A 57,671-nucleotide genomic window follows, 5' to 3' on the forward strand; every position below is an offset into this window, starting at 1 on the left:
ACAGTTGCGTGAAGAGAACCCAATTACTTATCTAATTTTACCGATTTTCTGAGAAGGAATTTGGAGGTGGCGGCCGGAATTGAACCGGCGTGAGCGGTTTTGCAGACCGCGGCCTAACCACTTGGCTACACCACCTTAAAAAGGAGTCTCAATTTAAGGTTTAGGTGTCTTTAAGTCAATTGGAAAGACGGATAGCCTGCAGAGAACCGATTAACAACCTAGGCGTTTCAAAGCCTCAAAGGGCACGTACGTGACTTTCAGAGCGCGTTCTACATGCCGGGGTTCGAGCTTTTCACACATCTCTAGATCGGCGTAACTTCGCGCAACGCGAAGCGTTGCCAAATCCCTGCGACGAGAGATCATCTCTTTGGGAAAGAGTTCTTCTAGATAAAAGCGAGGAAGATCCTCGATCAGCTCTTCCCAAGTCCAACGCGCGGAAACCTTCTTAAATCTCAAATCGTGAAGAGCAGTTTTCTTTCTGAAAAGGCGAACCTCTTCAAGGTGTTTTAATATATCTGCGCCCAGTACCGTGGATCCACCTTCGCGTTTCTGCGTAAAGAACAGAACTTGAAAACGGTCGACGAGAGGCCCTGACAATCTTTCCATATAGGACTGGCACTTCTTTAGCGAACGACCGCAAACCACTTTGGATTGCGGAACCCAATCACCGCAGGGACATAAGTTTGTCGTCGCGATCACTAACGCTTCCGCAGGATGTTCTTCAATATATCTTCCCCGTCTAAGACGAATGCGGAATTCTTCCATAGGTTCACGCAAAGTTTCTTGGGCGCGTGGATTGAACTCCAAAAGTTCATCAAGAACGAGGATGCCTTTATGGGCACGAGAAAATTCTCCTTTAAAAGGAGGCACACCCCCACCTATCAAACCGAGGGGCGATGTTGAATGGTGGGGATGAACCATAGGACGCCAATTCAATGGGATTTTTGATTCTTTGTTGTTGCGAAAGATTTCATGAAAGTCTTCTTGCGAAGGTTCTTGCAATAGAGACAACAAAGATTTTGCGATGGTGCTTTTGCCGGAACCAGCAGGTCCCGCCAATAACAACGAGTGTTCGCCGATCGCAATGAGCTTTAAAAGTTCGGCCTGTCTTTCAGGAAAACGAAGATCTAAACCGAATGCTGGCCTTTCAATTAGATATTCTCGCGCAACCGCAGGATGAATTTCAGGCGCGAGCAAATCACGAAGCTCCTTCAAACAGGCACGCATAAAAGGAGTTTTGCGATGACTTCCCGCCCCTGTCCACACAACACGGTCTTCGCTGGTTTCAAAATCTTCTGTCAGATCGTCGGGCTCAAAGACAGAACCGTTTAATGACAATTCTCCATAGACTAAAACAGAATCTTCCGCAGGCTTGGGAACTTGTTCACTTTCCCAAAGTAAACCCAAAGCCACGGCAAGTTCCAACCCTCGCGAAGACTTTTTCAAATGCGAAGGTCGAAGATTCACTAAAATCTGTTGTGCCTTCGGAAATTCAAAACCTTGAGCGCGAATGGCACTTTTGATTCGATGAATGCTTTCTTTGATAGCTTGATCTGGAAGACCTAAGAATTGAATTTGCGGCAAACCAGGAATCAAAGAAAGTTCGACTTCCACTGGCACCAGACGATCATTTTCACGAATTAAAGACTGTATTTTCATGCCGAGACGACTTTGCAAAAGAAATCTCGACTTACGAAAAAAACAAAGGGCTTCTTATTCAGAAGCCCCTTCGAGGTTCGGACGATCTATTTGTCCACTTCGGCCATCTGCGAAAGCGGATGGTGTTCCTCAATCGTGCGCGACATCGTATTTGTCGTCACACTTGTATAGATCTGGGTGGTTTGAATACTTGCGTGACCCAACAACATTTGGATCGAACGAAGATCGGCGCCACTTTCTAAAAGAGCGGTCGCGCATCCATGACGGAAGCGATGTGGATTCACAGGCTCTGGGAATCCTGCTCTTAAAGACCAGGCAGCCAACCATCTCCATACATCGACGCGTGAAGGACGATGCCCACGATCATTGATCAAGATCGAAGGACTGTTTTCTTTCACTAACATCGGGCGATGTTCTTTAAGATAAGTCGTTAGATTTTCCGCAAGCTTTTCTGTCAAAGGCACCAAACGTTCTTTGCTGCCTTTACCCAGAACCTTGATCCAACGATCGGTCGGATTGAAGTCTACGATATTTAAAGCAATCAATTCAGAAACGCGGCAACCTAATCCATACAAGAAAAGCAAAGTCAGCTGATTGCGAGCTGTGCGAATAGGATCTTGCACTTCGGCCGCATCAAAAAGCATTTGAAATTCTTGGGGAGTTAAAACTTTAGGAAGTCCCACTTTCACTTTCGGCGGACGAAGCTCACGAAGCTCCTCACATTTCATCCCGCGGGTCTCGCAGAACTTGAAATATGTGCGCAGAGAAGAAATCACGCGCGCTTGAGAACGCGTGGAGAGTTTATTTTTCTTCATAAACTCATAAAATCCGCTCACCGTTTTGTTGGTTTTTTTGTATTCCATGTAGAGTTCTAAATCACGGCGATATGCCATCACCGTATTCTGAGAACGTCCCCGGACATTTTGAAGCTCATCAAAGAAGTCGATCCAAAGAGGTAATTCCATACCGATATTAGACCTAGACTTTCCTCTAAGCGCAAGCAATTATTATGTAAGGTTTTTGAAATAAAAAAGCCCCAAGGTTTTATCCTTGGGGCGCAAGTTATTCTTAAGTTTTAATCTTACAAGATTGTATCAGCAAACATCGCTGAACATACGTAGCCATTCGCGCGCACGATCGTTACTTTTGCATAAAGCTTACGACCTTCATCAACGAAACCGCCACCAGCAACTCCTGTAGATTCGATCTTCAACTCGATGTTACCCGCAGTTGTTAGCAATGCTGGAACTGATACGTTCGCACCTAGGTTCCCAAGCTGACCTACAGAGTATGTCTGTAAGTAGTAAGTTCCTGCTGGAACCACGCAGCCAGAGTTCGTTGTGTCGTAGAACGTAGTTGGTACAGTCAAAGTTCCTTGCATCGCAATCGGACCGTTGTACCACTTATAGTTGTAACCTGATGCGTTCGGCTGGATCAGACCGGCCTGCGCGTACACTTGCATATTCGACAATGTAAATGCATTTGTGGAAGCCTGGCTGCTGAATGTTGTGATTACAGTCGGAGCTGTAATACCGCCGCAGTTTTGGCAACCATTGATACCCACGATCGGCGTAGTTCCGCCGCCATCGCCTTTACCACACGCTGCCAGTGTTAGTACGATTCCCAGCGCTGCTAAAGTTTTTGTGAATACCATTGCTGGAAAACTTAAAGTCTTTTTGTTAAGTCTTTCCATAAATTTCTCCTAGTTTCCAATCTTTCTTTTATTCCTAATTAAACTTTTACCTAAATCTACTTCTTTATCTCATCACTCTTATTTGATCGCTGCTGCTTTAGAAAGTCCTGAGAATGTACCAAGCTTTCTGTAACCGTCTCCAGGGTATGGAGTGTTTTTGTTCATCACTGCAGAAGCGCGGCAGTTGTAAGGACCGTCATAGATGTACCAGCATTTTCTGTAAGGTGATTGTTGAACATAGGATTGAGCAAAGTTTTTGTAGTAAACAGAGCCCGACAATGTTCCTGAACCTTGAGCATCACCTTGGTTAATATAGTTATCAACTACTAGAACGATCGCACCATAAGCATCTTGGAAGTAAGCAGAGAAGTAGTACTTACCATTGATGATGAACCATCTGTTGAACTCAGCTTCCATCAAACCGTTATCTTTCATACCTTTATAGCTTACGTTTGTGCCTGAACCCGCTTCGAACTTACCTTCATATTGGTAACCAGTGTCTACGTAAGAGATTTTTACGACACCTGCGTATCTACCATTACCTGCGTTGTTCAAATCAACTGTCAGTTTAAAGTTCGTTGGGTTGTTCAACGGATGCATTGCTACGTAAGAGTTAAACTCTGAGATAGACACCGGAGTGAATGTCACAGTGTTTGAACCTGTTGCCGTAGAACCGTTGCCAGTGTTCGTGCCACTTCCATCTGGAGAATCAGGGATGATGCCTTCTCCGCCAATGAGTGGTGGCTGAACTACTGAATTCGTTTGGAACTGATTGCTTTGACCACAACCTACGCCCATAAGTGCGAATGCTGCCATCGTTAGGATCAGTTTTGAGTTGAATGTTTTCATGTCAGCCTCTCTTTAAGCAGTTCGGTTTAAAAGGGACCGCTCACGAGGATACTATTGCGATGCTTGTGCCAACCCACTAAAACTGCGCTAAACTATTGGAACTACAATACAATAGTCACTATTCTCGTGTTGAAACATCACTCTGGTTGTCGTCTAACGTCTGTGGCAGGTGCGCAAAATGGGCACTACTGTCACATCTTGAGATGGCAAAAAGTTCGACGAAAAAGAAAATATTTAAGATTTTTCCTCACCTTACCGAAATGGGATTGTAGCGAAAATATAAAGGAATTAGTCATGACTATCACAGCAACTAATGCATTGATCTTGGGCGCAGTTTTTATGTTCGCAGCTCGAGTCTTTTTGGGATTCTAAAATTTAACTGAATTTAGACTTTCCAAACTTTTACGAAGGAACTTCCTTGCGAAGCTCCTTTTTTTATTTCTAGCACTTCATTTCTTCCCGATTTATTAGAACTTACCATGCAGGAAGACCATTCCTTGCACCTTGCTTTGTGTTGTTCCCATCACTGGTGATACAGGACCGATAACTCCAAACGGCGTGATTTGGTTCCCGCGCGTAGAAGACACATTGGCACCCAATTCGAACATTTTATTCAGCTTCTTCGTCCACTCAACAGAGACCGTCGACGCCGGTTTGATATCGTAAAACGGATCTTTGCTTTTATTGTCCACAATACGGCCTAAATCTGCACTGACACTGAAAGTGCCTAACTTCTCTGTGGGCAAAACGGCTTTAATAGAATTGCGAACAGCAATTGCAGAGGAGGTATTCACTCCTTCCAAGAAGTACACGTCAGCACCTACGACTAAATACGCTTCCTTGCTGTCGGGTTTGCTTGTGTCGTAGATCACACCGACGCGGTCATAAGTCGTTTGGAATTCGGGGCGATGTTTCTGCTCTAGCTGCACCGGCATGAAGCTCCACGTACGATCGGCAGAGGCTTTTAAGTTCAGCTCTTTCCATTCATGCTCTACGCCGGCCTTTAATTCGGTGCGAACACCTGACGTCGCATTTTTATCTTGGTCTCCGATTTTGGGTTTAAAATCAAATGTCGAAGTGCTGAGTTCCACTTTGCCCGTCGTATTGTTGATGCGCGCAGAACCTTTTAAGTCTGAGCCAAAAAACAATGTGCTTCTTTCGCCGTCTTTGAAAGTATTTGTCATGCGATCAAACCCGGGAGCCGTCAAGCGAAGCGTGCCTCCATATGTTTCGGCAGTCACTTTCACTTCATCAATCAACTTTCCGTCAGAGATAATGCTTGCTCCTGTGCGCGCGGAAAGACCTGCCGCCTCAAGGCGATAAGTTCCTTCATCCGTACGAACTTGAGTGCCCAACATAAAACCTTTTACGTTCTTAGTTCCTAATTGCATAGCAATGGTCTGCTCGTTATTCGAAGCGCGAACCGTGAAAGCACTTTGATCAGGCTTAAACAAAGCGACACCTTTAATGGACTCTTGCACCCATTGCGAGGTCGCAGGGACATATTCATGCACTTTGCCCGGACGAGATTCGATGTATTGAGTGCCCGTTAAGACGCCCATAATTTTTGACGAAACATCCACCGCAGACTGAAGAGTTTTTTGTTTGGTATTATAAAGCTGAGAGTAGTTTTGCACATAGTACTCTCCTGTCTTAGGATCACGGAAATGAAGAATCGCGTGTCCACCGACTTTGTCTTTATCTAGATTCTGTTGCCACTGACCGTTGTGATGACCAACGGCTTCAAAACCCAAGCCCTTCGCGACTTCACCAAGAACGCGATGAATGTCTCCGCAGATGCCGCCCTCTTTTTGCTGACGAACGGCGTTTTGATAGACGGCTTCTAGATTTTTATTTTCGGTGCCCGTCGCGCTGTAACCCGCAGAAAGACGACTGCCTATCATGCTTAGAAGCAAAAGTTTTTCTTCATGATTGAACGAAGCTCCACTCTTGTGTGCGTAAGCGACAGCGTCATTCAAACTTTTTTGCGAAAGAAATGCGAGATAAGCCGAATTGACTTTGCTTTGCGAGTCTTGGGAAAGCTGCAGGTCTTTCGGATTTTTAAACGTCACATCCAACTCTTTACCGACAACCTTTGTGTCCGCGTAAAAATAGCCATCAATCCAATGCGTGTTGCCGGAGTTCAATGCTTGCGCGAAAGATTTAAGTGAACTTACGGGTTTATTTTCCGTGCCCGCACAGTCGATACAAGGCGCCTCCGCCTCTGTAGCTAAAACTGAAGTTGAAAAACTTGCGATCACAATACCGACTAACAAAGTTGATTTATTCATAACCAACTTTTCGGAGGAACCCCGTAAGAGCTGTATTTACTTAAGTCGAGCCAAGGGGTAATAGTGTGTTAAGATTCGTTTATAATCGTAACCGGAACGAGACAGTGCGCGACTTCCCCACTGGCATAAACCCACGCCATGGCCAAACCCCCGACCTTCGAAGACGAAATTCTCTCCGACTTTATTCATTGTAAACATTGTACTGCGAAGTTCCGTGAAGCCTATTTTCTGACGGAAATCATTGGCGGGAATTTCGGCAACTGAAGAATCATTCATCGCGACTTTGACCTTAAGAACTCTTTTGTCTTCTTTGTTGCGAATGAAATCAATTTTAGCAATGGGAGGCAGTTGAAGACGCTTATGCAATTCCTCTTTGCTTAAAGAAAGCTTCCAGTTAGCACGAGGATTTGTCGGGCATGAAGCGTCCGTAGCAACTCCCGTATTCACACCATGATTCCAAACGCTCTTTGCTGTCGTCGTTTTCCCACCGCAATCAGAGTGGAAAAAGGCTTTAAGCACTTTATCATTAGAAGCGTACAGCTTTTGTCCTTGAGTTTCTTTGACGGCTTGAAGAGCTTTCTTAATAAGCGGATCATTTTCGTCTTCCGCAAGAACATGCCTGAAGACTTGATCTAAGATGCTGCTCTCCAAATGGTAAGGCTTGTCTTTTCTTTCTCTCATGACAGCTAAGGCATAAGATCTTGCAGCGACCGCTTGAGCTTTCAAGCTTTCCATGGGCCAAGACAACGGCATTTCACTAGCAAGAACTCCGACGACATAATCTTCTAAAGGCATCACACCCACGACATCGACTTTTTCTTTACTTGCATGCAGCAGAACTTTTTGGGGCAATGACTGCGAGCCCACGCGCAGGTTTTCACCTTGAATGTATAAAAACTTTTCTGAAAACAAAGTCTCTGGATCTTTATTGTTAATACGAAGGGACCAAACTTTTTTGCCGGCTCTTTCCATCAGGCGCACTTCGGCTTGGCCGCTATCGGGAATAGCCACTTGACGATACGGGCGATCCAGGTTGTGGAACTTAAGACCTAATCCAGAAATTTGAACTTTGTGAGTCGTAGATAAAAGACGAACACGCACCAGCTCCGACCCTGCGATGAGGGAGGATTGCGCGTCGGAAAGAAAACTGACATACACAAAGATGAAACACAAAGACGCCCAAATCAGTTTCACTGACACTCCATCCATGAAGATTTAAAACAAAAAGGGCAAGGCTTCATGCCTTACCCCCCTATTAAACCGCACAGATGAGCGCAGATGAAAGTCTAGTTTTGCTTTTGGGCATCCAAAAGTGGCTTAATGATATCCAGCGGCAAAGGAAAGATAACCGTGTTCGTCTTGTCCCCCGCGATTTCGGTCAATGTTTGCAGGTAAGCTAGCTGCAAAGCGGAAGGTGAACCTGCCAAAGTGTTTGAAGCCTCTTGAAGCTTCTGTGCACGCTGAACTTCACCTTCTGCGCTAATAACTTTCGCACGGCGTTCACGCTCTGCTTCCGCCTCACGTGCCATCGCTCTTTGCATTTCTTTGGGAAGGTCGATCTGTTTTACTTCCACCATCGTGACCTTGATACCCCAAGCTTCTGTGTGCTTATCCAAGATACCTTGAAGAGCCGAGTTGATCTTATCTCTGTGCTCTAACACGTCATCTAAAGGATATTGTCCCATCACCGAACGCAAAGTTGTTTGCGCAAGCTGGCTTGTTGCGAAGTAGTAGTCTTCGATTTTTGTGATCGCCTCTAGCGGAGAAATCACTTTGAAATAAACAACGGCATTTACTTGCATGCTCACGTTGTCTTTCGTGATGACGTCTTGAGGTTGCACGTCCATGGCGATTGTACGTGTGTCGATCTTAATCATGCGTTCAACGAAAGGAATAAGTAGGATAAGACCGGGGCCACGCACGCCGACAGCTTTACCTAGACGAAGAACAACACCGCGCTCCCAGTCGTTTAAGATTTTGACCATGGAACTTAGGATGATTCCACCGATGATGACTATGGCTATTAAAAATTCCATTATTATCTCCTTATAAAACTTTTTTTACATTCAATGTAAGACCTTGGCGACCGGTGACTTGCACGCGGTCGTTCACCTGCAACGAGTCTTCAGATACGAAGATCCAGGTTTCACCCATAATCTGAATTTGCCCACGATGACCGAGGGCTTCGACGGTCATCACAACACCGGTGTGATTCGCTAAATCAGCGTCGGCGTCTTTGCTCTTATGACGAATTGTTTTTAAAGCAAGGTAGCCTATTCCTAAAAAGAAGACTCCCAGAACGGCAACAACAGAAATGATCAAAGACAGTGGCAAAGTGTACCCCGTGGATTGAGCGTCAAAGAGGAATAAACTTCCAACGAAAACTGCGACCAAGCCACCGATTCCCAAAAGGCCGAAGCTAGTCACGAATATCTCTAAGATAAGGAACGCGATTCCCAGAAGGATCAACGCTAAGCCGCCCCACGCGACATCCAGTTTATGAAATGCCACCAGCGAAAGCACAAGACCGATCCCACCGATCACTCCGGGAGCAATCATGCCGGGATTAGTGATTTCGACGTAAAGAAGTCCCAAGCTTCCCATAAAAAGAAGATAAGCAAATTCCGGATCTGCGATAAAACTTAAAACTTTATAACGAAGATCCGGAGCAAATTCTTGCAACTCGCCCACTTTCACCGACAGTTCTTTTTTTTCATTTATTAAAACTGTTCGCTCTTCCGATTGTTTTAAAAATTCGGACTCGTTTTGCGCCAGGATGTCTAAGGCTTTGGCTTTGTGAGCAGCTTCACTGCTCAGAGATTTTGCTTCCGTGACAATTTCTTTCGCGAATTCCAAGTTACGACCGCGCAGTTGCGTGACACCTTCAAGCCAGCTGACAGTGTCGTTGATGATTTTCTTACGCAAGTCTTCAGGAGTGGCCTCGCCAGTTCCTAGAATCGGAGTTGCGGCACCGATATTCGTCGCTGTTAAGCCACCGTTCACATGACATGCTTGAAGAATAATCGCTCCGGCACTTCCCGCTCCGCCTCCGCTGGGAGTGATCAAACAGAGATAGGGAATATCCGAAGCTAGAATTTGCTCTACGATCAAGCGCGTGCTTTGCAGGCTTCCGCCTGGAGTGTTCATTCGCACAAATAATGAATCACATTTTTGCTCTTTTGCTCTTTTTTCGGCGCGAGCCAAATAATCTGAGGTTGAGGCTGTGATCGCTTCGTTGATAGTAACAGCCAAGGTGCAGGCCGCTTCCGCTTGAGCTGTCAGAAAAAGAGTCACGAAAAGAATGGCGACGAGTTTTATCATAACCCCAGTTCCTTCATTACTTTTTGCAAGTCATTCCAAACGACTTTTTTTGCCGCCGCATCTTCAAGTAAATAGGCCGGGCTGTAGGTTTCAATCCACTTTCCGGGGCCTTTGAAAATCAACTCTCCCAAATCTTTAGGGAACGAACTAAAAACGACGACCACACGACTTTCACAAATCTGCGCAAGTTCCGAGGGCAGCTGCGAACGATCCTCCACTGTGCAATCCAACTCAAGTACTTGTATATTTTTGAGCTTCATCGCCGCCTTCATCTTGTCGAAAAGATCGCGCACTTCAGGCAGAAAGAAACTCTCTTTGGCTTGAGTCAGGATATTAAGAAAGACCAATTCTTTTTGCTGCACGGATGTAGGTTCAAAAGCTCCCTCTTGAGTGAAGAAATGAGCCTTCGTAGAACCAGGTTCAGATGCTGGAAGCATCACGTTTTGCAGGCCTAAGACTTCTTGCAGGTATTGGATATAGTCTTTCATGGCAGGGATTTTACCTAGACCTTCGCCTATAGACTAATAAAACCGGACGTAATGCAGCGCTCAAACCGCCTCAATGACCGCAAATTTAGTCTCAAGTTGAGACGAGGCGCACCGATAAGAGTATTAAGACGCCGAAGTGCGCAGTGCTAAGGCAGTAAAGGAGATCCCATGGAAATCTTTAAATTCAATATCCTTCCAACTGAAGAATTCAATAAGCGTGAGGACTATCGTAAAGCTGTAAATAACTGCGATATCTGTGGCGGAGCTTTGGAATTTAGCTATGAACAAGCGGCCGAGTTTCATGTGCTACAAGAAAAAGCTCAATGCCCTTGCTGCTCTTCTGAAAAAGAACCTCGCAATCACCGCGTTCACTAAACGCGCGCGCGAAGTCCTTTCGCAAATCCGATCAAGGCCAACGCGACGGCAGCAATGACTAGCGCCCACGAAGTTTGGCCTAAACGAGCCACCGCTCCCCAACTGACCGAACCGATCGCCATTCCCGCATAAAAGACCGCCAGAAAAACTCCCAGCATCGTTGCTTTGAGATGGGACTTGCCCGTGATTTGGCGAGAGCTCATGTTCATCAATGTTGATAATACAAGCCATCCTGTTCCGCACAAGAACATCGCCAAACACAGAACTGCAAAGTTGGGAGCTAAACCCAGCAATAAAATTCCCAACGCATAAACAATGTACGAACCCGCAAGCGAGTTGTTTGTGCGATGAGGTTGCATGATCCTTTCTGACAGAAACGCGCTAACACAAGCTCCTAAGCCGAAGCATCCTAAGAGTGATCCGTACTGCCAGGAATTTAAGGCCATCTCGACCCGTCCGCGCGTGGGATAAAGTGCCCACATTGATGAAGCACAAAAAGTGACAAAGAAAATTTCCACCCACAGTTTTAAATTATGAAGAGAGAAAAGAGGCTTCCAGTCTTCTTCCGTCAGAGTGATTTTCTTTTTTGTTTCAGCACGTTCTTCTTTCACGGGCCAAATCCAGAAAAAACAAATGAGCCCCAAGAAGGAAATACTATTTACTAAGAAAGCCGTACTTGGACCGAAGGCGCTCAGTAAACCACCGCCGACTGTCGGCCCCAAGACTCGCGTGATGTTAATTCCCATGTAGTACACAAGCACAGCTTGCTGCTGCATCGGGTGCGGAACTAAATCTGTTAGCACAGATTGAAACGCAGGATTCGTCATTGCAAATCCAATCCCCATTGTCAGGGCCAACGCTAACAAACTGAGTTCGGTGATTTTTTCCTGCCACACTAGATAGGCAAGCAAACCCGCGGCTAAAAACATAAGACCTTGCGCAAAAAGCAAGATGCGTCGGCGATGCCCTAGATCAGCCACAATTCCAGCAGGAATGCTTAAGAACAAAACCGGAAGATTCGTCGAAAAGGCTAGCAGTGAAATGACAAGTGGAGAAGTATTTAAATGTGTCATCACCCAGCTGGCCGCCACATCTTGAATCCACGTCCCCAAATTTGACAAAAACGCACAGATCCAGAAGGACCGGTACAAAGATAATTTCATGGGGGACCAAACAGACTCATTCATGACAACGAAAGCATACTACGGAAAAACTTTGCGACCAATTTCTTATTGGTAAAAAATAAAGGTGTCGGAGGTTTGTATGAAAGTTCTATTGCCTATTTTCTTAGGTTTGTTTTTGTCAGTCTCTTCTTTCGCCGCTCCAACTCCGGTAGAGATCAAAACACAAACAGGTCAAATCGAAGCTAAAGGCGATCGCTACTATTCATACAACTTCGGAAGCCAGTGGATCAACTTCAGCCGCTGGGTCGATTTCACATTAAGAAACACCGGCACTGATCCGGTTCAATTACGCGGAGTCTTTATTATGGGCTCCAGCTATTGGGCCCAAAGCAACTGCCCGCCAATGATAGCTCCCGGACAAGTGTGCCTTACACGCGTAGAGTTCCGTCCATGGTTTGAGGGTTCCCATCACGGCAGACTGCGCTTCGCTTTTATCAATGATAGTATTTATATCGATTTGTATGGTTGGGGCATACGTCGATAGTTCAAAAGGAACATTTGACGATCTGACCCGACGATCTTCCTTCTCGAATTTTATGTTGTTTAGAGTCCACAAGCTTGCATCGGGCAGATCTATCTATCTATCTATCTATCTATCTATCTATCTATCTATTCGGCCCCTACAGGGTAGGAACTCCAGAAGTACTTGTACTTCTGGAGAGCAAAGTGGACGAGAGGAAAAATAATTTACTGACACTAAATCAGGATGAAGCTATGGCAAACCCCGCAGCGAGGGCGCCTTGCGTTGATTTCACAATTAATGTATTTTTCTCTTGCGCCCTTTTTTTGAATCTTTAATCCCTCAATGAATCAACACTACTTTATAATCCAAGACCGGTCTCAGAATTTAGAAAATCATCAAAGCTAGAGCATTTTAAGCATCTTTAAATTTATTTAACCGACCTATAAAGCATCGAGCGCTCATTAAGAAAAAGTCGAAAAATCGACTCGAAAATCCTGTGGTATAGTCGCCTTGATTGCGAGGTGCATATGAATCTTCAAAATATTTCTAATGATGAATTGATCTTTCGAATGGAAAAATTGGCGCGCACGGAGCGTAAGATCACTCATTTGGTTTTGTGGCATATTGCTGAGATTGATTCGCGCAAGCTTTATACGGATCTAGGTTATGATGGAATGTATGCGTATCTTACACGTGGTCTGGGATATTCTGAGGGAAGTGCTTATCGCCGATTGCAGTCTGCCCGTCTTTTGAAGAATGTTCCTTCCGTTGCGGAGAAAATTGAAACTGGTAAGCTGAACTTATCGCAGCTAACGCAAATTCAGAAGTGTCTTAATGAGAGCAAGAAGTCCGGCGAAAGAATTTCCGCGCAAAAAACGCTGGACGTATTAAGCAAGCTTGAAAATATGAACACATTCGATACGCAAAAGACTTTGGCTTTGGAAATGAATCTTCCGATTGTAACATATGAAAAAATCCAACCGCAAAAGGATAGCTCAGTGCGAATTGAGCTAACACTCACTCAAGAGCAGTTCGTCGAGCTAGAAAAAGCGCGCAGTCTTATGTCCCATATTTGCCCGGAGGGAAATTGGTCTGACGTCATTGCTGAACTTTCAAGACGCTTTAACAATAAAAAACTGGGAGCATTGCCAAAGTTAACTCAGCCCGCCATCGCAGCGGGGTTTCATCAAAAAAACTGATGTTCAGGAATTTAGGGTGCGTCAATCTGTCTTGAAGTAGCCAAAGAGCGTTCTTCTTCTTGAAACTTAAGACTATCCTGAGATGAAATTAATAAGCCAGCATTATCGGATAGAAATTTACAACATGCCGTTGATCCCACAACCGACGGGGCCTTCGATTATGTTCTGGCATACAGCGATGGTATACGAGCTTTTGCCATAAACCGTGTTGTCACGACCTTCTAACGGCCAACATAGAAGGGGAACCACAACTAAAATCTATTTTCCTAATCGGCGCAGGATTTTATCTGCGACGGATTTGGTTTGTTCGATTTTGAAAAGGTATCCTAAGCCGAAGTACAATAAGCCGTAGATTGAAAGAGCGATGGCGGCTCTAATGATAACGTGGAGATCGGATTGCAGAACGAAGCGAGCAATAGCGGCGCCGGATAATGCGGAAATAATAGCGGCGGACCATACTTTGATTTGGAATGGGATTTTTAATCCGGTGTGGCCGATTTTTTTGTTCAATGCTTTGCGGAGGAAATAGAATTCAATCCAGCCAGCTAAACCTGCAGATACCGTCAAGCCCGCCGTTCCCCACTGGCGTTCGAAGCCCAAGGTTTCAGGTAAGTAGAACGCGAAGATCACACCCAAGATTGTTGTGAAGATCACGCGAATGATCGCGAATTGCAGTGGGGTTCTTGTGTCTTTCAATGAATAGAACGTCGACGAATACAGGCGGCCTAAGGTCGTTGCTAAAAGCCCCACGGAATAACCCGCCAAAACCATCCATACGAAATCGGTGTTTTCTTTTTGGAACTCCCCTGTTTGGAAAACGGCGCCGACAATCAAATCACCTAAGAAGAAAAACGCCACGGCAGAGGGAATGACAAAGAAGGCAATTTGCTCTAGCCCGCGGTTCAGACGTTTTTGTAAGTACTCTTTAATTTCCAGATCAGAACCAGTTGCTTGAGACATTGCTGGCAACTCGGCGACGGACACGCTCATACCAAACAAACTTACCGGCAACAGATAAAGTGTCTGTGCATATGCCAAAGCCGAAACCGCACCTGTCGGCAATAAACTCGCTAACATATTGTCGATATAAGCACTGATCTGAACCACACCGCGAGAAACCACCACGGGAGCAAAGTTTTTCGTGATCGAACGAACGCTGCCTAGTTTTAAATCCAATGACGGAAAGATCTTTTTTCCTAAACGAAGCGCTGAAGGCAATTGAATCGCAAATTGCAAAAAACTTCCTGCAACGAGTCCCCAGGAAACGGTCACGGCTAAATCATACTGCCCTTGCTTACTTCCCCACATCACCAATGTAAAGATGATTGCCAAGTTCCAAATAACTGGAGCCACATACGAAAGAAAAAATTTACGGTGCGAATTTAAAATCCCTAAACACCATGCCGACATGACCAAGAATCCCGTGCCTGGGAAAAGAATTTGCACGATCTGGATCGTCAATGCGCGTTTTTCACCTTGGAAACCGGGAGCAATAAGATCAATTAAGAATGGAGTTGCAAAGACGCCCACCAAAACCAAAAAAGACGTCATCAAGAATAAAAGACTGCCGATAACAGATGCGACCTTTGCGGCCTCTTCGTCATGTTTTTTTGCTAAGAGCTGGGCATAGACCGGAATGAAGCTTGCGGAAAGAACACCTTCACCAAAAAGATTTTGCAGGAAGTTGGGAATTTTAAGGGCGGCTTTAAACGCATCCCCGGCATCCGAGTTTCCAAAGAAATGAGCGAAAACTCTTTCACGAACCAGCCCTGCAATACGACTTAAGAATATTCCCAAACCTACTAACAGGGCATGACTTTTCACTCTTCAACCTCAGCATCTTCATCATCTGGTTCATTCAATTGAAGCAGAATGCGCTCCGCCAGTACACGATTGAACCCTTTAAGAGTCGCAATTTCTTCAGGTACGGCACCCTTGATTTCATCAATAGAGTTAAAGCGAGTCAAAAGAACTTTCTTTCTTTTTTCGCCCAATCCCACAACATAATCCAGTTCACTTTCCAAAGAACTGCTTTCACGAAGCTTACGATGGTACGTGATGGCAAAACGATGGGCCTCGTCACGGATGCCTGTCAGAATATGCAAGGCCTCGGCGTTATGTTTAAAGATCACCGGATTAGACCTATTAGGCAGGAAGAAGCGCTCTTCGGTGGACTCCACTTCTTGTTTTTGGAAGTCACTTTCCGTCCGCGCCTTCGCCAACCCCACAACGGGGATATCGCTGCGACCAATTTCTTGTAGAATACGAATGGCTTGAGTCAATTGCCCCTTACCACCATCAATCACAATAAGTTGCGGATCTTCATACTCAGTGTGCTTAAATCGACGGCTGAGAACCTCATACATCGAAGCAAAGTCATTGATACCTTGAACCGTTCTAATTTTATAGCGACGGTAATGTTCTTTTGCCGGAACACCATCTTCAAAAACCACTTGCGAAGCAACGGTTTCAGCACCTTGGAAGGTCGAAATATCATAACACTCAATACGACGTGGAAGTTCTGGCAACGACAGTTTTTCTTTGATTTCGTCTAGACCGCGAAGTTTTTCTTCCGACTTAGAAACATATTTCAAGAAGTGAGACTTGGCATTTTCATTAGCCATGTCGATCAAATTGCGACCACGCTCATCGGTAGCAAATCGAACGACGACTTTATTGCCCGAGCGTTCTTTCAAAACTTCGCCCATCAATTTCGTTAAGTCATTGCCGATATCCACCGTCAACAAAACTTCATCCGGGATAAAGTTGTCTTCGTAATACTGATTGAGGAAATCCACCAGCCATTCTCGTGGATCTTCCGCCGGATCATTTGGATCAAAGTGAGGTAAGAAGTGAGACCGAGTTCCAATCACCCTTCCCGAGCGAACATGCACCGTTTCCACCAAGCAACCACGATGATCACCAAAGAAACCCACCGCATCCTGATCTTTTTCAGAAGTGTCATTGATAACGGCCTGTTTTTCTAAAATGGCTTTAATCGCTTGAACCGAGTCGCGCAGACGGGCCGCCACTTCAAATTTTTCTTCTTCAGCGGCAACCATCATTCTTTCCGTGATGGATTTAACGACTTTCTTATTCTGCCCTTTCAAAAAGAGCTTCGCGCCTTCGACTTCTTCACGGTAATCCGTTTGATTGATGTACTCCACGCAAGGCGCCGTACAACGACCGATCTGGTAAGTCATACAAGGCCGCGTGCGAGATTTAAAAACCGCATCGGTGCAATCACGAATCTTAAAAGTCCGATTTAAAAAACGAATGGTGCCTTGAACCGCAAATCCAGAAGTATAAGGACCAAAATAAAGCGACCCATCCTTCTTTACTTTGCGAGCAACGTAAAGACGAGGATAATCATCAGCCCAGGTAAAACGAATGTAAGGATAAGCTTTGTCATCACGAAGACGTATATTGTACTTCGGACGATGTTTCTTAATTAACGAAGCTTCCAATAAGAAAGCTTCGACTTCGGTTTTAGTCAGAATGTATTCAACTTCATGAATATTCTGAACCAACAACCGCGTCTTTGGTGAATGATCCTTGCTATCGGTAAAATAGCTTCGAACACGCGCGCGCAAATTCTTAGCCTTACCGATATAAATGATCTTATCGGCATGACCCTTCATCAGATAGACCCCGCTTTGTACCGGGAACTCCCTGACTTTATCGCGCACTTCCTCGAACTTAGAAATCATATCAGGCCCTCCGCTGCAAGGCGCGAGGAGGAAGGCGTACATCTCGTACGTCGACGACGAGCAACGCAGTCAGAGGAGGGTTGTTTGAGATGATTTCTACTTAAGGCCATCTTTGAGGACCTCTGCGCTTGTCTGCTCCACTTCACCGCTGCGGATATTCAATTCAATGATTTGCAAACGCTTGATTTCATCGCGGACTTTCGCCGCTTCCTCAAACTCAAGATCTGCTGAAAGTTTTTTCATCTTCGCGCGCAGCTTAGCAATTTCTTCCTGAAGTTTATCGGGTTGATTTGAGAATTTCGTAACCACGGCTGCGGTCTTATTTTCCCCTTGAAGAGGTCCGCCAGCCAGTGTTCCGTCAAAGACTTCGCCCAAACCTTCTTTGATTCTTTTACGAATCGATTGCGGAGTGATGCCATTGTCTTCATTATATTTTTGCTGAATGCGGCGGCGACGCTCGGTTTCACCCATGGCTTTTTCCATGCTCTCCGTGATTCTGTCTCCGTAAAGAATCACATGCCCATTTAAGTTACGAGCGGCTCGGCCAATAGTTTGAATTAACGAACGCTCTGAGCGCAAAAAACCTTCCTTATCGGCATCTGTGATACCAACAAGACTGACCTCTGGAATATCCAAACCTTCTCTTAACAAGTTGATACCCACAAGAACGTCAAAAACTCCCAAACGCAAATCGCGTAAGATTTCTGTACGCTCTACCGTCTGAACTTCACTGTGCAGATATTTAACTTTAATGCCTAGATTTTCATAATATTCAGTCAAATCTTCCGCTGAACGCTTCGTCAACGTCGTGATAAGAACACGCTCGTTCTTTTTGATACGATCACGGATCTCTTTTAACAAATCATCGACCTGGTGTTTGACCGGACGCACTTCAACAACGGGGTCAATCAAGCCTGTCGGACGAATGATCTGCTCAACGATGATACCTTCGGATTTTTGCAGCTCGTAAGTTCCCGGTGTCGCCGATACATAGACGACCTTATCCATCATTGTTTCAAATTCTTGAAAATTTAAAGGTCGGTTGTCTAAAGCCGAAGGCAAACGGAAACCGTGTTCGACCAGAGTCATTTTACGAGCGCGGTCCCCACGGTACATGCCGCCGATTTGCGGCACGGTCACGTGTGACTCATCGATGAAGGTGACGAATTCTTTCGGGAAGTATTCTAAAAGTGTCGGAGGTGGCTCCCCCGGCCCACGACCTGTCATGTGACGAGAATAGTTCTCGATCCCCTGACAGAAACCCATTTGCTCCATCATCTCGATATCGTAGTAAGTTCTTTGCTCGAGACGTTGAGCTTCTAAGAACTTCATTTCTTTATTCAAATCAACCAGGCGTTCGCGCAGTTCATCTTGAATCGTGCGAATCGCGCGCTTTAAGTTGTCGTCACTGGTGACGTGATGGCTTCCCGGATAAATACCGATTTGATCCAGCTCTTCTAGAACCTGACCTGTTAACGGATCAATCCAAGAAAGACGCTCGATAAAGTCGCCAAAGAATTCCACACGCACGGCGCGGTCTTCTTCGTAAGAAGGAAAGATCTCGACATTATCGCCGCGAACGCGCACAGTTCCGCGCGAAAAATCCACGTTGTTACGTTGATACTGAATGCGGATCAATTCACGAATCAAATGATCACGCTTCATTTCCGTATTTGAAACGATTTGAATCATCATGCCTTCGTAAGCTTCCGGAGAACCCAAACCGTAAATACAAGAAACCGAACTGACGATGATCACATCGCGACGATCAAACAACGAACGCGTTGCCGAGTGGCGCATACGATCGATCTGTTCATTGATCGCCGAGTCTTTTTCGATGTAAGTGTCCGTCGACGGAATATAAGCTTCTGGCTGATAATAATCGTAGTAGCTGACGAAGTACTCGACCGCATTGTGCGGAAAGAGTTCTTTAAACTCTGCATACAGCTGGGCCGCCAAAGTTTTATTTGGAGCAAGCACCAACGCTGGCTGATTGAGTTTTGCAATAGTGTGCGCCATCGAAAAAGTTTTTCCCGATCCTGTCACACCCAGAAGTGTCTGATGTTTTAATCCAGCATCAAAGTTTTCCATCATCTGCTGAATCGCACGAGGCTGATCCCCAGAAGGTTTATACTCAGAGACTAGTTGAAAGTTCTTTTTATAAGCAGAGGCCATCCCTTCGAGCATAGCATAATTTCGAAAGGTGCCTGCTTCTTTTTTGGGTCTACGTTGCGTCAATCCAAAGTCCAGCCCTTCATTTCTGCATAGTGACATGGAAAGTCCCTTGCTTCGAGCTGAGCTCCGTTCGAGAGTTTTACTATGAAAAACTTAAAGCGAATTCTGCTCGTTCTTACCGCTCTGATCTGTATAGCTGTCTTTGCCGTCTACTTTTTTATGAAGCAATCCGTGGCGCCCATGGATGGACAACTAAAAATTCAAGGACTGTCTGCCCCCGTGACGGTCACTCGTGACGCCTTCGGAATTCCGCATATCAAAGCACAAAATAAAATCGATGCTTTGAGAGCACTGGGTTTTGTCATGGCCAGTGAGCGACTTTTTCAAATGGAGCTTTCTCGCCGCATGACTCAAGGAGAACTGAGCGAAGCTTTCGGAGAAGTAGCGCTTACGAGCGACAAACTTTATCGCAGCCTCATGATTAAACCTGCTGTAGAACGCATGCTCAAACACGAAAAAGAAACAGGCACTTTCGACGAACGCCTGTGGAGCGAGATGGAAGCCTATTTCGACGGTGTTAATCAATACGTAGCAACCCGTCCCTTGCCTTTTGAAATGAAAATACTGGGGTTGAAGCCCCGTCCTTTCACGCCTCTGGACGCTTACGTTATGACAGGCCACATGGCTTATAGTTTCGGCATCGCTTTAAAAGCGGATCCCCTGATGTCAGAATTAGCTAAAAAACTTTCTGAAGAACAGTTTCAGGCTTTAAGAAACAATCCCTTAACCGCGCCACTGAAGATTGTCAGCAACAGCCTCGCATTGCCGGCTCTTACCGAAGGATTATTTACTCCGCACTTTGAAGGAAGTAACGCCTGGCTGATTGCCCCCAGCAGATCACAATCAGGAAAAAGTATTTTCGCCAACGATCCCCACATTGGTTATGCCCTTCCCGCTGTTTGGGTGGAAGCACACATTCAAACCCCTGAGTTTGAACTTTACGGTCACTATCTTCCACTCGTTCCCTTTGCGATCTTAGGACACAACCGTCATCATGCTTGGGGTTTCACTATGTCTCTTTCCGATGACATGGATCTTTATCGCGAAACTTTGAACAGTGAGCAAAAAACGGTTCTCTTCAATAAAAAACCTGTCGGCTACCAAGAGTGGAACGAAGTTATCAAAGTGAAGGATGGCATCGACGTCACTTTGCCGATGATTGAAACTCCGCACGGGCCCTTGATGGACGGAATCTTTACTGAGAAAAATTTAGCGTTGAAGTGGGCTTTTCATAGAAAAGAAAACAACCCCATGAAAGCTTTGCGCCTGATGGGCGAAGCGAAAAGCATTACAGAGTTTGAGTCAGCACTGAAATCAGCGACAGCGCCTGGACTTAACGTAATGTACGCCGACGCCGATAACATTGCGTGGTGGGTGTTTGGCGATATCGCTGTTAAAAAGAATCCTAATTCCGATATGCTTTTTGACGGAGCCTCTGGCGACGATGAATATCTTCGTCTTTTGGAGTGGAACGAAAAACCCCACTCTGTAAATCCGCCCTCAGGGTTTATTGTGACCGCGAACTCACGTCCTGACAGCCTTCCGGCAAACATCCGCGGCGACTTCCAGGCCGATGATCGCTATCAAACTATCGTTAAGGCCCTTTCCGAAAAAGATGTGTGGAATGCAGAAGAGTTTAAGGCCCTGCAAACTGAAAACTTCAACACCTTTACTGCAGAAATTTTAGAAAAACTTCTGGCAGATCTTCAATTATCACCAGAAGAAAATAAAAAACACGAAAAAGCCCTGCAAGATCTTAAAGATTGGAATCATCGATCCGATATTTCGTCGACAGCCGCAAGTCTTTACCACCAATGGAATAGCGAAAACATCCAGCTTCTGCTGCAGAAACTTTCAGAAGAGGAACGCAAAACTTTCCTTAACACCCCTTACGCTTGGCAATTCTATCGTCGTACGATCTTGAACGAAACTTCGCCTTGGTGGAAAGACTTGAAAAGAGCTGAAGTGATCACCGCAGGCTTCAAAAAAGCGGTTGAAAAAGTACAGAACCAAAGCTGGGGTACGATACATACTGTTGAATACATACATCCGCTAGGCAGAACTGCACCTTTAAACAAAGTCTTCAACCTAGGTCCCTACCCCATTCCCGGGGCGTACAATGAAATCAACAACAACAAAATGCGCGGCATGGGTGGAGACTTTAAAGTCGTCGCGGGTCCGTCCACTCGCAGAATCATTGACTTCGCCTCACCTCAAAAAAGCTGGGGCATCAATCCTATTGGGATTTCCGGTCACATGCTTTCCCCGTTCTATAAAGATCAGGTCCATCTTTTTATCGAAGGCAAATACCGCGAGCAATGGATGGATGACAAAGATATCGAGCAGGTTAAAACCCACGTGCTCACCCTGGAATAAGCCCGATTTTCGTTTACATCTATTGCAGTTTCATAAGGGCTCAGACTAAATGCTGAGCCTTTCTTTGTATGATTGCAAACCCACTAAAGAATAGCTCCCCCTCTGAAAAACCCATGCGATTCTGGATCCCATACAGGAGGCATGATGAAACTTTATAAACTCTTTTCCGCTTTGGTGGTTTCTTCGTTCTCCCTGCAAGCCTGGGCATATCCCAGCGTGGGAGACAAAGTTCAATGGACGGGCACGGTTCAACAACGTGATGGCACTCAAAAATCTGTGCGCATTGTAAAAGAAGTTGTTAAGTTCGATAAAGACACTAAGAAATGGACCGTCAAATACGAAGCCACGATGGGAAATGACGTGGTTTCTGAACATCTGGAAGTGACGGATCTTTATTCCCCAGAGCGCTTTAAGCAGATTCTTGCTAACTGCGTGACTAATGGAGGTATCTTAGAAAAAGTCGAAGCTCCTCCGGCTGGCACTTATGATACTTGCAAAATGACGACGAAAAATGCAGATGGCTCTATCGTAGAAAAATGGTGGGGTAATATCCCTTTCGGTGTCGTTAGCAAAAGTACGAAGGCCGTCGTGAAAGGCAAAAAGCTCGCGGACATCCCGGATCTTCAATCCATCGTCGCTGGCCTTTAAGCAAAATAAAAAGGGAGCACGAAGCTCCCTTTTTACCAGAAAAGTTTTCATAAGAATCACGAGCGGCTATTTAGCCACCTCTTTCACATCCACCGTCGTCGTTAAGAACCCATCACAGAAAGCACTTCCGCAATTACTGCGAAGTTTACGCTCATCACTGAACATCTTTGTCGCATCAATCGTATAAGTCACTTCTTTGAAAGTCTCATCATACACTTGCGCCTTCACTTCATAAATGCCGGCAGCAATTCTTTGAGCCGAAATAAACTTATAAGCCTCTTCCGTAATTCTGAACTCAGCAAAAATATTTCCCATTTCCGCAAGACTTGCTAACGTCAGATAGATCGCGTGTCTTGGAGACACATCCGTGCTCATCCCGTAATCAGTAACGACAACAGAAACCTTTAAGTTTGAAGACCCCGGAGAATCTTTATCCACCAAACGAATCACTTGATCGATGGAAGAGGGATTTATTTTCTCTTCGACTGAAGACAACGTGCGGGCTTGAGCCCAAGAAGAGGCCAATAAGATAGCAGCAATTAAAAGACGCATAAAAAGCTCCTTTGATTTTGAATGACGGGATCTTATCCGATTCAAAATCAAAGGAAAGAAGGCACACGGAAATTACAGAGGATTAATCAGAGAGCTGCAAACTCACAGCCCATTATGAAAAAACGCCAGGCTAAGCTGGCGTTTTTTAGATTATTTAGTCACTTCCCAGAAGCTTCCTGTCGGTGTATCGCTGACAGAAATTCCCATTCCCGTCAGTTTCGCACGAAGTTCATCGGATTTTGCAAAGTCTTTGGCCTCACGCACCTGAGTGCGTTCTGCAACCAAAGCATCCACATCCGCGCGCTTCACGTTCATTTTTGCAAGCAGCATATCATCAAGCTTGATTAAGAAAGAACCCGCAGGTTCTTGGAACAGGCTTAAAAGACGACCGAGTTTAGCAACAAAGTTTTTAAATGCGACGGCCTTCCCTTGCACTGCCGGGTTGGACTTCATACCACGACGAACTTGCGAGTTAAACTGGCGCACAACTTCGAACAAAGAAGCAAAGGCCTCGGGTGTTCCGAAATCATCATTCAAAGCCGCTTCCACTTTCTTCCAGGCCTCTTGCGTGATTTTTTCAAATCCGGCATCTGGTGCCACACCTTCAGCGACATACTCATCCGCCAAAGAAAGTGCGGAATAAATGCGCGCTAAGCCTGACACCGCTCTTTCCACAGCCGCATCACTAAAATCACTCATCGTACGATAGTGAACAGAAAGAACCATCCACTTGTAGATTTCCGCGTTGTTCGTTTCTAAGAACTCACGCATCGTCACGACATTACCTAATGACTTCGACATTTTCTGTCCGCCGAAGTTTAGCATATTGTTATGCATCCAGTATTTTACAAAGTGCTTACCGGTGCAGCCTTCGCTTTGCGCGATCTCGTTTTCATGGTGCGGGAAGATCAAATCCATACCGCCGCCGTGAATATCAATCTGATCACCGAAGATTTTTTGAATCATCGCCGAGCATTCGATATGCCAGCCAGGTCTCCCCGGTCCCCACGGAGAAGGCCAAGAAACTTCACCTGGCTTCGCCGCCTTCCACAGAGCAAAATCCATTGGATTTCGTTTCTTTTCATCAATATCCACGCGAGCGCCGGCTTGAAGCTCTTCAGGATTACGACCGCTCAACTTACCATAGCCATCAAAAGCCGCGATGGAATACATCACATCACCTTGAGTTTCGTAGGCGATATTTTTATCCACCAAAGTCTTCACCATATCGACGATGCCGTCCATATGTTCAGTCACCTTCGGATTGTGATCATGAGGACGAAGACCTAAAGAGGCAAAATCCTTTTTATACTCGACGATGTACTTTTCAGACAACGCGTGAGGATCCATACCCAATTCGTGAGCACGATTGATAATCTTGTCGTCCACGTCAGTGAAGTTCAAAGCATAGTCGACTTTGTAACCAGAAGACTCTAGCCAATTGCGAACCAAATTAAAGAAGACAACCCCACGGAAGTTCCCGACATGAAGAAAATTATAAACCGTCGGACCGCAGACATACATTTTCACCTGACCCGGAGTCAGGGGCACAAAGTCTTCAAGCTGCTTAGACTGAGAGTTGTAAATCTTTAACGACATCTTTCACCTATAATTGAGCCAAGGCTTTTTCAGCACGCGCGATCAAAGAATCTTTTTTCATCAATGGTACTAGGATTTTTAATTCTGCACCATGAGGCTTCCCGATCACCGCCACACGAATCGGCATGAAAAGGTTTTTACCTTTTGCACCCGTTTTATTTTTCACTTCATCTTGGATCTTCAAGAACTCTTCTTCCGTCATGTAATCAGACGTATGAGCACTTACTAGCTCTTTCCAAGCCGTCAATACTGCTTTCGTGCTTTCCCACTTCATCGCCTCTTCCGCTTCCGGAAGAATCACGTAAGATTTGTCATTCAGTGGTTTATAAAGCTCAATCGCATCCGACAAAATTTCCATGTAAGGCTTAAACACTGTGATGGATTTATCCTGCCATACCGGATCTTGCGGAAGTTCCATTTTTTCACGCGCCAAGAACGGTTGAATCGCATTCCAAAGTTCCATATTTGGAAGAGCCCGCAAATGTTGCGCGTTCATCCATTTAAACTTCACGCGGTCAAAGATCGCACCCGACGGGTTCAAACGAGAAATATCAAAAGCCTGGATCATGTCATCAACAGACATGATCTCTTTACCTTCCGGATGAGACCAACCCAGAAGAGCAATGAAGTTCAAAACCGCAGAAGCTAAGTAACCTTCTTCTTTTAGAAGACCACAAGCCACCGCGCCTTTACGTTTTGAAAGCTTCTGTCGGTCTTCATCCAGAATCAAAGCCATATGACCAAATTCAGGAAGAGGCCAGTTCAAACCTTCGTAAATCATCATCTGACGAAGCGTGTTTGGCAGATGCTCTTCGGCACGGAAAACATGGGTGATCTTCATCAAGTGATCATCAACTACACAGCAGAAGTTATAAACCGGCATACCATCAGAGCGCAGAAGAACAAAGTCCCCGACCATATCTGAAGGGAATTTCACTTCGCCACGAACCAAGTCATTCAAAGTGTAGTCTTTCGCCAAACCTTTGGTTTTAAAACGAACCACCCCTTTATTGCCTTTTTCGATATGTTCTAAAGCTTTTTGCAAAGGCCAATCTTGGTAAGGAGAATTCACATGCGGAGAACGGCCTGCCGCTTTCGCCTCTTCACGTTGCTTTTCAATTTCTTCGTCAGTCAAAAAGCAGTAGTAAGCTTTACCGGCATTTAGAAGCTGATCCGCATATTTTTTGTAAATATCTTGGCGCTGACTTTGACGGTAAGGCCCCAAAGGTCCCACATCTTTCAAAGTTTTTGGATCCACGCCTTCCGCCCAAAGAAGATTCAACCACACGAGGTCATCCACCACACCACGCAAAGATTCTTCCGTCGAACGAGCCTCATCGGTGTCTTCAATACGCAAAATAAACTCGCCGCCATTTTTCTTAGCGAAAAGATAGTTGTAAAGAGCGGTACGAGCTCCACCAACGTGCAAATAACCCGTCGGAGAAGGCGCAAAACGAACGCGAGGATGCGGTGAAATTTTTGAGGTCATGAGAACTCCAAGTTGCCGAGGCACAAACAAAAAAGGCCTGGTTAAAAACCAAGCCTAAAACTTATATTCTTTTTATAACGAAGTCCACCACATCAAGGTCGATCAAAAGGGTTCATATGCAAGGCGGAGGGGTTTTCCGAAACGAAAGCGTACTTAAAGTACGCTGGAGAGAAGGAGGACCCCCGACAACGCAGTCAGATGGGCCCTTTTCATCGACCGACTAGCCTGTGATTCCGAAGATGGCTTTCACTTCTTCTTCCATAAAAAGCTCTTCTTGGCTGGTCGCCAAAGTCAGCTCTTTCAAAAGAAGACTGCGCGCAGAATCAAGCATCTTGCGCTCGCCAAAAGAAAGCTCTTTATCCGCTTTCAAAAGGAATAAATCGCGTAAAACTTCAGCAATTTCGAAAACGGAACCTGTTTTGATCTTTTCCATGTACTCACGGTAACGGCGGTTCCAAGTTTGATTGTCGATTTTGATGTCTTTTTCTTTAAGAATGCCCACGACTTTGTTGGCTTCGTCTTTAGAGATAATAGGACGAAGACCCGCAGATTTTACGTTCGTAGTAGGGATCATGATTTTTAAGCCAGTGTCGACCAGTTGCATGTTGTAGAATGTTGTTTTCGTTCCCAACATTTCTTTGGTTTCAATAGAAACCACTTTAACAACGCCATAGCCGGGATAAACAGCATTATCACCAACATTAAACGTCTGCATTCGACCTCCCCCTTAATTGGACAGAGTTTCAACCTCGTCTGTTCTATCAAATCTGACGCAAGTTATCAAACGAGAGCGGGGTGTTAGGAAATATTTTCAGAGGGATTTTCAGAACAAAAAAGGCCTGGGAAAACCCAAGCCTTTTCGTAAGCATTTCAGCTATTTAAACTAGCAAACTAGAGTTCCGCTGCAGTGTAAACAAGAGCGTAAGCTTGCGAGCCATTCTTACCTTGCGGAACTTTAAAGCCTTTTACAGTGAGCTTATAAGATCCAGCCGGAAGACCGGACTTTTCGATCATTTCAAGGTTATTGACGTGATCATTCATGCTGAGAGTCTGTCCATTTGGAAGAGTCAAAACTAAGTCTAAGTCATTTACCAGAGCTTGAGCCGCATTCGCTGAACCCGGAGCATCTGTCCAAACTAGGTTTGCGTAAAGCTTTCCTTCACGAGCTAAAGTGAACTCGTAAGAAACTTCCTGACCTTGCGCCACGCCTTGGCGGTTGTCGATGAACTGAGTTTTGGATCCCAAGTTCACGATGTTTTGAACGTCGACGCGACCATAACCCTCATCCGAATTTGGACGACGAGTCAAAATCTCTTGCCCACGAGAAGCACCGATTTCACCGAACTGACCTGGATACATATCCACAGCTGTGTGAATCATTGTCGCTTTCATCAAAGCCGCTGATGGTTTTTGAATGTTCAACTTTTCAATCAACACCTGACGAGCTACGGCTGCAGCACCTGCCGTCAGAGGTGTCGCCATCGAAGTACCGCCCGACCAAACATAGTCTTTATTATAAGCGCCCCATAATTCAGAAGCGTCTTTTTGTTGAGACTTCACACTCAAGATGTTTGTGCCTGGAGCCACGATATCTGGTTTCACACGGCCATCCGAAGTAGGACCACGTGAAGAGAACATCGCAATACCGTTTTCATTATTAGAGATGTAGTCGCTATAGATAGGCTCTGACGGCCACTCGTCTTTAGCGGCTCTTAATTTGCTGATAGGAACTTGGATACCACCTGTTGTAACCACGTTTTCAGAAGCGCCAACAGTAAGAACGTTTTTCGCTGTTCCAGGAGAAGCCATAGAGTTCGCATCAATACGACCATCTTTGTTTTTATCCGCGCCGCTGTTACCCGCCGCGAAAAGAACAAGCATGTCTGGGTTGTCGTACAACCAAGTATCTACTTGAACGGCAAAGTTATCGTAAGCACCGAAAGTACGCGCGCCACCCCAAGAGTTCGTGTGGATGCTGGCACCATCAGTTTGTGCTTTTGCAAATAAATCACCTAATTTTGAAGGAACGCTTAAGTTCTTAAGCATTGGCGACCACATACCTTCTGCCACCATTTTTGCTTCGTAAGCGCCCCCTTTAAGAAGTCCACCGGAAGCTTTTCCATTTCCCATCACCGAACCCGCAACGTGGGTTCCATGTCCCATGGGATCATCCCAAGTTTTTGACCAAAGACCGAAAGGATATCCTGAGATCACATTACCCGCGAAATCCCCATGAATCGCATTCACGTTTCCAGAATCTAAACCTGTGTCTGCCATAGATACGATTTGGTTACGACCTGTGAAACCTTGCGCCCAAGCCGCTTGGAATTTCATCACGCGTGTTCCTGGCTCATCACCAGTAAGATCTGAATAATCGCCCGCAGCTGTTGCATGAACATCCGCTGCCAAGTCTTGATCCATCACGAAATGGAAGGATTCAATTTCAGGAGTTGGTTGAATGTGCTCAACACCTGTTAAAGCCGCTACTTGAGAAACAAGTCCGCGAGGAACTAGCGCCATCACTGAGTTTCCGTCAACAACTTGAAGTTCTACTTTAGGATTTAAAGCCGCCATTTTTGAAGCCACAAGATCTGCATCTGATGCTTTAAATGTTTTCACAAGAACAGATTGAACCGTGTCTTTGTTGAAAACGCTCGCCACATCAAATGAGCTGCTGACTTTGTAAGAAGCAGAATATTTAACCACCGCTTGAACTTCTGGGTGAGAATTTTTGAAGCTAAGAAGTTTTGCATAAGTACTGCGCACAACCAAAGCATCTTCAGGCAGATAGCCGAAAACTTCAAACTGAGCTTTCAACTTAGCTTTGTCGGCTTCAGTGATCGCCTTTTTAAACTGAACGATATACTCCGTTGGTTGAGTTTCCATCATCCAAGAAGCTGCGTAGTTGTTAGAGATTTTAGTAGTGTCAACCGCACCACTGTTCAACTTAAGAACAGTTCCGGCACTAGCGGCACTCGCAGTTAAAGCTGCAATCGCCGTGGTTGTTGTGATGCTTTTCACAAGACGAATCATCTGATACCCCCTCATAGGGAAAAATCACATCACGACCGAGGTCGAGTATCAAATGGAATATTTATGTCGCACTGAGTGAAAACTCTAAGCCGGTCGACCTAGAGTTTGTGTGCCATGACGGCCAAGGAAAGATTCCCTGCCATTCTGCCTTTGGAATTCATGCCGAACTCCATTTCCTGATTTTCAGGAGCGAAGATTTGCGCGCGCTCAGTGACTTTCGACTGACCTTTCACACGTTTTGTTACGAGAACATCCATGTAAAGACCGTTTTTGTTTTTCACCTGGGATTTCTTGGCGAAGACTTCCACCAAAGTTTCCGTTTGCCCGTCATCAGAAAACTGACTGACGAAACTTTTTTTGCCGGATTTAGCCACCGTATTTACAGAAATAGGCGACTGACCTTTAATACCGACACGCATGCTAACTTTATAAGAAGAAGGGGCTGCCAAAGCAGATAAAGAAATAAATAGAGAAGCTGTTACTACGCTGAAAAATCTTGTTGTCATCTGAACACGTCCTTGTGATCCACTTCAGGATGACTTAAAAAATTTTTCTTCGCAACTTTATTTTTAGAACCTATTTCATAAGCACAAGCGCAAGACAGAGGATGAAGTCTATGCAATTCCGGCGAGGGCTGCCGGCCCGTGTTCGCGAAGCAATTCCTCGCGCAGTCTTTGATTTTCTAGATACGCAAGCTTCGGATCTTTTTTCAAAACCTCAAAGGCCGCTTCACGCGCTTGTTGCAGGATTGCCATGTCACGAACCAAATTTGCAAGTTTGAAACCCGAAAGACCTGACTGCCGAGTTCCCATGAATTCACCCGGCCCGCGCATTTCAAGATCGAATTCGGCAATCTTAAATCCGTCGGATGTTTTTTCCATCATCTCTGTGCGCTGACGCCCTTCTTCCGAAACCGCATAACCCATGATCAGAATACAGAAGCTTTTGAATTCTCCCCGTCCGACACGACCGCGCAACTGATGCAGCTGAGACAACCCAAAGCGTTCGGCGTGTTCGATAATCATAATGTTGGCGTTTGGCACGTCGACGCCGACTTCGATCACGGTCGTTGAAACCAGAACTTGAATCTCCTGATTGCGGAACTGGGTCATGACTTGATCTTTTTCGTCCGGCTTCATTTTGCCGTGTAAAAGACCAAAGCGAACATCGGGGAACTGCGTTTTTAGTTTTTCGTATTCAGAAACCGCATCCTTCAGATCAATCTTTTCGCTTTCTTCCACTAACGGATAAACGATGTAAGCCTGACGCCCTTTTTTTAATTGATCCAACATGAACTGCAAAGCTTGAGGTCGCTTGCTTTCATACGTGACACGAGTTTGGATGGGACTTCTGCCTGCGGGCATCTCATCAATAATCGAGACATCCAAATCTCCGTACACAGTCATCGCCAAGGTTCGCGGGATCGGGGTCGCCGTCATGACTAAAAAGTGCGGTGACTTGCCTTTGTTTTTCAAAACACCTCTTTGCTCAACTCCGAAGCGATGCTGCTCATCGATAATAACTAGACCCAAGTTGGCGAACTGCACTTCATCTTCAATCAAGGCATGGGTGCCGATAATCAAATCGACTTCCCCGGCTTGAAGAGCTGCTAACATCTGCTTTCTTTCTGAAGCTTTGGATTTTCCGACTAACAAAGCTAAACGAACCCCGAGAGGCTCAAGGACTTTACGCGCGTTTTTAAAGTGTTGCTCTGCCAGGATTTCCGTTGGCGCCATCAAACAGGATTGATAACCACTTTCCATGGCGTAAAGAGCGGCCATAAAACTAACCAGCGTTTTTCCGCTTCCCACATCCCCTTGAACCATACGGTGCATAGGATGGGTCTTTTCCATATCAGATTTAATTTCGCCAAAGACTCTTTTTTGAGCATTGGTCATGGTAAAAGGCAGCGAAGCCTCCAGGGCTTTTAACTTTTCCGCTTTGTTTTTGATTTGCGGCGCCCCCTCTTTTTGGAATCCCGTTTTTCGTGATGCCAGGTAGAGCTCTAACCAAAAGAACTCATCAAAGATGATTCTTTTTTGTGCGGCACTTTTAAACTCAGCATATTCTTGCGCGCGGCTAGGTTCAGGAAAGTGGATTTCCTTAAGTGCGTCTTGACGCTTTTTAAGCTGGTATTTTTCAAGAATCCATTTTGGCAAAGCTTCTTCCGGCCACTCTTCCATTTGCGCAAAAGCGGCGCGCACAAGCTTCATGATTTTTGCCGTCGCAAGGCCTTCGATCTCGGTATACAGAGGAATCAAAGCGTCTTGGGTTTCTTCGTCGGGTTCAATATCGCGAATGTCGGGATGATGAAACTCAATGCGCCCGCGGTACTCAATCACTTTTCCCACGACGCGGACTTCAGTGAAGGGCTTAAATCTTTCAAAGTATCCCTTATAAGGAACGCGGAAATATTTGCAGTGAATTTGTCCCGAAGAATCGCGAACGACGACGTCATACATCTTTCGTGTCGAGCGTCCCATGTTGATACTATGAACTGTCACAACTTGAGCCTTGATGCTGACAATGTCTCCTGGTTTGAGACTGGAAATGTTGCGAGCGGCTCTCTGATCTTCGTAGGCTCGGGGATAGAACTCAAAGAGGTCCCCTAGAGTCTTTAATCCCTTGCGAGAGAAGAGATCTCCGAGCTTGGGTCCGACTCCCTTTAGGTACTGAATCTGTGTGTCTAGACGAAGGGCCATCGCCTTCGATTATTCAGGAATTTCTATCTAAGTCAATGTATCCATGGCAGAATTTTCGTATGACGTCGCCATCCTATTTCCGTATACGTTTAAGCACCATCCGGCCTGACAAACTCACCTCTTTCGACATCTATGTTCTCGTCGATCAGAAGTATATTTTATATCTTCGCGCGGGAGATCGTCTTTCTGACGGAAAGATTAAAAATCTGCACCGCAAAGACACCGGGGATTCATTCTTCGTATTAGCAGAAGACAAGCAAAAATATCGTGACTGGGTTCGCGAAGAAATGAACTCCAGCATGATTGACCCTTTTGAAAAAGCCGCGATTTTGCGCGAATCTTCGGTCGCTTTGATGGAAGATCTTTTTGAAAATCCGGATGTGAATCGCGCCCTGGATGACTCTCGTCCGATCATCAAAGACTTTATTGATTTGATGGAAAATGCCCCTGAAGCCATGGGGTTTATGATTTCTCTGTCGGGGCATGACTTCTACACTTACAACCACTCTTTGGATGTTAGTATCTACTCTTTAGGTTTGGGTAAAGCCTTGGGATACGATGCAAAAACTTTGGAAGAACTGGGTGTGGGTGCTCTTTTCCACGACATCGGAAAACGCAACGTCAGTTTAGACATTCTTTGCAAAAAAGGTGGCTTAACAGACGCGGAATGGGAGCAGATGAAAATGCACCCCCAGTACGGGCTTGTTATTTTAAATAACCATCCCAATATCAGTGATGCTATTAAGGCTGCTTGCTTTGAGCATCATGAATCTTGGTCCGGCAACGGTTATCCACAACAGTTAGTCGCTGAAGAAATTCATCCTTTCGCTCGTATTGTGGCGATCACTGACACGTATGATGCGATGACGACTCAACGCTCTTACAATGTGCCCATGACTCCGTTGGATGCGGTGACGATGATGAAAGAAAAGCTGGCGGGTCGTTATGATCCCGACATGCTTAAAGCGATGTACTCGGTGCTATTTAAAATCAAGGTGGCTTCATGAGACTTGCGATAAAGTCTGTCGTTTTGATCGCAAGCATCCCGCTCTTTGCTTTTGCCATTGAACCTACAAATCCTTCCGGGTTCTGCGATCGCTTTATCGGCGAAAAAGACATTGAAGCCTGCAAAACCCGCACGGAAAATGAAGAAGTCGATTGGTATGCCGTCACCGTCTGCAACTTACAAAAAGACGACAAAGCCTTTTGGAACTGCTGGGAGAGCGTTAAAGGAAAAAGCTTTGACCCCAAAGCACTAGCTCAGTGTACGGAGTCTGAAGACTCCAGCGATGAAGACCGCCAAGCTTGCGTTCTTAAAGCTGGTGGAAGTCGAAAACCCGCTTCGCAAAATACGAGCACTCCTTTTCAAAATATGAAAATCAACAAACGGGGCCAATAAGTCCCGTTTACTTTTTAGACATCTCGGAATTTATTTCTGGGGCTCTTCGTTACTTCCCCACAACTTGCTTAAAATTTGATAAAAGCCAAGTCTTATGAAAAAGGCACTTCTTTTCGTTGGCGCATTGATGGGACTTAGCTTGACCGGTTGCAGTTATGCACTGGAAGAACTTGGTGTATTTAAAACGGATGGCTCCGGCCTTCCGCAAATAGGTTCTTTTGCAGCCTTTCGTGATCAATCTGTTTCATTCGAGGTGGTGAAAGCCACGTCCCTTCGCACATGCCAAGAGTGTCACGCCAGCGGCAGCCGCGCCATGGATACAGCTGATAAAGTATTAGCACAAAAGGATTCTATTTTAAGCGCCGTTCAACGCGAAACCATGCCTCCCCGCTCGGCAGGTTACAAAGCTTTGAATGCCTGTGAAAAACAGATTTTAGAAACTTGGTTGGACGATCAAACTCATGATCGCAAAGACGTACAGAAGGTCAAAGACTTAGCCGCTTGTGCGGATGCCGAAGCCCCTAAAGAAAAACCAGCCACAGACTTTAAAACTTTGGAGCTGAGTTTTGAAAACTTAAAAGCGGAAATCTTCAATGCCAAATGCATGGTCTGCCACTCTAAGGAAACGGCCAAACGCACGGTTCTTGACGACCTTCAGGTCATCAAAGAAAAAGGGCTTATAAAAGAAAGCGCCGCAGACAGCGTGCTTTATCAAATCGTCGTTCCCGGCATGTACAAACGCTTTATGCCACCTCAAAATGGCAAATACGGAATTAAGCCATTAACGCCGGAAGAAACAGACTATCTAAAGCGCTGGATTGATGCTGGCGCCAACTAAGCTGTCGAAATCTTAGACATAGTAAAATCTTTTCCTAAAGAGACAGTTCAAGGGCGAAGCTTCGCCCTGTTTTTGTTATATTGCCCTTCATGAAATCTATGCTTCTGATCCTTACTTTCATCGCGATTTTTCCCCTGTCTGTCTTTGCCAAGGCCCCGGCATGTTTGGATAAAAAAGATCGCATGGATTTTAACGAAAGCCGCCTTCTGGCTTATCGCGATGAGATGGAAAAGAAATTTACCGCTCGCGCTTTTATTCAAGGCCGTATCGTCGAGGTGATGGAAGACCGCCAGAAGCACGTGCATTTTGAAGTAGATTTGGACGAGGATCTTTCAACAAATGAAGATCGCATCGAAGTCATCTACAATACTAAATTTGGGCCTTTGCCAGAGTTCAGAGCGGGCGACGTTTTAGTAGCTTGCGGAGATTTCGTTGTCGACCCTTATTCTCCCTTCAAGGCCGTTGTGCATTGGTTGCACATGAGCCCGAATCTTAAATCTCATGAGCACGGATATCTTTCCATCAATGGCATCGTCACAGGCTTAATCAACCCGAAACCGGAGAAGAAATGAGATTTCTAGTTTTTCTTCTTCCCTTTGTATTTGCAGCTTGTGGGCAAGGTCCTGCGGTGTCTTCCGATGTTGTCCTGAAAGACGGTCAAGGCGTTATCTATGGTGAAGACACACGTAAAGACGTCGAATCTGTCGGAGATATTTCGCAAGTGGCGCAAGCCACCGCAATGCTTGTTCAAGAATACAATCTTTCCAAAAGAGACGGCGCTTGGAAACCCCGTCTTTCTACCTTGGGTCGCAGCTGGCCGTTGTGCGAAGATGAAAAGTTTTTGGATCAACCTCTTTTGGGTTTTTGTAGCGGTGTTTTGATCGCACCGGATAAGGTCCTAACAGCAGCGCACTGTGTGCAGAAAAAAGATTCTTGTGCCGACACGAAGTTTGTTTTTGCCTGGACGATGAATAAAGCTCTTCAGCCTTTTAAAGATGAAGAAGTCTTTCACTGCAAGAACATCGTGAAACAGGAAAGCAGTCTTTCTCGTGGGACTGATTACGCCATCATTCAATTAGATCGCGAAGTTCCCGGCGTCAAACCCGTGCAAATTTCTAAAAGGAGTTTAGAAAAAGGCGAAAAGGTTTTGAGCCTTTCTTATCCTTTGGGTCTGCCCATGAAGCAAGACGCCGGTATCGTGACAGAAAACTCTGCAGAAAAGCAGACCTTTAAAGTCGAAGTCGACACTTTCGCCGGAAGCTCGGGTTCACCTCTTTTTGACAGACAGGGAAACCTTGTCGGCATCTTAAGTCGAGGCCAGGAAGATTTCTTAGAGGATGACATTTACCGCGTGCGCACCGAAGGCGGCTGCATTCGTTTCAACCGCTGCCAAAGCGGCTCTTGCTTCGGCGGAGAAACTTTCTTTAAACCCGCGGCCATTGACCTTTAGCACATTTCACAGTCGTTCTTAGCCCGCTTTTCTTATTCTGCCTAGAATAGAAACATGGATACAAAACGTTTGCCGTGGTGGACTTGGGTTCTTCCTTTCGTCGTTCTCTCTTTGGGGACTTGGGCGAGTCTGCCTTTTACATCTATCCAGGGAGTCTACTGGATTTATTTTCCAATCAATCTAGCTGTCGCGATGACTCTGTGGTGGGGGCCCCGTGTTCTGATTGCGGTTTTCTTGAATGGTCTTTTAGCGGCTCCACTTTTGGATCTTCCTCGGCCTGTTTTGTATCCCATTTATGCCGTTCCTGAAACTTTGGAAGTTTTCATGGCATGGATGCTGGTCAAAGAACGTTTCAAAACTTTTTCGTCTTGGCGAGCCAGCCCCAAGAATATCACGCTCTTTTCCGTGTACGGAATTTTGATCCCCTCTGTCGTGGCTTCAGCGTTGATTCAGGCAATTTTTGTTTTTACAAAATTCAGTTCTCCAGAAGCTTTTTTATGGAACACTCTGGTCACTTCTATTGGCGATATGACGGGTGCCGTATTTATCACGCTGCCGGCGATGATCTTGGTAACGCCGTCTTTGTTTAAGCGAGACCTTTCGTTATTTCCGATCGACTCTCGTCCTCCCCTTCGCATCTCCTATTTAACCAAGAAAGAACGCCTCGTATGGATTGCGGGCATCACCGGAGCGGTGTTCTTAGGTATGTCGGCCCCTTTCACCCAAACCTGGTATGTATTTGGTATTGGTCTGTTACTTTCAGCCGCTTGGTACGGGCTTTATGCCGCGATTCTAATGAACACCATCATCATGATGTTGGCCGTTCCGCTGCCGAAGCTTCTCAACCTGCCATGGGCCAATGATCCCTTTGTTTTACAGACACCGGCGACACTTTTGACTCTTTGTTATTGTTCTCTTCTTACGGGTGCCGCCATCACGACCTTGACGGACAAACTTGTCAAACTTCGCGAAACCGAAAGTGAACTTAAAGCAGCACGGGATCAAGCCGAGGACGCGTCTCAAGCAAAGTCGGAGTTTTTGGCACGCATGAGCCACGAGATCAGAACCCCTTTAAATTCGGTCCTGGGAATGTTGGAACTTCTGAAAGAAACCCAGCTTTCAAAAGATCAAGCGCGGTATTTAACTTTGTTCAGTCATGCCGGTGAAAACTTAAAAGCCTTGATCAATGACCTTTTAGATTTTTCTAAAATCGAAGCGAAAGCCTTGAGTGTTGAAAACGTCAGCTACAATCTGCACGCCACCGTTCGCAGCGTATTTGAAATTTTGCAAATTAAAGCCGAAGAAAAAGGTCTGCACTTTGAGCTGCAACTAGAAAACTCGGTTCCTGTTCAACAATGGGGAGACCCCACTCGGTTGCGCCAAGTGCTTTTCAATCTTATCGGAAACGCACTTAAATTCACTTCAGAAGGAAACGTCAAAGTCATCGTTAGAATCGTGAACGAAGGTGGCGAGAAAATATCTATTGAGGTGCAAGACACCGGCATCGGCATTCCTCGCGAGAAACAAGCAAAACTCTTTTCTCCTTTCTTTCAAGCGGATGTCGGAATTTCCAGAAAGTATGGCGGTACTGGATTGGGCCTGGTGATCTCGAAAAATCTTGTCGAGATTATGGGCGGAACTTTAGAAATGAAAAGCCTTGCGGGTCGAGGTACGACATTCCGTATTCTTTTGCCTCATCGTCCCGATACCACCACACATCTTGAAAAGAAATCATCTCCGGCAGCAGCGTGGAGCACACTTTTTCCAAACAAGCGCTTTCGCATTCTTTTAGTGGATGACTCTGAAGACAATCGGGTCCTTATTATCCACTACCTAAAGAATCTTCCTTTTGACTGTGAAGAGGCCGTAAACGGACAAGAAGCCGTCGAAAAATTCAAAGCCAAACGCTATGACTTGATTTTCATGGATATGCAAATGCCTATCATGACAGGTTACAAAGCGACAGAGACGATTCGTCATTGGGAACAAGAGATGAAAATTCCGCACACGCCCATTATTGCGTTAACGGCCACTGCGGTGGTGGAAGATTTAAATCGGACATTAACGTCGGGATGCGATGCCTATGCCGTCAAACCAGTAAAGAAAGCCGAGATTGTTCAGATCCTGGTTCAAAGCTTAACGACGAAATCGCCTTTAAAAGATGACTTCAGTGAGCCACCATCTGCGACAATGTGAGATTGAATAATTCCGCGAACTTTTCCTTTTGTTTGAAGAGTTTTATAAAACTCTTCTTCCTCTTCGCTGGAAGGAAACTTACAAATCACTTCAAAGTCTGTTTCAACCGGGCGAAGATATTGGATTTCGCCTTTGGCGATGACGATGTTTTCTGTAGGAATATTGCGTTCTTTCAGACCTGCGAGAACTAGAGCATAAGCAGCAAGCACCGTCACGGCATACTGACTTCCGCCAAAGGCCGTACCTTTGTGATTCTTGCTTTTTTCTAAAGCCACTTTAAAATGCACTTCATGCGAACGAAAAGTAATAAACTCAATGCCGAGATGCTCGTAAAGAGTGATCTTATCTTTAAGAATGTTTATGAGCTCTTGCGGATTTACTTCCACTGCTCATAACCTCCCGCAAAGTTCGTGGCTTTTTTAAAGCCCAGATACTGTAAAGCATAGGTCGCGGCTCCGGAGCGGACACCGTGATTGCTAATCACCAGAATGCGTGTGTCTTTGCCAATGTTTTTTTCAGAAAGAAGTCTTTCGATCTTTTTATCAGGAAGACCTTTTTCACCAAAGAAGGACGTCCAATCAATATTCAGGACCGGCGCTTTGACTTCGCTCATTTGAGCTAAACTGCGCAAAGCAAATTCCTGTGATGAGCGTACGTCCAAAATCACAAGGCCATTGCCACCATTCAAAGCCTGAATTTTAAATGTCTTAAAATCTACGGCCAGTTCCTCTTGAACTTTAGGTTTCCAGTAAGGTTTATTCTGAACGGGAGGCACTTCCCGTGTCGTATTCATTTCACGATAAGAATTATGAATGACTGTATAAACGTCTTTCACGCCTAGAACTTTTAAAGTCCAAGCAATACGTCCTTCTTCGCCCGCGCCTTGAGGCCCTTTCCCGAGCACTAAAACTTTTGTGTCCGGATCAACACCAATTAAAGACAAGCGACGAGCCAATGCAAAGAGGTCACCTTGCAGAAGCCCTCGAGATTTAGGGTTTTGTGAAGAGAAGTCTTCCCAGCGCACATTGATCGCTCCGGGCACATGTAAAAGATTAAACTCAAATGGAGGACGCGCATCCAGGATCACCGGATTGCCTTTGATAAGCTTTTCAGCCGTGACACTTTCACCCATCACCGGCTCTTCAGAAACAACTTTCGTAGGCTGTTGCTGACATCCTAAAAAAAGAACCAAACTGATCAATGTTAAAACAAAGATTCTCATTCACGTCCCCCTTCACACCAAGTGCGTAACAAAATGGTCGCGGCCGCGGCGCGAGGAGGAAGGCGTACTCCCAGTACGCCGACGACGAGCAACAAAGGCCCCGGCCATTTTGTTAGCACCCTACTTGGTAATTCTCATTGTAGGGAAGAAGATGATATCCCGGATACTTGGACGATCCGTCATAATCATCACAATACGTTCGATACCAATTCCCACGCCACCTGTCGGCGGCATACCTGCGTCGATGGCTAGCAAGAAGTCTTCATCCATCGGATGCGCTTCTTCGTCATTCGCGCGGTTGGCTTCTTGTTCTTTCAAACGTGCCAATTGATCTTCTGGATCATTCAGCTCAGAATACGCATTACCGATCTCCATGCAAGCGGCGAACGGCTCAAAGCGCTCAACCAAACGACCATCGCGACGGTGAATCTTGGTCAGTGGAGAAATCTCTACCGGGTGATCCATCACGAATGTCGGTTGCCACAAGTGTTGCTCTGCTGTCAGTTCGAAAAGCTCCATGATCATCTCGCCTTTTTTACCAGGCTTTTCAATGTCGCCACCGTTTTTACGGATGGCTTGGAACAATTCTTCTTCGGTCGCTTTATCTGGATCAATGCCCGCGTATTCGCGAACACCGTCAAAGACCGTCAGACGGCGCCAAGGAGGAGTGAAATCAATTTCTTTCCCTTGATAAGACACCTTCATGCTGCCTGTGATTTTCAAAGCCAGCTGCGAAATCAACTCTTCAAATTGTTTCATTTGATAGTTGTAGTCAGTGTAAGCTTCGTAGAACTCTAGCAACGCGAACTCTGGATTGTGAGTGCGGTCGATACCTTCATTACGGAAGTTTTTAGAAATTTCGTAAACTTTTTCAAAGCCACCCACGATCAGGCGTTTCAAATAAAGCTCTGGCGAAATTCTCATGTAAAGCTTCATATCCAAAGCTTTGTGATGAGTTGTAAATGGAGTCGCCGCAGCACCACCATACACCGGCTGCAAGGTCGGAGTTTCCACTTCCATGAAACCACGGTCGTCTAAGAAACGACGGATTTCTTTGATGATTTTAGAGCGAGTTTCAAAAACTTTGCGAGACTCTGCATCCGAGATCAAATCCAAGTGACGGTGGCGATATTTGATTTCGATATCTTGAACACCGTGGAATTTTTCTGGCAAGGGCTCAATGGTCTTTGTCAAAATTTGGAAGCTTTTTACGTAAATTGAAAACTCGCCTTTTTGAGATTTAAAGACATAACCTTCGATACCCACGATATCGCCCAAATCCACAAGGTTGAAAGCTTCACGGTCTTTTTCAGCAAGCTCTTCGGTTTTAACGTAAACTTGCACTGTGCCCGTTTGGTCTTGCACGTTGAAGAAAGAAGCCTTCCCCATCATACGCAAAGTCATCAAACGACCCGCGATACGGTAAGAGAACTCAGGCTTCTTTTCACCGGCTTGCAAAGTGGCCGCGTGCTCAGCAACAACTTCAGCGATCTTCGCTTTGTTTTCAAAAACGTACGGATAAGGATTGATACCTTTTTCACGAAGAGCATGAAGTTTTTTACGTTTTTCCGCTCTGAGTGGATTTTCATGAATGGACATTAAATTGAGCTCCAAAAATTATTACGAGGAAAAAGAACCTGGTACCTTTTTCCCACGAAGGGAAGCAGGTACCTTTGAGAATTATAGTTTTTTGCCGGCGAAGGCTTCCATGACGTTGTGAAGAAGTTCAAGAGCTTCTTTCTTTGGACGTTGGAAGGCGTTGCGGCCCATGATCGAACCGAAACCGCCACCTTGAGCTAGATCCGAAACCTCTTTCAAGATTTCTTCAGTGCCCTTGGCTTCTCCACCAGAGAAGATCACGATGCGTTTACCAGCAAAGCAAGATTGAACAACGTGACGAGCGCGGTCTGCCAATGAAGAGACTTTGATACCTTGTTCTTGGTAAACTTTTGCCGCTGCGGCTTGTTCGATGTGAGCTGTTGGCGGTTTTACCTTGATGATGTGGGCGCCCAACTGAGCGGCGATGTGTGCAGAGTACGCGATCACGTCGATAGCAGTTTCACCCTCTTTAGAGATTTGTTCACCACGAGCGTAAGACCAGATCACAACAACAAGACCCGCTGCTTTCGCTTCACGAGCCGCTTGCGCGATTTCTTCGTATTGACCTTTGCGTTCTGCAGATCCTGGGTAGATTGTGAAACCGATACCCACGCAACCCAATCTCAAAGCATCGTCGATGTAAGACGTCAATGCAGAGTGCGGGCGCTTGTCTGTGTAAAGAGTGTCAGAGTTATTGATTTTAAGAATCAATGGGATTTCGCCCGCGAAGTCACGAGCCACAGCTTCGATAGCGCCCAGTGGAGCCGCATAAGCATTACAACCAGACTCGATCGCCAATTGAATGTGGTAAGCAGGATCATAACCATCTGGATTTTTTGCGAAAGAGCGAGCCGGACCGTGTTCGAAACCTTGGTCCACCGGCAAGATCACCATTTTACCTGTGCCTGCAAGTTTACCGTGATTCATGATGCGAGCCATATTAGCTAGCACTCCAGGATTATCAGCTCCGTACCAACTTAAAATCTCTCTAACTCTAGGTGTCATCTCTGCTTCCCTTTCGATTAATCAGCGTAACTTCAAATAAAGCTCACAAAATAGACTGCAAAACCGCATAAATTGAGGCTTAAGCCGAGATAAGTTAGTAATATTTTTTGAGATAATCAAGCGCGTCTCATGGATTAACACGCTTGGCAGAAAACACTCTGTGATATACTGTGCCTTGTCCGCAAAAGAGGTCTTTTTATGAATAAAGTGACGTTCGAAAACACACCCAATCCCTCAACCATGAAGTTTCTTTTAGGAAAACAAGTGACTTCAGAAGGATTTGACTGCCCGACAGCCGAAGAAGCTGAACGTTCGCCTTTGGCCTCGAAAATCTTTGGCTTCCCTTGGACAAGCTCCGTTTACGTCGGTCCTGATTTTATCACTGTGACTAAGCAAGACTGGGTCGACTGGGATCTTCTTGCTCAACCTTTAAGCGGATTGATTCAAGAGCACATGGATCGCGATGAACCGGTCGTGGTTGAGTTTGTCGCCATGCCTGAAGACGATGAAAACGACTTGCCGATTGTTCGTAACATCAAGTCGGTTCTAAACCGTGAAATCCGCCCTGTGGTGGCTTTGGATGGTGGCGACATCGCTTTCTATAAATACGAAAACAATATTCTTTACATCCACATGAAGGGTGCATGCTCCGGATGTCCAAGTTCGCAAATCACGTTGAAAGACGGCATCGAAACGCGAATGAAGGAACTTTTCCCGGAGATTCAAGAAGTTGTCTCAGTCTAAATTTTTTCATGAAAGTAAACTCTTAGCCAAACTTTCAGGTCCCATCGTTGTCGGCCAAGTAGGTCAGAATCTGATCACACTCGCCGACACGATCATGGTGGGAGCTTTAGGTCCGTTGGCTTTAAGCGCTTCGGCTTTTGCCGGAAGTGTTTTTATTGTCTTTTTGATTTTTGGTATCGGCATGCTTTCGCCGATCACCGCCTTGTTTGCCCGCATGCAGGGACAAGAAAACTACCCTTACGGAGGAGTGCTTCTTCGTCACAGTGTTTTTGTGGCCTTGGGAGTGAGTGCTTTCACCATTGGATTGCTTTATCTGCTTGCGCCGAATCTGCATTGGTTTGGACAAACGCCCGACGTTTTGGAATTAGGAAGCAGTTTCTTTAAGATCATTACGTGGTCGATTCTTCCCAGCTTGATTTATCAGACTTACAAACAATTCACCGATGGCATCGGTAAAACTAAAGTTGCCATGTATGTGATGATGTTGGGCGTAGTCCTGAATATCGCCGGCAACTATGTTTTGATTCATGGGCATTATGGATTTCCTAAAATGGGACTTGATGGGGCCGCCTGGGCGACGCTGATAGCGCGTATCGTGATGGCGGTGATCATGATGCTTTATGTTCATGTGCATCCTCACTTTAAGCATTACATGCAAGAGCGTTGGACTCACCGCTTCGATCACCATCTTTTAAAAAATCTGATTCGCTTAGGTATTCCGAATGGACTGACTTATATCTTTGAAGTCGGTGCCTTTTCAACGGCCGCCGTGATGATGGGATGGTTTGGTGCGGGACCACTCGCCGCTCACCAAATCACGATCAGTCTGGCGAGTACGAGCTTTCTTATCACTTTAGGAATTGGTATCGCGGCTTCCATTCGCGTGGGTTACGAACTAGGTCGCGGGGATTATTCTTTAGCGCGTTTTGCTGGATTCACAGCGATAAAACTGGGCGGCGCTTACATGAGCTTGTGTGCTCTTGGATTTTTCTTTTTACGCGAGTGGTTTCCAACCTTCTATGTGAAAGATGCTGATGTTATTGCCTGGGCTGCACAGTTTTTCATTGTCGTTGCCATCTTTGAAGTCTTTGACGGTGTTCAAGCCGTGGCGATCGGGGCTTTGCGTGGAATGAGCGATACGCAATGGCCAAGTATCATCGCATTTTTCGCATACTGGATTATGGGTTTGCCGTTGGGATACTTATTGGCATTTCACCTTGGCGTGGGACCCGTCGGAATTTGGATTGGTCTTTTGATCGGCCTGATTTTCGCGGCCATTCTTCTGACATGGAGATTCCATGTTCTTAGTAAAAGATTTTTGAAGAACTAAAGTTCGTAGACGCAGCGGAAACCGCCGTCAGTAAAGATAGTCGAGGCATCACCGGAACGAATGGCACTGAAAACACCTATGCCTTTGGGCGCAGTGGAAACGGAACTACCGCCTCTCCATATGACGTTACCGGCGTTGTTTGAAAGATCTATTCTTCCGAAACCACAATAATCCACACCTGAAGGCGCAGAGCAAGTTTGATTCGTCCCGTATTTAGTTTTCACCGCACTAGCGGCCAGCATCGAGACGTAGTCTGCTGTTTGCGGTGAAACCGAGTCCGTATCACTCACAAGCTCCATGGCATTCCCCGCCATATCCCAAACGGATTGATTGAACGGCAAAATATGTTTGCGCTTGTTACCATTACTCGCACAAAGAGCCGTATCGGTTTGAGGCCAGCACGGGTCACTCTCTTGCACGGCACTTAACGAAACTATCTGGTTGTTTCCGCGGTGTAAGATACCGACGCCCACTGAATTATTTGTCCAATTCTCTGCACGGCGAACAATGAGATCCGCAACTGCATTCCACTGATTATTACTAATCAGAGTGTACCCCACGCCTAAGCTATTACAGGCTGGAATGGCCTGCATAAGAGTCGCACTCACTGGAGCCCCGGTAGGAATAAACTGCGGCGCATTCGCATTAACTTTTGCTTCATAGCGAGCGACACAGAAAGGTTGTGCCTGATACGGCTCATTATAGACGTACGCGAAATTGGCTGGACATGATGTAGAGACATAAAAGCTTTGCGCAATCCCACCGGCATTTCCATGTGGGTCCTTCACTTGCACTTCAACTCTGTATTGAACACCGGGCTCAACCAAGGCGTTATTCAGCAGGATTCCCGTCGTTGACAATGCCACTTGCGACCAGGCCATGATTTGCAAGTTGTCGCTTTGACGGGAAACTTTCATCCAATACGTCAATGGATCTGGATCCGCCGGAGCCGTAAAGGAAATAGTCGGCGTCAAATCAATTCTTTTAGGAATTGCTGTGATCGAAAGACCCGTCACAGTCCCTGGCGCTACCGAATCAATACCTATGTTACTTGCCGTCAAGCGACTGGAAGGAGCCGTCGGCAGCGCAAGGTTTGCATCCGTCCCATTCACGGCATCTTTGAGTGTGCCACCATTCGCACTGACGTCTGATATATCCAAGGCATTGACGTCGATATTCACACCCGGGAAGTAAGTGAAACGAAATAATTTATTGTCGGTCCCAGCAACCACAGAGCCGGAAGAAAAATTGACGGTTTCTCCTGTATTCAACGTCACCCTTGGAGATCCGCTAACAACAATGCTTCGGCTGAACTGAAGATTAATGACGATAGCGTCTCCAGCCCTATAAGTCACATTCGTAGAATCACTGTAAGCTCTGGTGATAGCAGGCACCGGAAGCTGCACGGAAAATGTATAAGCATCATTCAAAGCCGTCGTGACTCGCGCTAAATTATCTTTGGCACTAGCGTAAACTTTGTAAGACACCCCGTTCGTCAATGTGCACCCGCTAAAGACAGCATACCCGGTTGTCACATTTCGCGTCGGACAAATTATGGTTCCAGACATATCCTTAATTTGCACATCATAAGAAACAGCGTCGACGGAGTTTGAAAAATCCACGCGCAAGACAGTTCCCGTAAGCACATTATCAATCGTATTGTCATCGACGGTGGACTGAACACCTGTGATCGTGAAGTCGCCAGGACCTGAAGTGTCTTTCGTCACGCTGACTGTGACGCTGGTTTCGTTGCCAACCGCATCTGTCTGTTGAACCTGAATATCCGACGCCCCTTCTGGAAGAACGATATCACCTGAAAACTCTTTCGTCGCCGAACAGGTAAAAGACGTAGAAAGAAGCCCGTTTACTTTCACGTTCACTGGCAAAAGATCTTCGCTGCAAGTTCCTGCGATAGCGAAAGCAGTTCCTGTTGAATAGTCTGCATCAGTAAGAATCGCGCCCGCCGCCGGTTTCGTCACAAGAATTTCTGGCGCATCTAAATCGGCCGTCACCGTTTTTTCGATCTCTGCGTAAGCCCGACTGCTCGCTGAGGCCGCGTGCTTCACCTTGTAAGTGAGGGGACCTGACGTGATCGGACTTTTTAAAGTGGCATTCAAAGAATAAGTTCCGCTGTCGCAAGTCACAGTTTGTTTGGTGGCAAAGACGTCGGTGACTTCAACAAACCCCGCTTGTTTTGAGCAGGTTCCTGAAACCGTGTAGCCGTTGGCTACTTGATTCGGGCCAATCAAATCTGATGTTGCAGAGACTGAAGGAGCTTTGAACAGGACATTCAAAGTTTTATAATAAACAGAAATTTCGCCTTCATGGTTTTTCACCGCCCAGCGAATTTGAAAAGGCTGACGGAAATCGCCCGGTACGGAGGGCATAAAAGGAGCTGCATAGGAGCTGGGAATGCTAAAAGAAATCTTACTATCATCTGCGCAGTTCGTATCACCACCGGCGATTAGTTCTGTGCTCTTCGTCCAAACCTTTGTATCTGGATTTTGAATTTCTACGTACTGGATATTAGCACTGCATTCGGCCTCGAGCTGAATGGAAGACTCGGTGGCATCAGGCAGCAGATCTCCGTTATTTTCATTCGTGATTTTAAATTCAGACTTATTCAGGATGGCGGGATTTAAGAAGGCCATTTCCAACGAACGCTCGGTGCACGCCGACAAAAGCATGACCAGCGAAAGACATAGAAATGAATGGATTGGCGCCCCTAACCGCATACTAGACTTATCGGAGCGCCCCTCGCGAATCTGAGGTTCAAAATGAGAATACCCAGATATTTATCAGAATTTGTTTAGACCCGCGTCTTCCCACTTTGAGACGGTGCAATCGAGTGCCAGCGAACGCTGCGGTCTTCTTTGATATAAATGCTTCCGATCACAAAAGTCATTAAAGCAACTCCGATCGGATACATCAAACCCGCAAAATGATTACCCGTTGAAGCCACGAGTGCCGTCCCAATAAAAGGCACAAGCCCACCGAAGACGCCATTGCCAATGTGATAAGGCAAAGACATCGACGTGTATCTGATCTGCACAGGGAAAAGCTCAACTAAGAACGCCGCTATCGGGCCATAAACCATCGTCACGTAAACCACCTGGATAAAAACTAAGATCGTCAGCATGACGACGTTAGGATTCACGGCTGTGGCCGTCGGATTGGCGGGATCCCAACCCGAATAGGTTTCCATCGCCCGATAAATTGGATAGTAAGTTAAAGCGGCAATCAGACATCCTGCCATCATGATTTTCTTACGGCCGATTTTATCTGACATCGCTCCAAAGACGATGAAAAAAGGCGTCGCAAACAAAAGAGCTGTGGCAATGATCTGATTCGCCAAAACGAATTCGACTTTTAAGACTGTCTGCAAATAATAAAGGGCATAGAACTGTCCTGTATACCACACAACCCCTTGGCCCGCAGTGGCTCCTAAAAGCGCTAAGATGACCATGCGGCGATTTTCTGGCTGCATGAAGCTTTCGCGCAAAGGACTTTTCGAGGTTTTTCCTTGCGACTTCATTTGCATAAAGACTGGAGACTCCTCCATGCGGCGACGAATAAGATAGGACACGATAACAAGCACCACCGACAATAAGAAAGGAATGCGCCATCCCCAATCGGCGAACTCGGCTTCACCCATTGTTAAACGTGTTACTAAGATGACGCCCAATGAAACGAAAAGACCCAATGTGGCTGTGGTTTGAATAAAACTGGTGTAAAAGCCCCGCTTTCCGTCAGGACTGTGTTCGGCAACATAGGTGGCGGCTCCGCCGTACTCCCCGCCCAGCGCCAGTCCTTGCAGCAAACGCAGCAATAACAAAAGAATCGGCGCTAAAATTCCTATGCTTTCGTAACTAGGAAGTAAACCAATGACTGTGGTCGCAAGACCCATGATAAGAAGGGTGATCATGAAAGCGTATTTACGACCGACGACGTCCCCGACTCTTCCGAAGACCAAGGCCCCGAAAGGTCTCACGATAAATCCCGTCGCAAATGTAGCTAGAGTTCCTAATAAAGCGACAGTTTCGTTTCCTTTTGGAAAAAACTGCGCCGAGATGATGGTTGCTAAACTTCCAAAGATATAGAAGTCATACCACTCGATCAAAGTGCCCGCACTGGAGGCCGCAATAACCTTCCAGACATTTCGTTTTTCTGTCGTGCTGATAGTCGCGTCCGCAGATGAAGCCATGACAGGGTCCCCCTTTTTTCTCCATTGTGGAGAGGCGTGAACCCTGCAACAATCAAATACTCTATGGATTACTCACTCTTAATTCGCGGAAAAGGGATTAAAGAAAAATAGCTTCGCAGCGTAACGCCCCCGCCGCAGGAGCCACAACCTTTTCCTTCGCACCGAAGATCACACTTTTCATTTCGCTCCAACCTAATTTGATCAGGTCCGCGCGAGAAATCTTTTCTTCCACCACAAGCTTTTGATAAACCATCGCCGGATGTGCAACCGCATAACTTTTCATCATGCTCGTCACAGTGAGCTTACTTCCAGCATCGGCCAAAAGCTTATTCACAATAACAATACCGCGGTTCAAGCTGACAAATTCGTAAGGAAGTTTGATTCCGTTATCCATTGCAAAAGCTGTCCAGTGCTCTAAGGACGTATTTACTTCGGCACCGGAGTGGATTCGGCGAATGCGCTCAGCCACCAAGCTTTGCAGCTGAGTTTGATTGACCGTATTTCTATTTTTATCGCTCAAATTCCAGAAGGCACGCGCAATCAGTTCCGCATTTAAAAGTTCAGTTCCAGCGCCCAAGACCATCACCTGACGTTGCATCGACTCGGAAATCACTCCACCCATACCGAAATCCAGAATGTGCAGACGAATCTTAGGATCTGTGACATGCATCATGAAGTTACCTTGATGCAGATCCGAGTGATAAAAGCCGCCACCGAACATCACTTCATTGGCCCACAGTTTGGCCATGTTTTCGATAACCGCCTTCTTCATTTCGGGAGCGACTTCTTTATAAAGCGCCACCTCTTTATCGAGTTTTTTTCCGATCACCATTTCTTGAACCATCAGATTGGATTCACCCGTCGATTCATAGATACGAGGCACGTTGAACTCGATGTAGTTCTTGTATTCCGGAGTCTTCATCAAAACTGTTCTGTCGTAACGAGTCTTTGCCAACTGCTGACGACGAATCGTGTCTTCTTGGCTGAGTTCTGCCGTTACGGTCGCTGTGATATCCTCAATAATGGGCGTAAGCTTCGGTGCTCCTGTTTTACGGAACTCTGGATTGTTATCCAGAATTTTTGCGACTTCCGTCAGAATAACTTTATCCTCTTGCACTCTTTCAGCAATACCCGGCTTGATGAAACGCACGACCACGTCATGGCGCTTTCCATCCACGGTGATTTTAGCGCGATGAACTTGCGCCATTGTTCCTACACCCAAAGCTTTTCTTTCAAAATAAGTAAACTTGTAGTTTCCATGTTCTTTACTGACGATTTGCTCGACTTGCACCCATGGCACGGGACGCACCGAGTTTTCTAAAGTGCGGAAGACCTCGAGCATTTCAGGGCCTAAATCTGCTTGGCGTGCGACGACTTGCAAAAGCTTTTGCAATTGGGGACCGCTATTTTGCACCATGATTTCGAACTTTTTCATGTCCGAGATTAAAAGATCTCCGCCCAAGTAAGAAGACACGATGAGCTTTTTTGATTCTGGCGACAAGCGCGAGAAGTATTCACTGAACATGGTCTCCATGAAGATTCTCATGGTCTTATCTTGCTGTTGAGCAAAACCATTTTGCGCGATTTTTTCGCCCACGCGGTCTAACTCTTTCATACGGTCTGCCAACAAGGCTTCACTTTCTTGCAGGGCCCAATTTTCCGCAATTTTTTGCGCTTCGGGATTTTGCAAAAGAGCCATCGCCTGACCCGCAAGCTTTTCCATATCCAAAGATTCGCCGCTATTTTGCTTTTGCGCCATGGATTTTAACTGCTCTTGTTGCCACTCTAAATAAGTATCAATCTGTTTTTGGATGCGAGGACTTTCGGCCTCAAAGATTTTCATGGCGCGAGGACCTTGTTTTTCCAGAATTTCAAGATCCAGCTTCACGCTGTGAGTATTTGGCCAAGCCCCTTTATGCAGACGCAAGAACTCTTCAAAGTTCTTCACTTTGACGTGTTCCACTTCTTTATTATAGACGCCTTGGAAGTAAGCTTTGGCTCTTTCTAGAATCTCTTGCTTGTTTTCCTGAGACTCCCCTTGAGCTAAAAGCGCATAGGTCAACGCCAGTCTTTGTTCAAAAGACAGGTGCAACCCCGTAGAGGCTGGCGTCGCCGCCACCGCAAACTTCACGACAAAAACGAACAAAACAAATATGAATTTTGCCTTATACATGCTTCAACCTTGGAAAAAGACGTTCATTCGGGAAGCAAGAGTGCACGGACCAGGCCGCTGTAAAGATGCGGTTAGGATTTTATGGACTGCTAAAGGATTTTACAGCGACGTAAATTGGCAGCCTGCGGGTCATTTTTACCTGATGATCCAAGGCAGACTCAGAAATGATTTTTTTTAACCTAGAACCTCAAGACTGTCGGTTTTTTGAATAAGACCTTCGTTTTCAGGAATCCACAAGGTGCCAAAAAAGACGCCTGCGCCTTCCTTACGATAAGTGGATAGGGTCTTTAAAGGCTCAGGGCCTTTCTTTTCGCCGGTCACTTGATCGATCGTGATCATCACACAACGAGCACTTCTTTTCGGTTGAGAAAAGGTCACTTCCCCAATGCGGATGCGATTCCACCCATCCTCTTCAAAGGCCGTTTGCCCCTGAAAAATGATATTGGGACGAAAGCGATCCATTCCCACAGGTTCGGCCAATCGGGAGTTCAAATCTTCAAGGCTTTTCGTATTTACCAAGAGCAAGGGTCGCGCATCGGCAAAGCGCACTTCGGGCTTCCAGGTTTCTTCTTGTAACGAACGAACACGTCGGTGCGAAAAGGGAGCATAGCGAACGAGTTTGCAGTTCACCCCTAAATATTGCGAAATACCCTGGGAATATAAATCAGGCTCAAGGGCGGCTTCAAAACTGTCATTCCAAACTTGAACGGTGATTTTTCTTTTAAAGGAATTGTTCTTCGAGATCTTAAAGAACATCTTCTGAAAGCCGATAGTCAAAGAGGCTTCATCTTGAAAAACTTCAATCGTTGCAATCTTCGGCAAAGATCTTTGCGAAAGAAATCGGCCGTTTTCATCCACCAGCATCCACTGGCGATCCCCTTCGGGTCCTTCCGTGGTGATTTTCATATCTTTCACGTTTTGCGCTCGCGCAGATTTAATGGGATAGATAAAAAGATCTTCGATTTTCATGCTAATGATGCTTTCGTTTTGTTTCCGCAAATGCAAGCCTTAACTGGCAGTGTTGCATTCCCGGCTTGCATTTCTAAAGCATCTTTATATACTGGTTTTGCCAAACGGCTTTGAGGCTTTGGTCTGTTGCCTAAATGGACTACTCGTAGGGCTGATGTTTTCACTTCGTTATCAGCTCGATTAAGACACATCGAAATAATTATCCCGTTCACGAGAACTTGTTCTCGGAAGCGAGAATTTTGTACCTGAATCATGAAAGTTTTTAAAAACTAAGATTGGTTTGGTCGAAAGGTCTTTTTCTATGAGCCTGACTCAAAGTTTACGCCGCATCTTAGATGATCGAAAGCTCACGGTGGCCCAGCTATCCCGGCTCTCTGGGGTTCCTGCTAAAACTATTTATCACTGGTTGGCCGGACAGCAGCCCCGTAAGATTGAACATTTGTTTCGCATCAGTGATATTTTGAACCTCTCTATCGAGGAGCTTTATGGCCGCGGAAAGAAAGAATCCAGTGCGGACTTAGCTCCTACGCGTCTGACCGAGCAGATCAATGCCGGTATTTTCGAGGTTATACTTCGTCCCTATGGAAAACGTCAGGGCGAACCGTGAAAGAGTCGTTGCGCCTGGCTTTGATTGCGGCGGGCTTGTCGGTCTGTCTTATTCTTTTGGCGGAAGCCAACTCTCCGGAACCATTTTTATGGAATGAGGTCGTCGAGCGCTATCGCTTTCATCAAAATGCCGCCAACTTCTTGTCAGAAACACAGGATCTTTTCGAAAATCCCCAAGCCTGCGGATTGTTCTTACTTAACAAAAAACACAAAGTATTTTACCAAGGTGCGACTCAAGATTCTTCAGAGACTTTGCTTGAGCTGACCGATGAACTTAAAAGCCGCATTCCTTCCGGCCTTGAAATTCATCGGCTTTGGCTTGGAGACTATTTACAGAAAAAAGATATTCGTAAAGTTGACGGAAAGTCCTACATTCAGTTTTCAACCCGACTTTTCTTTGAACTGAGAGCAATCTCCTACCCCTGGATTGAAACCAAGAGAGCCTCTTTCCCCGCCTATGTTGTCACCACTCGCGAGGGAAAGATCTTAGATTGTGCCGCACAAACTTCTTTTTAACCGGCATTCTTGATCGCTTTGATCTGGGAGGCGCCAAAAAATAAAAAAGGGTCTCTGCTCGAGACCCTTTTTTCTTATGAACGTTCTATGAAGGAACTAAAAATTACCAACCCAAAACATAACCGAAGATCAAAGGCGCACAGATAGTCGCATCCGATTCAACGATGTAGCTTGGAGTTGTTGGAGCCAATTTACCCCAAGTGATTTTCTCATTTGGAATAGCACCAGAGTAAGAGCCATAGGATGTTGTAGAATCAGAGATTTGGCAGAAGTAGCTCCACAAAGGAACGTCTTCGTGACCCAAGTCTTGCTCAAGCATTGGCACTACGCAAATTGGGAAGTCTCCCGCGATACCACCGCCGATTTGGAAGAAGCCGACAGGAGCCGCTTTAGAAGCACCCATGTACCACTCAGCCCAAGTCTTCATGTACTCGATACCACCTTTAACAGTTGTGGATTTCTTGATGTCGCCTTTAATGCAGTGACCAGCAAAGATGTTACCCAATGTAGAGTCTTCCCAACCTGGAACAACCATTGGAAGATTTTTTTCAGCCGCAGCCAACAACCAAGAATTTTTTGGATCGATTTGGTAGTACTGCTCTAGTTTTCCAGAAAGAAGAATTTTGTACATGAATTCATGTGGGAAGTAAGACTCGCCTTTTTTATCAGCGTCTTGCCAGTATTCCAAAACCACGTTTTCAATACGACGGATGGCTTCTTCTTCAGGGATGCACGTGTCAGTCACACGGTTTAAGTGCTTTTCCAAAAGTTTTTGCTCATCTTGCGGAGTCAAATCACGGTAGTTCGGAATGCGCTCGTAGTGATCATGCGCAACCAAGTTGAAAACGTCTTCTTCAAGATTTGCACCTGTACAAGAAATAGCGTGAACTTTTCCTTGGCGGATCATTTCAGCCAATGAAAGACCTAATTCCGCTGTCGACATAGCACCGGCTAGTGTCACAAGCATTTGGCCTTTGTTATCGATGTGTTTTTTGTAGCCTTTAGCTGCGTCTTTCAATGCAGCGGCATTAAAGTGGCGGTAGTGATGATCGATAAACTGTGTAATAGGTCCCATTTCAGCTCCTTGTGTTTTTAATGAAAGCTGAAAGGCTTCACGCCGGTTGAGACCGTTTAAAGACTTCTAGCTACCATCAAAGGACCCCGAAAGTAGCACTTTTAACGTAAAACTCAAGAAGAGAATGGCTTTTGCCCGACAACGGCCTTGGCGAAAAAGCCCTGATCCTTTTTAATTTTCGCGAAGCCTTGGTAAGACAGCAGGCCTTCCATCGGATTCATTGTGTAGTTCTTGTAAAAAGGTTCATGAAAGTCCACAGGGAATTGCTCTAAAGCCCAATCGAAGTCTTTGGTATCCTCTTTTTGCACAGAGTCGACAAAGCCAAAGAGTCCACCTTCCTTCAAAACACGGTGACCTTCAGCTACGGCCTGGCGACGAATCTCCAGAGGCAGCTCGTGAAATAAGAAGCAAGAATAAACAAAGTCGAACTTGCCACCCTGGAACGGCAAATCTTCGGCCGCTCCTTGCACAAAATCCAGGCGATCAAAATCGTGCAAATTGTCTTGAGCCTTTTTCAAGTAAGGATAGCTCAAATCTAAAACCGTGATGCGCGCCTTAGGGAATCCGAGCTTCATAAAACGCGTCAACCTTCCGGTCCCCGCCGCCACTTCCAAAAAGTGCAGCCCCTCGCCCTGGCCAGGATAAAAATCTTTCACCAAAGGAATGATCAATCTGCGCATAGCATCCGCCGCACCGGAGAAAAGAATTTCCACTTGGTGCTCATAAAGATCTGCGGACTCTTTCGTTAAATAGCCGCCCGTTTGAAAGTGGAAATTGCGCTGATAGTACTCAGGGAGTTCTTTAAGAAACTCGTTAGCTTCTTCGTTAAAGTCTTTTTGATTTCGATCCATTCGGCGCTTGGCGATTTGATAGCCATCCATAATGATACGCGGATAACGACGAAAATGCTCCGCCAAGTTTTCTGGCTTTAAAACATCCATTGGGTAATACCCGTGTTGAATGTTTTCGGCGTCCTTTTTTAAAAGACGATACAATTCGGTGTAGGCCAATTTTATTTTTTGAGGTTCTAACGAATGACGGTGTTTGCGCTTTCCGGTCGTCAGAAATTCAAAAATAGGAAGGGAAAACTGTTGAGCCGCAAAATGAGCAGAACGAGCCAAAGAGTATCCCAAGGTGATTTTGTCCTGATAGGGAATTCGCAGCTTCATAGAAACCTACTTTCCTTCTCAGAATACTCTTGAGTCTTGCGATACACAAGGACCGGTGAAGCGAAGACTCTACTGTTCCTTAGCAATTGGCAACGTGCAACGGCCGTAAGCGACAAGGCCTTGAGGAATCTTATCCTGCGTCAAAAGTGCAGAATCGCGCTGACGAGTGCGCACGAGTGCATGCGTGCTTTCTAAAGAAGATTCAAAATATTCGACGCCGACAACCTTTTGCGTTTGCATTTCACGATAGATAACCGTGTGAGTGATCGAATAGGGAACGCGCTCGGAGGTCTTATCTAAAGCCCCCTTACCCTTACTATGATAGACTTCCAGTTGTTTCTGATAGTACTCACCTTGATGACGGTCGACGGATTCAATCGTGGCCTCAATCACTTCCGTCGCTACCGCAGTTCGACCATCAGCTAAAGTCAGCGTCCGGGAAGCATTTCCTATTTTAGCGGAATTAAAATAGGCGTTGATATTTTTAAAGCCTGAATAAAAGCGACGCGAAATCTCTGCCGCCGATAGCTCCCCAACGGTCGCATCCGAAGAGATTTCAAAACCGACACAGCCTTCGAAGTGACGAGTGGACTCACTTGTTTTTACCCGATCTTGCCATGAAAGCACGCCAGGAATAACGGTTGCGTATTCTGTGCTGTAAATATCATTCGTGGGCATTTTGAAAAGCTCAATTCCGGGTGCTGCAGCGACACGTCCCCGAGAATCAACGGAATAAATCTTTTTGAGAAGCGAATAGGATTGGTCAAACAAAGCCGCGTCTTGAGAATCAAGTGACGTTATGGCCGCTTGTGACGACAAGGAAAGGCTGACGATAAAAGACGATAGAATGAAGGCAATTCTTGGCTTTTTCATAAACGACTCCGAATGAACTTCTAAGGAGCCATAAGTATGCCATCTTAATGAGTGTCTTAATCTTTATAAGGTGAAAGACCCGCCTAAGAAACTAGGCAGGTCGACGAAAATTGGCACTGAAGGCCTAAAGGAAGCGTTATTCCAGGGACGCAGATACTTGGGCTGCGGCCGCGGCTTTACGAGCGATCTTTTTCTCTTTATACCAATGAACAAAAGTGGCCCCTACCAAAGCGAAGCCAATAAGAATAATAATTCCGATCAAAGTGAACCAAGCTAAAACGATCATTCTTCACCCGCATTTTTTGTTGGCGCGTTGGCCGCTTTCACGTCAGCGTGGATCTGATTCACGATATAAGAAGCCATCGCCAAACCGAAAGATCCCGTCACGAAGCTTGCCGTTCCGTGAATCACGTTGCGATTGTCACAACCGTGAAGACTGCTCTTCGTCGGGCAAACACACTTAAAGCCCTGACCGTTATCATATTTAAGTTCTTCTGGAAGTCGTGGAATCTCGTCAGAGAACACACAAGGAATGCCAAATTTTTTCGTGTCAGGAAAGTTGAACTTTTGGCGCAAAATTTTGCGCACAGAAGCCGCCATAGGATCGGCGTAAGTTTCACCCAAGTCCATCAACTTAATACGAAGTGGATCCATTTTCGCAGCGGAACCACCGGAAGTGATCACTTTGATACCGCGTGATTTACAAGTCGCTAACAAGTGAGTTTTTGCAGTCATGTTGTCGATAGCATCCACGATGAAGTCCGGATTGTGCGACAGCATCATTTCTGAATTTTCTTCGTTGTAGAATTCAGGGATGACATTCACTGTCGCTTGGGGATTGATCTTACGAAGACGCTCTCCCATCACTTCGGCTTTTTTCTTTCCAACAAGACCTTGCAGAGCATGAAGCTGACGGTTTGCATTCGTGATGCAGATTTCATCAAAATCGATGATCGTCAATTTGCCGACGCCTGAACGAGCCAAAGATTCTGCGGCCCAAGAGCCCACGCCACCCAAACCAATCACCATCACGTGCGTGTTGAAAAGTTTTTTCATCACATCATCGCCCACCAAACGGCCCATGCGATCAAAACGACGGTGCAAAACGTATTGTGTTTCTGGTGGTTGAGGCAGATTTGTTTCTGGAGTTTGTTGCTCAGGAGTTTGGTTCATGGTCTCTCCGTTACTTCCCTATCAGTCTGTGAAAATTACCCGTAGTGATATCTAATATTTCTAGAGGATCAAGTGATTTTAGCTCCCCTATAGTTCTTGCCACCTCCCAGATACTCTCAGGAGGATTTAAGCCATCTTTATAGGCAGGTGGAGGCTGATCCGGGCTGTCACTTTCGATCAGAAGATACTCTAAAGGCATTTCTTTCACGGCCTGATGCAACTTCTTGTTGTCAGGGCGACACACCGGCCCGCCGATGGAAAGATACAAGCCTCTGTTTAGGAAATCTTGCGCCTTGGCCCCGCTGCCGTTGAAAGAATGTACCATACCTTTTTGTTTCGGAACGCCGTACAGGTCTAAAATTTTTAAACTTTCTTCGTGCGCTTGCACTAAGTGAAGAACCATCGGTTTTTGCGAAAAGTGCGCAAGCTCAATCTGCTCGGCAAAGACATCCAACTGCCGCTCGCGGGAATCTTTCATGATGTGAGGGCGAAAATCCAAACCCATCTCGCCGATAGCTAAGGCTTGCGGTAAGGCAGAGGCTAAAAGATTTAAAGCCTCTTCGCACTCCTCATCGTCGTGAGCCGCCACCCAATAAGGATGCAGGCCAAAACAAAGTCCTATATGGGCAGGATGGCGTTTTTTAAGCTCTTGCTGTCTTGCCCAGTCTTCAGGCCCTACGCCTCCTTGCATGAAGAAATGCAGGCCACGGCCGCGGGCCTCTTCAATAAGAGCGTCCTGCTGCCCGTCCCAGCGAGGGTCGGCCAAGTGTCCATGAGCATCGATCCAGAATCCAAAACCAATCATAGGTCCTGGTTATATCGTGAAAAGCAGGACTCGAACAAGGTTCAAATTCCGCCGATATGTTCCAGGTGAAGGAGTCTCTATGAAGCATAAAAGCTTACGCTTGGGTTTTGATGTAACGATGGAAAAGGGTGCAACTTGGCGTCCTTTGAAAGTGCAATTCTGGAATCAGGAAGAAAGCTATAAGAAGTTTTCTCCGACAGCGCCGTTTAAATATCACGCGGACGCATTGACCGGATTGTCGTTGGTCAAATTGAACCACTACATTAAAAGTCCTGTGGCGACTCCCCATCTTGATTATTCTTTTGCGGTTGAGGCTTGGAAAGCGTTAGATCCGCATTCAGAGCTGTATGAGCGTTCACAAAAACGCGTTCGCGCATTGCAATCTCACCTTGCGGTGGTGAATCCTGAATACTGTGCGGAGTTTGAAGATCTTTTCAATGAGCACTTTGAAATGGCGAT

General features: G+C 45.8%; 50 protein-coding genes and 1 tRNA gene (1 of these 51 running past the window's edge). 16 read left to right on the forward strand and 35 right to left on the reverse strand.

All coding sequences use genetic code 11. The annotated features are described in order from the left end of the window. Positions 1 to 61: 61 nt before the first annotated feature. The 10 genes from AZI85_RS14180 to AZI85_RS14225 form a co-directional block, all read right to left on the reverse strand. A tRNA-Cys gene (locus tag AZI85_RS14180) sits at positions 62 to 135 on the reverse strand. Positions 136 to 210: 75 nt separating this feature from the next. Further along, a complete protein-coding gene (locus AZI85_RS14185) occupies positions 211 to 1,659 on the reverse strand; it encodes an ATP-binding protein (protein ID WP_063244695.1) in 1,449 nt (482 codons plus the stop codon). An 86-nt stretch (positions 1,660 to 1,745) separates the two neighbouring features. Continuing rightward, positions 1,746 to 2,624, reverse strand: a complete 879-nt coding sequence (locus AZI85_RS14190; RefSeq protein WP_063244696.1) for a site-specific tyrosine recombinase — start codon at positions 2,622 to 2,624, stop codon at positions 1,746 to 1,748. A 116-nt stretch (positions 2,625 to 2,740) separates the two neighbouring features. Next, entirely contained in the window at positions 2,741 to 3,352 is a 612-nt protein-coding gene (locus tag AZI85_RS14195; protein WP_063244697.1) for a hypothetical protein, read from the reverse strand. Positions 3,353 to 3,430: 78 nt separating this feature from the next. Next, positions 3,431 to 4,201, reverse strand: a complete 771-nt coding sequence (locus AZI85_RS14200; RefSeq protein WP_063244698.1) for a hypothetical protein — start codon at positions 4,199 to 4,201, stop codon at positions 3,431 to 3,433. Between the two features lie 467 nt (positions 4,202 to 4,668). Continuing rightward, entirely contained in the window at positions 4,669 to 6,492 is a 1,824-nt protein-coding gene (locus AZI85_RS14205) for a hypothetical protein (protein ID WP_063244699.1), read from the reverse strand. Positions 6,493 to 6,528: 36 nt separating this feature from the next. Then, positions 6,529 to 7,686, reverse strand: a complete 1,158-nt coding sequence (locus tag AZI85_RS14210; RefSeq protein WP_253721005.1) for a SpoIID/LytB domain-containing protein — start codon at positions 7,684 to 7,686, stop codon at positions 6,529 to 6,531. 92 nt (positions 7,687 to 7,778) lie between these two features. Beyond that, positions 7,779 to 8,528, reverse strand: coding sequence for a slipin family protein (locus tag AZI85_RS14215; protein ID WP_063206678.1), 750 nt, complete (start codon positions 8,526 to 8,528; stop codon positions 7,779 to 7,781). A gap of 10 nt (positions 8,529 to 8,538) precedes the next feature. Beyond that, on the reverse strand, positions 8,539 to 9,813 hold the full coding sequence (locus AZI85_RS14220) for an NfeD family protein (protein WP_063244700.1): 1,275 nt from the start codon (positions 9,811 to 9,813) through the stop codon (positions 8,539 to 8,541). Next, positions 9,810 to 10,301: a hypothetical protein gene (locus tag AZI85_RS14225; protein WP_063244701.1), complete on the reverse strand. Its 492-nt coding sequence runs from the start codon at positions 10,299 to 10,301 to the stop codon at positions 9,810 to 9,812. The genes AZI85_RS14220 and AZI85_RS14225 overlap by 4 nt, the downstream gene beginning before the upstream one ends. A gap of 168 nt (positions 10,302 to 10,469) precedes the next feature. Here AZI85_RS14225 and AZI85_RS14230 point away from each other — a divergent pair, with 168 nt between their 5' ends. Further along, the gene (locus AZI85_RS14230; protein WP_063244702.1) at positions 10,470 to 10,676 is read left to right on the forward strand and encodes a hypothetical protein; all 207 of its coding nucleotides are present in this window, start codon (positions 10,470 to 10,472) and stop codon (positions 10,674 to 10,676) included. Here AZI85_RS14230 and AZI85_RS14235 read toward each other — a convergent pair. After that, positions 10,673 to 11,863: an MFS transporter gene (locus AZI85_RS14235; protein ID WP_063244703.1), complete on the reverse strand. Its 1,191-nt coding sequence runs from the start codon at positions 11,861 to 11,863 to the stop codon at positions 10,673 to 10,675. The two genes, AZI85_RS14230 and AZI85_RS14235, sit on opposite strands and share 4 nt — an antisense overlap. A gap of 76 nt (positions 11,864 to 11,939) precedes the next feature. Between AZI85_RS14235 and AZI85_RS14240 the strand changes: the two genes are divergently transcribed. Both AZI85_RS14240 and AZI85_RS14245 read left to right on the forward strand, forming a co-directional pair. After that, positions 11,940 to 12,344, forward strand: a complete 405-nt coding sequence (locus tag AZI85_RS14240) for a hypothetical protein (RefSeq protein ID WP_063244704.1) — start codon at positions 11,940 to 11,942, stop codon at positions 12,342 to 12,344. Between the two features lie 506 nt (positions 12,345 to 12,850). Next, positions 12,851 to 13,522, forward strand: coding sequence for a hypothetical protein (locus AZI85_RS14245; RefSeq protein ID WP_063244705.1), 672 nt, complete (start codon positions 12,851 to 12,853; stop codon positions 13,520 to 13,522). Between the two features lie 258 nt (positions 13,523 to 13,780). Here AZI85_RS14245 and murJ read toward each other — a convergent pair whose 3' ends face one another. The 3 genes from murJ to uvrB all read right to left on the reverse strand — a co-directional run bounded on the left by murJ (position 13,781) and on the right by uvrB (position 19,407). Next, positions 13,781 to 15,346 carry a murein biosynthesis integral membrane protein MurJ gene (gene murJ, locus AZI85_RS14250; protein ID WP_063244706.1) on the reverse strand — a complete coding sequence of 522 codons (1,566 nt, stop codon included), beginning with the start codon at positions 15,344 to 15,346 and terminating at the stop codon, positions 13,781 to 13,783. Next, a complete protein-coding gene (gene uvrC / locus AZI85_RS14255) occupies positions 15,343 to 17,232 on the reverse strand; it encodes an excinuclease ABC subunit UvrC (protein WP_063244707.1) in 1,890 nt (629 codons plus the stop codon). The genes murJ and uvrC overlap by 4 nt, the downstream gene beginning before the upstream one ends. Before the next feature lie 96 nt (positions 17,233 to 17,328). Then, positions 17,329 to 19,407, reverse strand: a complete 2,079-nt coding sequence (uvrB, locus tag AZI85_RS14260; RefSeq protein WP_063244775.1) for an excinuclease ABC subunit UvrB — start codon at positions 19,405 to 19,407, stop codon at positions 17,329 to 17,331. Positions 19,408 to 19,551: 144 nt separating this feature from the next. On the opposite strand from uvrB, the gene AZI85_RS14265 reads away from it, so the two are divergent. Then, complete coding sequence (locus tag AZI85_RS14265; protein WP_253721007.1) at positions 19,552 to 21,843, forward strand: penicillin acylase family protein; 2,292 nt, start codon at positions 19,552 to 19,554, stop codon at positions 21,841 to 21,843. A gap of 141 nt (positions 21,844 to 21,984) precedes the next feature. Next, on the forward strand, positions 21,985 to 22,491 hold the full coding sequence (locus AZI85_RS14270; RefSeq protein ID WP_253721008.1) for a DUF333 domain-containing protein: 507 nt from the start codon (positions 21,985 to 21,987) through the stop codon (positions 22,489 to 22,491). A 66-nt stretch (positions 22,492 to 22,557) separates the two neighbouring features. Here the strand turns inward: AZI85_RS14270 and AZI85_RS14275 are convergent, their stop codons facing one another. The 7 genes from AZI85_RS14275 to recG all read right to left on the reverse strand — a co-directional run bounded on the left by AZI85_RS14275 (position 22,558) and on the right by recG (position 31,866). After that, on the reverse strand, positions 22,558 to 23,043 hold the full coding sequence (locus AZI85_RS14275) for a hypothetical protein (RefSeq protein ID WP_063244709.1): 486 nt from the start codon (positions 23,041 to 23,043) through the stop codon (positions 22,558 to 22,560). 150 nt (positions 23,044 to 23,193) lie between these two features. Continuing rightward, on the reverse strand, positions 23,194 to 24,642 hold the full coding sequence (gene cysS, locus AZI85_RS14280; protein WP_063244710.1) for a cysteine--tRNA ligase: 1,449 nt from the start codon (positions 24,640 to 24,642) through the stop codon (positions 23,194 to 23,196). Between the two features lie 7 nt (positions 24,643 to 24,649). Next, complete coding sequence (gltX, locus tag AZI85_RS14285) at positions 24,650 to 26,131, reverse strand: glutamate--tRNA ligase (protein ID WP_063244711.1); 1,482 nt, start codon at positions 26,129 to 26,131, stop codon at positions 24,650 to 24,652. 220 nt (positions 26,132 to 26,351) lie between these two features. Continuing rightward, positions 26,352 to 26,846 (reverse strand): CarD family transcriptional regulator, encoded by a 495-nt coding sequence (locus AZI85_RS14290; protein ID WP_063208489.1) that lies wholly within the window; start codon positions 26,844 to 26,846, stop codon positions 26,352 to 26,354. A 176-nt stretch (positions 26,847 to 27,022) separates the two neighbouring features. Continuing rightward, entirely contained in the window at positions 27,023 to 29,164 is a 2,142-nt protein-coding gene (locus AZI85_RS14295; protein WP_063244712.1) for a S8 family serine peptidase, read from the reverse strand. Positions 29,165 to 29,262: 98 nt separating this feature from the next. Beyond that, the gene (locus AZI85_RS14300; protein WP_063244713.1) at positions 29,263 to 29,670 is read right to left on the reverse strand and encodes a hypothetical protein; all 408 of its coding nucleotides are present in this window, start codon (positions 29,668 to 29,670) and stop codon (positions 29,263 to 29,265) included. Between the two features lie 108 nt (positions 29,671 to 29,778). Continuing rightward, positions 29,779 to 31,866, reverse strand: coding sequence for an ATP-dependent DNA helicase RecG (gene recG, locus AZI85_RS14305; RefSeq protein WP_063244714.1), 2,088 nt, complete (start codon positions 31,864 to 31,866; stop codon positions 29,779 to 29,781). Positions 31,867 to 31,925: 59 nt separating this feature from the next. Here recG and AZI85_RS14310 point away from each other — a divergent pair, with 59 nt between their 5' ends. The 6 genes from AZI85_RS14310 to AZI85_RS14335 all read left to right on the forward strand — a co-directional run bounded on the left by AZI85_RS14310 (position 31,926) and on the right by AZI85_RS14335 (position 37,749). Continuing rightward, the gene (locus tag AZI85_RS14310) at positions 31,926 to 32,873 is read left to right on the forward strand and encodes an HD-GYP domain-containing protein (protein ID WP_063244777.1); all 948 of its coding nucleotides are present in this window, start codon (positions 31,926 to 31,928) and stop codon (positions 32,871 to 32,873) included. Then, positions 32,870 to 33,265, forward strand: coding sequence for a hypothetical protein (locus AZI85_RS14315; RefSeq protein ID WP_063244715.1), 396 nt, complete (start codon positions 32,870 to 32,872; stop codon positions 33,263 to 33,265). The genes AZI85_RS14310 and AZI85_RS14315 overlap by 4 nt, the downstream gene beginning before the upstream one ends. 94 nt (positions 33,266 to 33,359) lie before the next feature. Next, entirely contained in the window at positions 33,360 to 34,103 is a 744-nt protein-coding gene (locus AZI85_RS14320; protein WP_063244716.1) for a hypothetical protein, read from the forward strand. An 89-nt stretch (positions 34,104 to 34,192) separates the two neighbouring features. Continuing rightward, positions 34,193 to 34,675, forward strand: a complete 483-nt coding sequence (locus AZI85_RS14325; RefSeq protein WP_253721009.1) for a hypothetical protein — start codon at positions 34,193 to 34,195, stop codon at positions 34,673 to 34,675. Further along, positions 34,672 to 35,553 (forward strand): trypsin-like serine peptidase, encoded by an 882-nt coding sequence (locus AZI85_RS14330; protein ID WP_063244717.1) that lies wholly within the window; start codon positions 34,672 to 34,674, stop codon positions 35,551 to 35,553. The genes AZI85_RS14325 and AZI85_RS14330 overlap by 4 nt, the downstream gene beginning before the upstream one ends. A gap of 54 nt (positions 35,554 to 35,607) precedes the next feature. After that, positions 35,608 to 37,749, forward strand: a complete 2,142-nt coding sequence (locus tag AZI85_RS14335; protein WP_063244718.1) for an ATP-binding protein — start codon at positions 35,608 to 35,610, stop codon at positions 37,747 to 37,749. Here AZI85_RS14335 and AZI85_RS14340 read toward each other — a convergent pair. The 4 genes from AZI85_RS14340 to AZI85_RS14355 all read right to left on the reverse strand — a co-directional run bounded on the left by AZI85_RS14340 (position 37,683) and on the right by AZI85_RS14355 (position 41,575). After that, positions 37,683 to 38,135: a YiiD C-terminal domain-containing protein gene (locus AZI85_RS14340; RefSeq protein WP_063244719.1), complete on the reverse strand. Its 453-nt coding sequence runs from the start codon at positions 38,133 to 38,135 to the stop codon at positions 37,683 to 37,685. The genes AZI85_RS14335 and AZI85_RS14340 overlap by 67 nt on opposite strands. Continuing rightward, positions 38,126 to 38,971, reverse strand: coding sequence for a sulfurtransferase (locus tag AZI85_RS14345; protein WP_063244720.1), 846 nt, complete (start codon positions 38,969 to 38,971; stop codon positions 38,126 to 38,128). Before AZI85_RS14345 ends, AZI85_RS14340 begins: the two co-directional genes overlap by 10 nt. Before the next feature lie 120 nt (positions 38,972 to 39,091). Then, the gene (gene lysS, locus AZI85_RS14350; RefSeq protein WP_063244721.1) at positions 39,092 to 40,570 is read right to left on the reverse strand and encodes a lysine--tRNA ligase; all 1,479 of its coding nucleotides are present in this window, start codon (positions 40,568 to 40,570) and stop codon (positions 39,092 to 39,094) included. Between the two features lie 81 nt (positions 40,571 to 40,651). After that, complete coding sequence (locus AZI85_RS14355) at positions 40,652 to 41,575, reverse strand: class I fructose-bisphosphate aldolase (RefSeq protein ID WP_063208509.1); 924 nt, start codon at positions 41,573 to 41,575, stop codon at positions 40,652 to 40,654. Positions 41,576 to 41,773: 198 nt separating this feature from the next. On the opposite strand from AZI85_RS14355, the gene AZI85_RS14360 reads away from it, so the two are divergent. Both AZI85_RS14360 and AZI85_RS14365 read left to right on the forward strand, forming a co-directional pair. After that, on the forward strand, positions 41,774 to 42,319 hold the full coding sequence (locus AZI85_RS14360) for a NifU family protein (protein WP_063244722.1): 546 nt from the start codon (positions 41,774 to 41,776) through the stop codon (positions 42,317 to 42,319). Continuing rightward, positions 42,306 to 43,649: an MATE family efflux transporter gene (locus AZI85_RS14365; protein WP_253721010.1), complete on the forward strand. Its 1,344-nt coding sequence runs from the start codon at positions 42,306 to 42,308 to the stop codon at positions 43,647 to 43,649. Before AZI85_RS14360 ends, AZI85_RS14365 begins: the two co-directional genes overlap by 14 nt. On the opposite strand, the gene AZI85_RS14370 is transcribed toward AZI85_RS14365, so the two are convergent. The 4 genes from AZI85_RS14370 to AZI85_RS14390 all read right to left on the reverse strand — a co-directional run bounded on the left by AZI85_RS14370 (position 43,646) and on the right by AZI85_RS14390 (position 50,995). After that, on the reverse strand, positions 43,646 to 46,384 hold the full coding sequence (locus tag AZI85_RS14370; RefSeq protein WP_172795339.1) for a hypothetical protein: 2,739 nt from the start codon (positions 46,382 to 46,384) through the stop codon (positions 43,646 to 43,648). The two genes, AZI85_RS14365 and AZI85_RS14370, sit on opposite strands and share 4 nt — an antisense overlap. A 74-nt stretch (positions 46,385 to 46,458) precedes the next feature. Then, a complete protein-coding gene (locus tag AZI85_RS14375; protein WP_063244724.1) occupies positions 46,459 to 47,853 on the reverse strand; it encodes an MFS transporter in 1,395 nt (464 codons plus the stop codon). 97 nt (positions 47,854 to 47,950) lie between these two features. After that, positions 47,951 to 50,026 (reverse strand): AarF/UbiB family protein, encoded by a 2,076-nt coding sequence (locus tag AZI85_RS14380; RefSeq protein ID WP_063244725.1) that lies wholly within the window; start codon positions 50,024 to 50,026, stop codon positions 47,951 to 47,953. Positions 50,027 to 50,200: 174 nt separating this feature from the next. Next, complete coding sequence (locus AZI85_RS14390) at positions 50,201 to 50,995, reverse strand: MOSC domain-containing protein (protein WP_063244727.1); 795 nt, start codon at positions 50,993 to 50,995, stop codon at positions 50,201 to 50,203. Between the two features lie 301 nt (positions 50,996 to 51,296). Between AZI85_RS14390 and AZI85_RS14400 the strand changes: the two genes are divergently transcribed. Further along, the gene (locus tag AZI85_RS14400) at positions 51,297 to 51,602 is read left to right on the forward strand and encodes a helix-turn-helix domain-containing protein (protein WP_063244729.1); all 306 of its coding nucleotides are present in this window, start codon (positions 51,297 to 51,299) and stop codon (positions 51,600 to 51,602) included. Next, positions 51,599 to 52,117: a hypothetical protein gene (locus AZI85_RS14405; protein ID WP_063244730.1), complete on the forward strand. Its 519-nt coding sequence runs from the start codon at positions 51,599 to 51,601 to the stop codon at positions 52,115 to 52,117. The genes AZI85_RS14400 and AZI85_RS14405 overlap by 4 nt, the downstream gene beginning before the upstream one ends. A gap of 103 nt (positions 52,118 to 52,220) precedes the next feature. On the opposite strand, the gene AZI85_RS14410 is transcribed toward AZI85_RS14405, so the two are convergent. The 6 genes from AZI85_RS14410 to AZI85_RS14430 form a co-directional block, all read right to left on the reverse strand. Next, a complete protein-coding gene (locus AZI85_RS14410) occupies positions 52,221 to 53,192 on the reverse strand; it encodes a deoxyhypusine synthase family protein (RefSeq protein WP_063208523.1) in 972 nt (323 codons plus the stop codon). Between the two features lie 113 nt (positions 53,193 to 53,305). Next, complete coding sequence (locus AZI85_RS14415; RefSeq protein WP_063244731.1) at positions 53,306 to 54,361, reverse strand: class I SAM-dependent methyltransferase; 1,056 nt, start codon at positions 54,359 to 54,361, stop codon at positions 53,306 to 53,308. A 69-nt stretch (positions 54,362 to 54,430) separates the two neighbouring features. Further along, a complete protein-coding gene (locus AZI85_RS14420) occupies positions 54,431 to 55,234 on the reverse strand; it encodes a hypothetical protein (protein WP_063244732.1) in 804 nt (267 codons plus the stop codon). 136 nt (positions 55,235 to 55,370) lie between these two features. Beyond that, a complete protein-coding gene (locus AZI85_RS17745) occupies positions 55,371 to 55,520 on the reverse strand; it encodes a hypothetical protein (RefSeq protein WP_172795340.1) in 150 nt (49 codons plus the stop codon). Beyond that, positions 55,517 to 56,407 (reverse strand): tRNA threonylcarbamoyladenosine dehydratase, encoded by an 891-nt coding sequence (locus AZI85_RS14425; protein WP_063244733.1) that lies wholly within the window; start codon positions 56,405 to 56,407, stop codon positions 55,517 to 55,519. The genes AZI85_RS17745 and AZI85_RS14425 overlap by 4 nt, the downstream gene beginning before the upstream one ends. Before the next feature lie 10 nt (positions 56,408 to 56,417). Further along, a complete protein-coding gene (locus AZI85_RS14430) occupies positions 56,418 to 57,212 on the reverse strand; it encodes a TatD family hydrolase (protein ID WP_063244734.1) in 795 nt (264 codons plus the stop codon). A gap of 79 nt (positions 57,213 to 57,291) precedes the next feature. On the opposite strand from AZI85_RS14430, the gene AZI85_RS14435 reads away from it, so the two are divergent. Continuing rightward, on the forward strand, positions 57,292 to 57,671 hold the beginning of the coding sequence (locus tag AZI85_RS14435; RefSeq protein ID WP_063244735.1) for a hypothetical protein. The gene runs 679 nt beyond the window's last position; 380 of the gene's 1,059 nt are visible here — the first part of the coding sequence; the start codon lies at positions 57,292 to 57,294; its stop codon lies off the right edge, out of view.

Origin of the sequence: Bdellovibrio bacteriovorus (genome assembly GCF_001592755.1) — a bacterium.
Taxonomy (GTDB): Bacteria; Bdellovibrionota; Bdellovibrionia; order Bdellovibrionales; family Bdellovibrionaceae; genus Bdellovibrio; species Bdellovibrio bacteriovorus_E.

What these genes read in the sequence shown, in the direction of transcription:
- AZI85_RS14430 (WP_063244734.1), bottom strand. Translation starts at nt 57,212, where the DNA reads ATGATTGGTTTTGGATTCTGGATCGATGCTCATGGACACTTGGCCGAC.
- AZI85_RS14200 (WP_063244698.1), bottom strand. Translation starts at nt 4,201, where the DNA reads ATGAAAACATTCAACTCAAAACTGATCCTAACGATGGCAGCATTCGCA.
- AZI85_RS14300 (WP_063244713.1), bottom strand. Translation starts at nt 29,670, where the DNA reads ATGACAACAAGATTTTTCAGCGTAGTAACAGCTTCTCTATTTATTTCT.
- AZI85_RS14215 (WP_063206678.1), bottom strand. Translation starts at nt 8,528, where the DNA reads ATGGAATTTTTAATAGCCATAGTCATCATCGGTGGAATCATCCTAAGT.
- AZI85_RS14410 (WP_063208523.1), bottom strand. Translation starts at nt 53,192, where the DNA reads ATGGGACCTATTACACAGTTTATCGATCATCACTACCGCCACTTTAAT.
- AZI85_RS14230 (WP_063244702.1), top strand. Translation starts at nt 10,470, where the DNA reads ATGGAAATCTTTAAATTCAATATCCTTCCAACTGAAGAATTCAATAAG.
- AZI85_RS14425 (WP_063244733.1), bottom strand. Translation starts at nt 56,407, where the DNA reads ATGAACCAAACTCCTGAGCAACAAACTCCAGAAACAAATCTGCCTCAA.
- AZI85_RS14310 (WP_063244777.1), top strand. Translation starts at nt 31,926, where the DNA reads ATGACGTCGCCATCCTATTTCCGTATACGTTTAAGCACCATCCGGCCT.
- AZI85_RS14315 (WP_063244715.1), top strand. Translation starts at nt 32,870, where the DNA reads ATGAGACTTGCGATAAAGTCTGTCGTTTTGATCGCAAGCATCCCGCTC.
- AZI85_RS14375 (WP_063244724.1), bottom strand. Translation starts at nt 47,853, where the DNA reads ATGGCTTCATCTGCGGACGCGACTATCAGCACGACAGAAAAACGAAAT.
- AZI85_RS14185 (WP_063244695.1), bottom strand. Translation starts at nt 1,659, where the DNA reads ATGAAAATACAGTCTTTAATTCGTGAAAATGATCGTCTGGTGCCAGTG.
- AZI85_RS14270 (WP_253721008.1), top strand. Translation starts at nt 21,985, where the DNA reads ATGATGAAACTTTATAAACTCTTTTCCGCTTTGGTGGTTTCTTCGTTC.
- lysS (WP_063244721.1), bottom strand. Translation starts at nt 40,570, where the DNA reads ATGTCCATTCATGAAAATCCACTCAGAGCGGAAAAACGTAAAAAACTT.
- uvrC (WP_063244707.1), bottom strand. Translation starts at nt 17,232, where the DNA reads ATGATTTCTAAGTTCGAGGAAGTGCGCGATAAAGTCAGGGAGTTCCCG.
- AZI85_RS14275 (WP_063244709.1), bottom strand. Translation starts at nt 23,043, where the DNA reads ATGCGTCTTTTAATTGCTGCTATCTTATTGGCCTCTTCTTGGGCTCAA.
- AZI85_RS14225 (WP_063244701.1), bottom strand. Translation starts at nt 10,301, where the DNA reads ATGAAAGACTATATCCAATACCTGCAAGAAGTCTTAGGCCTGCAAAAC.
- AZI85_RS14245 (WP_063244705.1), top strand. Translation starts at nt 12,851, where the DNA reads ATGAATCTTCAAAATATTTCTAATGATGAATTGATCTTTCGAATGGAA.
- AZI85_RS14380 (WP_063244725.1), bottom strand. Translation starts at nt 50,026, where the DNA reads ATGTATAAGGCAAAATTCATATTTGTTTTGTTCGTTTTTGTCGTGAAG.
- AZI85_RS14295 (WP_063244712.1), bottom strand. Translation starts at nt 29,164, where the DNA reads ATGATTCGTCTTGTGAAAAGCATCACAACAACCACGGCGATTGCAGCT.
- uvrB (WP_063244775.1), bottom strand. Translation starts at nt 19,407, where the DNA reads ATGGCCTCTGCTTATAAAAAGAACTTTCAACTAGTCTCTGAGTATAAA.
- AZI85_RS17745 (WP_172795340.1), bottom strand. Translation starts at nt 55,520, where the DNA reads ATGATCGTTTTAGCTTGGTTCACTTTGATCGGAATTATTATTCTTATT.
- AZI85_RS14190 (WP_063244696.1), bottom strand. Translation starts at nt 2,624, where the DNA reads ATGGAATTACCTCTTTGGATCGACTTCTTTGATGAGCTTCAAAATGTC.
- AZI85_RS14335 (WP_063244718.1), top strand. Translation starts at nt 35,608, where the DNA reads ATGGATACAAAACGTTTGCCGTGGTGGACTTGGGTTCTTCCTTTCGTC.
- gltX (WP_063244711.1), bottom strand. Translation starts at nt 26,131, where the DNA reads ATGACCTCAAAAATTTCACCGCATCCTCGCGTTCGTTTTGCGCCTTCT.
- AZI85_RS14290 (WP_063208489.1), bottom strand. Translation starts at nt 26,846, where the DNA reads ATGCAGACGTTTAATGTTGGTGATAATGCTGTTTATCCCGGCTATGGC.
- AZI85_RS14320 (WP_063244716.1), top strand. Translation starts at nt 33,360, where the DNA reads ATGAAAAAGGCACTTCTTTTCGTTGGCGCATTGATGGGACTTAGCTTG.
- recG (WP_063244714.1), bottom strand. Translation starts at nt 31,866, where the DNA reads ATGGCCCTTCGTCTAGACACACAGATTCAGTACCTAAAGGGAGTCGGA.
- AZI85_RS14240 (WP_063244704.1), top strand. Translation starts at nt 11,940, where the DNA reads ATGAAAGTTCTATTGCCTATTTTCTTAGGTTTGTTTTTGTCAGTCTCT.
- AZI85_RS14220 (WP_063244700.1), bottom strand. Translation starts at nt 9,813, where the DNA reads ATGATAAAACTCGTCGCCATTCTTTTCGTGACTCTTTTTCTGACAGCT.
- AZI85_RS14370 (WP_172795339.1), bottom strand. Translation starts at nt 46,384, where the DNA reads ATGCGGTTAGGGGCGCCAATCCATTCATTTCTATGTCTTTCGCTGGTC.
- AZI85_RS14205 (WP_063244699.1), bottom strand. Translation starts at nt 6,492, where the DNA reads ATGAATAAATCAACTTTGTTAGTCGGTATTGTGATCGCAAGTTTTTCA.
- AZI85_RS14325 (WP_253721009.1), top strand. Translation starts at nt 34,193, where the DNA reads ATGAAATCTATGCTTCTGATCCTTACTTTCATCGCGATTTTTCCCCTG.
- AZI85_RS14400 (WP_063244729.1), top strand. Translation starts at nt 51,297, where the DNA reads ATGAGCCTGACTCAAAGTTTACGCCGCATCTTAGATGATCGAAAGCTC.
- AZI85_RS14390 (WP_063244727.1), bottom strand. Translation starts at nt 50,995, where the DNA reads ATGAAAATCGAAGATCTTTTTATCTATCCCATTAAATCTGCGCGAGCG.
- AZI85_RS14355 (WP_063208509.1), bottom strand. Translation starts at nt 41,575, where the DNA reads ATGACACCTAGAGTTAGAGAGATTTTAAGTTGGTACGGAGCTGATAAT.
- AZI85_RS14345 (WP_063244720.1), bottom strand. Translation starts at nt 38,971, where the DNA reads ATGAGAATCTTTGTTTTAACATTGATCAGTTTGGTTCTTTTTTTAGGA.
- AZI85_RS14330 (WP_063244717.1), top strand. Translation starts at nt 34,672, where the DNA reads ATGAGATTTCTAGTTTTTCTTCTTCCCTTTGTATTTGCAGCTTGTGGG.
- AZI85_RS14265 (WP_253721007.1), top strand. Translation starts at nt 19,552, where the DNA reads ATGAAAAACTTAAAGCGAATTCTGCTCGTTCTTACCGCTCTGATCTGT.
- AZI85_RS14415 (WP_063244731.1), bottom strand. Translation starts at nt 54,361, where the DNA reads ATGAAGCTGCGAATTCCCTATCAGGACAAAATCACCTTGGGATACTCT.
- AZI85_RS14420 (WP_063244732.1), bottom strand. Translation starts at nt 55,234, where the DNA reads ATGAAAAAGCCAAGAATTGCCTTCATTCTATCGTCTTTTATCGTCAGC.
- AZI85_RS14195 (WP_063244697.1), bottom strand. Translation starts at nt 3,352, where the DNA reads ATGGAAAGACTTAACAAAAAGACTTTAAGTTTTCCAGCAATGGTATTC.
- AZI85_RS14360 (WP_063244722.1), top strand. Translation starts at nt 41,774, where the DNA reads ATGAATAAAGTGACGTTCGAAAACACACCCAATCCCTCAACCATGAAG.
- cysS (WP_063244710.1), bottom strand. Translation starts at nt 24,642, where the DNA reads ATGTCGTTAAAGATTTACAACTCTCAGTCTAAGCAGCTTGAAGACTTT.
- AZI85_RS14235 (WP_063244703.1), bottom strand. Translation starts at nt 11,863, where the DNA reads ATGAATGAGTCTGTTTGGTCCCCCATGAAATTATCTTTGTACCGGTCC.